The organism is Vibrio ruber DSM 16370, from assembly GCF_900163965.1.
Lineage (GTDB): Bacteria > Pseudomonadota > Gammaproteobacteria > Enterobacterales > Vibrionaceae > Vibrio > Vibrio ruber.
Genome location: NZ_FULE01000017.1, coordinates 57,672 through 104,143, shown reverse-complemented (window position 1 = coordinate 104,143; position 46,472 = coordinate 57,672). Strand labels below are relative to the sequence as shown.

At 46.8% G+C, this 46,472-nt stretch carries 33 protein-coding genes (1 of these 33 only partly in view); 19 read left to right on the top strand and 14 right to left on the bottom strand.

Annotated features, from left to right (window positions below):
- Both VR7878_RS06905 and VR7878_RS06900 read left to right on the top strand, forming a co-directional pair.
- A partial coding sequence (locus VR7878_RS06905) for an integrase core domain-containing protein (protein ID WP_139343999.1) occupies positions 1-216 on the top strand: 216 nt, incomplete at its 5' end.
- A 53-nt stretch (positions 217-269) separates the two neighbouring features.
- A complete protein-coding gene (locus tag VR7878_RS06900) occupies positions 270-10,907 on the top strand; it encodes a PLxRFG domain-containing protein (protein WP_139344041.1) in 10,638 nt (3,545 codons plus the stop codon).
- A 294-nt stretch (positions 10,908-11,201) separates the two neighbouring features.
- On the opposite strand, the gene VR7878_RS21485 is transcribed toward VR7878_RS06900, so the two are convergent.
- Complete coding sequence (locus tag VR7878_RS21485; protein WP_268874734.1) at positions 11,202-11,333, bottom strand: hypothetical protein; 132 nt, start codon at positions 11,331-11,333, stop codon at positions 11,202-11,204.
- A gap of 770 nt (positions 11,334-12,103) precedes the next feature.
- Between VR7878_RS21485 and VR7878_RS06895 the strand changes: the two genes are divergently transcribed.
- The 8 genes from VR7878_RS06895 (at position 12,104) to VR7878_RS06860 (ending at position 21,822) form a co-directional block, all read left to right on the top strand.
- Positions 12,104-14,002, top strand: a complete 1,899-nt coding sequence (locus tag VR7878_RS06895; protein WP_051680760.1) for a HAMP domain-containing methyl-accepting chemotaxis protein — start codon at positions 12,104-12,106, stop codon at positions 14,000-14,002.
- 110 nt (positions 14,003-14,112) lie between these two features.
- On the top strand, positions 14,113-14,652 hold the full coding sequence (locus VR7878_RS06890; RefSeq protein ID WP_077334674.1) for an MOSC domain-containing protein: 540 nt from the start codon (positions 14,113-14,115) through the stop codon (positions 14,650-14,652).
- A 105-nt stretch (positions 14,653-14,757) separates the two neighbouring features.
- Positions 14,758-15,144, top strand: a complete 387-nt coding sequence (gene gloA2, locus VR7878_RS06885) for an SMU1112c/YaeR family gloxylase I-like metalloprotein (RefSeq protein WP_077334672.1) — start codon at positions 14,758-14,760, stop codon at positions 15,142-15,144.
- A gap of 253 nt (positions 15,145-15,397) precedes the next feature.
- Positions 15,398-16,555, top strand: coding sequence for an iron-containing alcohol dehydrogenase (locus VR7878_RS06880; protein ID WP_077334670.1), 1,158 nt, complete (start codon positions 15,398-15,400; stop codon positions 16,553-16,555).
- A gap of 216 nt (positions 16,556-16,771) precedes the next feature.
- A complete protein-coding gene (locus VR7878_RS06875; RefSeq protein WP_077334668.1) occupies positions 16,772-18,088 on the top strand; it encodes an MATE family efflux transporter in 1,317 nt (438 codons plus the stop codon).
- 112 nt (positions 18,089-18,200) lie between these two features.
- Positions 18,201-18,815: a LysE family translocator gene (locus tag VR7878_RS06870; protein ID WP_077334666.1), complete on the top strand. Its 615-nt coding sequence runs from the start codon at positions 18,201-18,203 to the stop codon at positions 18,813-18,815.
- Between the two features lie 198 nt (positions 18,816-19,013).
- A complete protein-coding gene (gene hcp, locus VR7878_RS06865; protein ID WP_077334664.1) occupies positions 19,014-20,675 on the top strand; it encodes a hydroxylamine reductase in 1,662 nt (553 codons plus the stop codon).
- Positions 20,676-20,784: 109 nt separating this feature from the next.
- The gene (locus VR7878_RS06860) at positions 20,785-21,822 is read left to right on the top strand and encodes an FAD-binding oxidoreductase (protein WP_077334662.1); all 1,038 of its coding nucleotides are present in this window, start codon (positions 20,785-20,787) and stop codon (positions 21,820-21,822) included.
- Between the two features lie 53 nt (positions 21,823-21,875).
- On the opposite strand, the gene VR7878_RS06855 is transcribed toward VR7878_RS06860, so the two are convergent.
- Both VR7878_RS06855 and VR7878_RS06850 read right to left on the bottom strand, forming a co-directional pair.
- Entirely contained in the window at positions 21,876-22,916 is a 1,041-nt protein-coding gene (locus tag VR7878_RS06855) for a porin family protein (RefSeq protein WP_077334660.1), read from the bottom strand.
- Positions 22,913-23,353: a hypothetical protein gene (locus tag VR7878_RS06850; RefSeq protein WP_235862856.1), complete on the bottom strand. Its 441-nt coding sequence runs from the start codon at positions 23,351-23,353 to the stop codon at positions 22,913-22,915. Before VR7878_RS06850 ends, VR7878_RS06855 begins: the two co-directional genes overlap by 4 nt.
- A gap of 101 nt (positions 23,354-23,454) precedes the next feature.
- On the opposite strand from VR7878_RS06850, the gene VR7878_RS06845 reads away from it, so the two are divergent.
- Complete coding sequence (locus VR7878_RS06845; RefSeq protein WP_077334656.1) at positions 23,455-26,115, top strand: hybrid sensor histidine kinase/response regulator; 2,661 nt, start codon at positions 23,455-23,457, stop codon at positions 26,113-26,115.
- Between the two features lie 36 nt (positions 26,116-26,151).
- On the opposite strand, the gene VR7878_RS06840 is transcribed toward VR7878_RS06845, so the two are convergent.
- A complete protein-coding gene (locus VR7878_RS06840; RefSeq protein WP_077334654.1) occupies positions 26,152-26,619 on the bottom strand; it encodes a dCMP deaminase family protein in 468 nt (155 codons plus the stop codon).
- Positions 26,620-27,207: 588 nt separating this feature from the next.
- On the opposite strand from VR7878_RS06840, the gene VR7878_RS06835 reads away from it, so the two are divergent.
- The 3 genes from VR7878_RS06835 (at position 27,208) to VR7878_RS06825 (ending at position 29,561) form a co-directional block, all read left to right on the top strand.
- A complete protein-coding gene (locus VR7878_RS06835) occupies positions 27,208-27,627 on the top strand; it encodes an OsmC family protein (RefSeq protein ID WP_077334652.1) in 420 nt (139 codons plus the stop codon).
- An 80-nt stretch (positions 27,628-27,707) separates the two neighbouring features.
- On the top strand, positions 27,708-28,514 hold the full coding sequence (locus VR7878_RS06830) for an AraC family transcriptional regulator (RefSeq protein ID WP_077334650.1): 807 nt from the start codon (positions 27,708-27,710) through the stop codon (positions 28,512-28,514).
- Positions 28,515-28,649: 135 nt separating this feature from the next.
- Complete coding sequence (locus VR7878_RS06825) at positions 28,650-29,561, top strand: DUF808 domain-containing protein (protein ID WP_077334648.1); 912 nt, start codon at positions 28,650-28,652, stop codon at positions 29,559-29,561.
- Positions 29,562-29,685: 124 nt separating this feature from the next.
- Here VR7878_RS06825 and VR7878_RS06820 read toward each other — a convergent pair whose 3' ends face one another.
- The 4 genes from VR7878_RS06820 to VR7878_RS06805 all read right to left on the bottom strand — a co-directional run bounded on the left by VR7878_RS06820 (position 29,686) and on the right by VR7878_RS06805 (position 35,137).
- Entirely contained in the window at positions 29,686-30,639 is a 954-nt protein-coding gene (locus tag VR7878_RS06820; protein ID WP_077334646.1) for a hypothetical protein, read from the bottom strand.
- 120 nt (positions 30,640-30,759) lie between these two features.
- Positions 30,760-31,395, bottom strand: coding sequence for a LysE family translocator (locus VR7878_RS06815; protein WP_077334645.1), 636 nt, complete (start codon positions 31,393-31,395; stop codon positions 30,760-30,762).
- Positions 31,396-31,544: 149 nt separating this feature from the next.
- On the bottom strand, positions 31,545-32,441 hold the full coding sequence (locus VR7878_RS06810) for a hypothetical protein (RefSeq protein ID WP_077334643.1): 897 nt from the start codon (positions 32,439-32,441) through the stop codon (positions 31,545-31,547).
- A gap of 800 nt (positions 32,442-33,241) precedes the next feature.
- Positions 33,242-35,137, bottom strand: coding sequence for a methyl-accepting chemotaxis protein (locus VR7878_RS06805; RefSeq protein ID WP_077334641.1), 1,896 nt, complete (start codon positions 35,135-35,137; stop codon positions 33,242-33,244).
- 234 nt (positions 35,138-35,371) lie between these two features.
- Here VR7878_RS06805 and VR7878_RS06800 point away from each other — a divergent pair, with 234 nt between their 5' ends.
- Complete coding sequence (locus VR7878_RS06800; protein ID WP_159440440.1) at positions 35,372-35,680, top strand: alpha/beta hydrolase; 309 nt, start codon at positions 35,372-35,374, stop codon at positions 35,678-35,680.
- Positions 35,681-35,765: 85 nt separating this feature from the next.
- On the opposite strand, the gene pyrC is transcribed toward VR7878_RS06800, so the two are convergent.
- Positions 35,766-36,806 (bottom strand): dihydroorotase, encoded by a 1,041-nt coding sequence (gene pyrC / locus VR7878_RS06795; RefSeq protein WP_077334637.1) that lies wholly within the window; start codon positions 36,804-36,806, stop codon positions 35,766-35,768.
- A gap of 230 nt (positions 36,807-37,036) precedes the next feature.
- Between pyrC and VR7878_RS06790 the strand changes: the two genes are divergently transcribed.
- The gene (locus VR7878_RS06790) at positions 37,037-38,854 is read left to right on the top strand and encodes a hybrid-cluster NAD(P)-dependent oxidoreductase (protein WP_077334634.1); all 1,818 of its coding nucleotides are present in this window, start codon (positions 37,037-37,039) and stop codon (positions 38,852-38,854) included.
- Between the two features lie 59 nt (positions 38,855-38,913).
- Here VR7878_RS06790 and VR7878_RS06785 read toward each other — a convergent pair whose 3' ends face one another.
- Positions 38,914-39,543: a cupin domain-containing protein gene (locus VR7878_RS06785; RefSeq protein ID WP_077334632.1), complete on the bottom strand. Its 630-nt coding sequence runs from the start codon at positions 39,541-39,543 to the stop codon at positions 38,914-38,916.
- Positions 39,544-39,843: 300 nt separating this feature from the next.
- Between VR7878_RS06785 and VR7878_RS06780 the strand changes: the two genes are divergently transcribed.
- Entirely contained in the window at positions 39,844-40,959 is a 1,116-nt protein-coding gene (locus VR7878_RS06780; RefSeq protein WP_077334630.1) for a 1-acyl-sn-glycerol-3-phosphate acyltransferase, read from the top strand.
- An 80-nt stretch (positions 40,960-41,039) separates the two neighbouring features.
- Here the strand turns inward: VR7878_RS06780 and VR7878_RS06775 are convergent, their stop codons facing one another.
- Both VR7878_RS06775 and VR7878_RS06770 read right to left on the bottom strand, forming a co-directional pair.
- On the bottom strand, positions 41,040-41,648 hold the full coding sequence (locus VR7878_RS06775) for a leucine-rich repeat domain-containing protein (RefSeq protein ID WP_077334628.1): 609 nt from the start codon (positions 41,646-41,648) through the stop codon (positions 41,040-41,042).
- 283 nt (positions 41,649-41,931) lie between these two features.
- A complete protein-coding gene (locus VR7878_RS06770) occupies positions 41,932-42,237 on the bottom strand; it encodes a YfcZ/YiiS family protein (RefSeq protein WP_077334626.1) in 306 nt (101 codons plus the stop codon).
- Positions 42,238-43,256: 1,019 nt separating this feature from the next.
- Between VR7878_RS06770 and VR7878_RS06765 the strand changes: the two genes are divergently transcribed.
- Positions 43,257-43,745, top strand: a complete 489-nt coding sequence (locus tag VR7878_RS06765) for a TetR/AcrR family transcriptional regulator (protein ID WP_077334624.1) — start codon at positions 43,257-43,259, stop codon at positions 43,743-43,745.
- Complete coding sequence (locus tag VR7878_RS21060) at positions 43,717-43,863, top strand: hypothetical protein (protein ID WP_159440439.1); 147 nt, start codon at positions 43,717-43,719, stop codon at positions 43,861-43,863. The genes VR7878_RS06765 and VR7878_RS21060 overlap by 29 nt, the downstream gene beginning before the upstream one ends.
- A 24-nt stretch (positions 43,864-43,887) precedes the next feature.
- On the opposite strand, the gene VR7878_RS06760 is transcribed toward VR7878_RS21060, so the two are convergent.
- Positions 43,888-45,921: a methyl-accepting chemotaxis protein gene (locus VR7878_RS06760; protein ID WP_077334622.1), complete on the bottom strand. Its 2,034-nt coding sequence runs from the start codon at positions 45,919-45,921 to the stop codon at positions 43,888-43,890.
- Positions 45,922-46,273: 352 nt separating this feature from the next.
- Positions 46,274-46,472: the 3' portion of a homocysteine S-methyltransferase family protein gene (locus VR7878_RS06755; RefSeq protein WP_205409431.1), read on the bottom strand. The gene runs 716 nt beyond the window's last position; 199 of the gene's 915 nt are visible here — the last part of the coding sequence; its start codon lies beyond the right edge, outside the window; its stop codon occupies positions 46,274-46,276.

The window sequence follows — 46,472 nt, the reverse complement described above, 5'->3', positions numbered from 1 at the left end:
GAAAATTCTTATATTGAGCGTTTTAATCGAACCTACCGAACGGAAATTCTGGATATGTATGTTTTTAAAACGCTGAATGAAGTCCGGGATTTGACAGAAAACTGGATGAGGGAATACAACGAAGAAAGGCCACATGACTCACTAAATGATCTCACGCCTTGGGAGTATTTGGAAAGACACGACAGCAGGAAAAACTCTAACTTATCGTGCCATTAAAACTGGGATGGTTACAATTGCACCTTATTGTCAATGACCCCGCCAATGAAAGCATGGATCCTACAGATATGGTCAATCTTGCTAAAGAAGAGACGGCCAATTATGTTAGCCGAACCATTGCAGGTGACCCTGCTGCAATTGCCTCGTCTGTTGCCGGAGCATTGGGAGATCGGCTGTTATTCGGCGCAGTGACTGGTCATGCAGCCAAAGGTGCGCTTAAAGGCGCATTCAAGGGGAGCGTGACGGAAGGCGTTACCGAAGGCATTGAGAATGCCGGACAAACTTATGCCACCAATACTGCAATGAATACTGTGACCGGAACGGAGCGTGACCCATGGGGCGGAGCATTACAGAGCGCTGCCGAAGGCGCTGCTGTAGGCATGGGGATCGGCGCAGTATCGGGCGGGATTGGCGGCCTCAGAGGCAAAAATAGCCATACGAAAGAAGCGTCACCTACTGACAGTAATACCTTAGTGCAAGAGCCGTCTTCGACACAGGATGAGTCTCAGCCGTATACCGAAGATGTTGATATATCCGAGAATGAAAGACAACCGGATGTGCCTGAGTCTCCCTCAAAGACTATGCAGGACTCATTTGTTCAGGGGATAGGGGAGAGTCGGGATCAGTTAAAAGAGAAAGGCGTATTAAGTGCCGCTGACCGGCGTGAGACGATGTATCTTGCCAGAGCATATAATCCGGAACGTGCCGCGCAGATTGAGAAAGAATTATCTGACCCGGATGTATATAACGATCCGGATTATTCAGTCGCACTCGCTGATGAATATCAGCAGTTAGCCCAGAGTGCAAAAAATCTGGACGTTGATCCGCTGGCGACCGCCGTTGATCGGCATGTGACTAATCATAAACGTGATTTAAAAACTCGCAATCAACAGCTAAAAGAGAGTAGTGAAATTGCGAAGCCTCAGAGTCCACCCCCCAATCTCTCTAGTCAGCAGGCTGAATACGACCAGATCCGTGAGCAGGTTGTCTCTCAACTTCTTTCAGAAGATCAGAATAATCAGGCGTTGATTGACCGACTGACTCAGATCCGGTATGACAAAATTCACAATGATGCCCCGGTTGAGCATGGACAGCCGCATCGGCCCCAGCCCTACATAGACAAAGGCGCGGCATTTAATAAGAAAAAGTCTCAGGCCGCCATTGACGATAAGGCGATTCAGGCCAGAGAAGCCGCATTGCATTTTCAGGCTGAAAATGAACGTTCTCAACGACCCCAGTTCACGCCTAATCCTAACTGGATCGGTGACATTGATGGGGCACCTGTAACCCGCACCTATCAAAGAGAGCAGGCGAATACTGCCGCTCGGGAGCAGCAAGCCAGACAGGATAAAACCGATCTGAAAAAAGACCAGATTCGGAATCGAATGGGGCGCGATACGTCAGGCCGGTTCCAGCAGTTCAACAATGATGCAGAGCGCATTCAGTCGGACATGCCAACAAAGAGTGAAGTTCAGGATATTAAACATCAGGCAACAGAACGGCAGTTAGAGCGGTCATTTTCTGAGAGCAAAATTACCGGAATGAGTAAACGTCTTCGTCGCCGGATACAACGTTCAAAAGGATTTGATACCGAAGCGGTTTTAAATGAGTTTCGCCACCACGAAAAACGGTTGCAGGCATATCAGGAAGAAGCCCGTCAGCAGGCAGAGCGTGAAGCCAGCGATCCCGAAAATATTCGGCGGAGAAAGTCGGCGCAGGCACTATTTGAAGAAAAGATTGCTTCTCCGGAGGCGAAACAGTTCAAAGAAAACTTGATTCAAGAAGCGATTCGTCGCGTAAACGCCAGTCTTGATAAGACTAGCGGAACAGTTCTTGAAATAGACAGTCGGTCGAAGTCACTGCCCGAAGTGAAAAAGCAGCTTACGAATAGTGTTCGTTCGCTGGCAAATCAGTTTATCGGTAAAACTGCGGCACTGAATGAAAAGTTACGTGCAAAATCCGCAGAAAATGAATCCCGGTCGTCGTCTGATGCAGAGTCTGCCCCGGCTGAACATGATATCACCAGTTTGGAGGCAGTAATCCCGGAGAGTTCCCCCGTAGCTGCAAATCAACCTGAAACGGAAGTTCGGGAAGACGAATATGACACGCTTTCAAAAGCCAAAGCACTGATAGAAAAAACACTTCAATCAAACAGAGAAAGTACGGGGAAAGCCTCACTAAAAGGTATCCGTACCGTTTATCGAAATGAAGGGATTATGGCCAAAGCGTTGAATGAGCGGGTTAAAAAACACGGGTATAACAATCTCAGTGACTTTGAGCGAAAAATAAAAGCAGCATCCGAAGGGAAGGAACCATCTGAACCTGAAGCTCAATCCCAACAGGCCTCTCCGCAAACGGAAAGACAATCAGAGGAAGAGCCACAGCCGGAAGTCAGTGAAAATATTCAGCTCCTTGAAGCCATGCAGACCCGGATTCAATCCGGGTTTAAACCGTCCAATAATCTCGCTTTAAAACGGGCAGGCAAAGACATCTATGAGCTGGGCAGCATCAGTGATGTGACACCGCTGATGATGAAAAAACTGCAAGAAGCCTACGAAACTGCGCAAATTAATCAACGGCGTCTGAAGGTAAATAAAGCACTTGAGCAGGATAGTTCCCCTCAATCGGTCGAGAGAATTTTCAACCAACTGACTGAGGATTATCAGGCTCAACCGAAACTGAATATCAGAACCGCTCACAGTTCCGATTTACAGGCATACAGCACCCCGGCTCCCCTGTCGTTTCTGGGTAATATTGTGGCCGGGATTGATGCAGATACCACGGTGTTGGAGCCAACGGCTGGGAATGGTCTGTTGTTGATGACTTCTGCACCGGAGAATACCTTTGCAAATGAACTGGATCCGGTTCGGGCTGAGTCACTTAGATGGAGTGGGTTTGACGTGACCACACTCGATGCCAATGGCGATCCACTCACCAATGGAATGGTGACAGAGACAGTAGACCGGGTGATCGCCAATCCGCCATTTGGGAAAATAAGAGGCGAAAAAGGTGAACCAGAAAAGTTTTCTTTTGAAGACAGATTCGGCAATATAATCCAGTTGGGCGAGCTGGATCATGTGATTGCCAGAAATGCATTACAGGCGATGAAATCTGACGGTAAAGCGTATCTTATCCTTGGCACCAGTAAAGTCGTCGGTAAGCTCTCCGTCAATCAACGGATTTTTCTCAACTGGCTGCATCAGAACTACCATGTGCGCGACTACACGGAAATTGACGGGAAGCTCTATGAGAAACAGGGAGCCGGATGGCCAGTGATGCTCATCAGCATCGATGGCAGAGCCAAAACACCGACCGGACAGTTTGCGCCGACAAAATCACGGATAACAAGACATCAGACATGGGACTCTCTTTATGAGCACTACCGGAAACAGGGGTTACTGGGTACCCAATCATCCCGATATGGACGAAGAACTACAGATCCTGCTCAGGTGTCGGGTAAGCAGAGAGCGGAAGCTGTCTTACGAGCTGATGCTCAGCGAACTCAGAGAAAAGCTGGCATTCACCATCGAGATGGCAACGAAAGAAGAACAAAGAGAAGCGGTCATTTTGCTGGATCTCCCCCCGCAGATCAGTCCACTATCGCCGCACGAGATGTCCGACTGGATACTGGAAGGCTCATCCATCGGACTGCTGGAAAGATTCTGGGATCTAGAGAATTATCCACAGAAAACAGTGCTGACCCTGCCGGATGGACAAAAAAGGACACAGGATCTGATAAAAGTCATCAGCCTGCTCAACCTTTAGACGAAAATGAGATTAAAACAGCCCCGGACAGCAAGCGGGCGAATGCCTTCCAGTCGGTTTACCGGTCTAAATCGGGCGGTCTGAATGACAGCGTATTAACCCCGGCCAACATTGAATACTACACCTCAGAGGCGCTGTCAGATTTAGAAGCGCGTCATGGCAATATCGATACTTATGTCATGGACAAGCTCGGATATCCCTCGATATCTGAGTTGCACGATGCGTTTATGGGACTGCAAACCGATGCTGTCGGACTGGCCGTTTCTGCGATTGAAAATAATAAGGCAATTATTATCGGCGACCAGACCGGTGTCGGCAAAGGCCGTCAGGCTGCCGGCATCCTTCGTTATGCGATGAATGCCGGTAAGACGCCCATCTTCATTACACAAAAAGATAATCTGTTTACCGATATGGTTGACGACCTTGCTGATATCGGTGTGAGGCAGTTTACCCCACTGATTATGAACCGTGGTGTCGGCATTAAGCAGGTAATCTCTTCCGGAACCCCACAGGAAAAAACAGTATTCAGACACCGGAACAGCGGTAAGACCCTCAAAAAATATTTTGCTGAAATGAATGAGACCGGTCGGTTACCTGACGGTTTTGATGCGCTATTTGCCACATATGATCAAATCAGTACAGACCAGCGCGGTATAAAAAAATCGGTTCTGAATGCGCTGGCTAAAAATGCCGTTCTGGTGATGGATGAAGCGCATTCAGCCGCTTCCGGAGAAAAGGCAAAGTCAAATCGTGGGCTTTTCTTTAATCAATATGTGGGAAAAGTGGCCGGTCTGACGTATCTGTCTGCCACCTATGCGAAACGACCAGAAAATATGGCCCTGTACCGACGGACTGATTTAGGGGTTGCGGCGGGAGGCGATGATGTGACCGGAGCGATTGAAACCGGTGGCCTCGGGATGCAGAACTATATTGCCGCCAAACTGGCACAGGCCGGGCATTATATTCGTCGAGAGCGCAGCTTTGATGGTATTGAAATCAAAGATGAAATTATCAGTTCGGGTGGTGATATTGAAAGAGCCTTTGATACGACCACGGCGGCTCTGCGGGGGTTACAGCGTCTGTCCCGAGCATGGGACGATTATGTACAAGAGGAGCTTGCTGAAAGTATTGCGGCGGAGCACGGGCTGGATACGCTGACCGGTGGTAATAAAGCGGATAAGAACATCAATGTTAATTCGTTCAGTTCGGTGGTGCATAACTATATTGCGCAGTTAACACTAGGTCTGAAAGCTGATGCAATTGCTGAATTGGCGATTGCATCATCCGGTCGTGGTGAAAAGCCGGTGATTGCTCTGGAAAGTACATTGGGATCGGCATTAAAGAACTATATGGCAGATAATAATCTGAGTGATGGGGATTCGCTGGGGTCACTGTCTTATGCTGATTATTTGGGTAGAACGCTGGACAATGTGCTGGCGTACCGGGTGAAAGCACCGGGCGAGAAGAATTCAGAGAAATTTACCGTATCGATTGATGACATAGACAGCCCATTACTGAAACACCTGTATGACCAAGCCAAAGCCGCCATTGTTGAAATAGCGCACTACAATATTCCCGCCTCTCCGATTGATCATATCAGACACCGGCTTGAGCAGGCAGGGCTGAGGGTTGCAGAAATCACCGGTCGCAAACGGATGGTGGATTATGATTCTAGGAAAATAATCCCGAGAGCAACAGCAGAAGCGAATGACCGACGGGGGCAGGTTGATCAATTTAATGCCGGAACGCTGGATGTGCTGATTTTAAATCAGGCGGGTTCGACAGGTCTGTCCATTCACAGCCGCGACGATTATCCGGATACCCGTCAACGATTTATGATTGTGGCTCAGCCGAGTCTCAATATTGATACCTATATGCAGATGCTGGGGCGTGTCAACCGGACCGGGCAGGTCAATGTACCGAAGTATGCGAATGCGTGGCTGGATTTACCCAGTGAAAAGCGTCCTGCGGCGGTGCTGGCCGGGAAAATGGCCAGTCTGAATGCCAACACCTCCGGCTCAACTGAATCTGCGACCTCTGTTAAATCCTTTGATTTACTCAATCCATACGGGGATGCGGTTGTGATTCAGTATGTTAAAGAAAATCTGAAAGCACTGGGTGAATATGGCGATGATTTTGTCAAGGTGAGTGAGGCAGACCAACCCGCAAACTATTTTCTGGGAAAACTTGCTGTATTGCCGGTTGCGCTCCAGCGGGATGTTCTGGCTGAGCTGGATACCCTGTATGCAGAAAAAATCAATTATCTCAATGCCACCGGTCAGAACTATCTGAATATGACTGAGATCGATTTACAGGCTGAGCCGGTCGAGCAGACGCAACTGGTCGCAGGCGATCCGAAGCGCGGCGTATTCTCCGAGCCGGTTTATCTCACCCGGATCAGAGCGAAGATGCAAGGGAAAGCGCCGCACTGGGATGAAGTGCAGGAGCGGCTTAGTCAGAGTAGTGAGGCTACGTTCAAATCACTGGCGCATCAGGTGAAAGTTCAGGCCAATGAATTTTACGATCAGATGCAGGGCAAAGTGGAGTCTCTGAACCAGTTGATTGAAACTCACCGTGCCAAAGGAAAATCGGTGAAATCACTTGTGTCTGAAAAAAATGAGATGACCTCTGCACTCGCGGCTTACAAACACCGCATCGGGAGTTATGAGCGTTGGGTATCAGGGGCATATGGTCAGTTTGTTCGGGTTAAATTTAATCCTGAAGAGACAGATAGTCCGTCTGTGATGGGGGTGGTGGTCGGTGTGAATCATGCCAGTCAGTCCGGCGATCCTATGGCTCCGTCAAAAACCAGAATTGAAGTGATGGTTGCTGATCAGACCCGGCATATTTCGTTTACATACCGACATATTCACGATGGGACGCTGACCCAAGCCGGTAATGAGATGGATGAAAGCCAGATGCAGATGATCTTTGACCATCAGGCATCTTTACCGTCCGTTGAAAACCGTTATGTCATGACGGGCAATTTAATCATGGCAAAAGATCAAACCATCAAAGCGGGGCAGATCGTTCCGTTTACAACACATGACGGTCGTGTGATTCAGGGAATGTTATTACCCCGCAGTTTTGAGCCAAAGACACATATTAAAGCGAGTGTGGATGCCACGGCGGAGCAGTCCCTTGACTGGCTGATGAATACCCGCGATAACGAACTGGCATCATTAGGGCTTTCGACCAAACAGCATGATGTGTATCTGCGCCGGGACTCTCGCGGCGCTGAAGTAACATATGTATTGCAAATGCCTAAATCAGTCAGCAGAGGGAAACGTTTTTGGGGGAACCCGGAGATTGAAGCGATTATCGGAGAGCAGGCCGTCAGCGGCAGTGGGATATTGAGTGTCGGGGTTAAGCCCTCAGACCTGTCAGTATTGGTGAATGCATTTGAAAAGATTGCTCCCCTTCGGCCTATCAGCAAAGCTCAGATTGACGATTTTATGCGTCTGAATCAGATAGAGCAGCCGAAAACCAGTTCATCAGAGATTGTTTTCAGCAAGGCCAGTATCGCAACCCGGACACCGGCTAAAGGCATGTCTCTGAAGTCGGCAGAGCTGGCGGTCAGTCAGTGGCTGAAAGCCTACCAAGGCGGAGCCGGTGTGAAAGTAACCGTGGTTCCGACACAGGCAGCGGCGGAGAAAATTGCGGGAATGAATTTCGGCCAACGTGTGATTTATTCATTTTATCGCAGGGACAGCCGTGAAGTTGTCGTAATTGCTGAAAATCTTGAGAGTGCAAAACAGCTTCGCCAGAAACTGCGCCATGAAATACTGGTGCATCATAGTCTGAAAACAGTGGTGGGGGCTGCTGAATATCAGAGCATCCTCCGGCGTGTCAGGCAGGGTCGGAACTCTCCGTATCTGAAGGCGTTGTGGGAGAGCGTTGACCGGAACTATCGAGGCCAGAGTGACAGTGATTTGGTTGAAGAGGTGCTGGCACGCGCCGCTGAAATCGACAGAAACAAAATCCGGCAGTGGTGGGATCGGGTGGTGGAAGCTATTGCTCACGCCCTGAGAAAGGTCGGGCTGATGAAAGCATCGGATGTCACTGTTGCTGAGCTGAACAATATCGTACAGATGTTGGCGGATCGGGTCAGAATGGCAAATAACCCATATCTGAAAGCTGCGGACAGCAGGACATCAACATCATCTGGTATTCAGTTCTCTCAGGAAAAAAACATGACTCTGGATGAAGCGCTGGCTCAATCTACACCACAGGCCAGATTCGGCGGTGTGCTCAATGCAGTTTCTCAGGGGCTGGGGGCGGTTCGTGGCAATCTGGGACTCGGAGCTCTCACACTACGCCAACTTGCGGATCTGTCTCAGCGAAAACTGCCCCAGTTGAGTGAATATGTTGATACCGTTCACCGGATGTTAAGCCGTCGGAATCAGCTCGCCTTTGATGCGCACGAGATGGCTAATTCTATCCGTAAATGGATGGGTCGGCACAAACAAGATGCTGATGAGATGTTTGATATCGCACATCAGTCAACTATTGAAGGTGTTGACCCGGCGCAAGCGTTTCAGTCCGCTCGGGAGGTTGCCGAGAAACGGATACAGCATCTGGAATATGTAAACGACGGCAGTCATAAAACTAATGAGCAAATGGATGAGCTGAAAACGCTCAGAAATATGCTGGCCGGTGAGCCCCGTCGTATGAAAAAACATGCTGAGTTAAAACAGCGATTTGATAAGTTGCCGGAGGAAGCGAAACAGCATTACCGGACGATGCGTGATACCTACCGGGAGCGTCACGATCTTTTTAAACATCTACTGGAGCAGCAGATTATCAATGCGGCGATTGACGGCAGGATAAAAAAGGCGCGTCTGGCTGATTTGAGAGCGCAATTTGAGTTACAGGAAGTTATGGCACCGTATTTTCCTCTCGCCCGGTTTGGGGATTACTGGCTGAGTACCACCGATGAGAACGGCGAGAAACGCTATATGATGTATGAGTCTGAGCGTGAGCAACAAGTGGCGAAAAAGAAACTTGAACGTCAGGGTTTTTCTGTTTTTACCGGTTATAAGTTGGACAAAAACCAACATATTGAAGGGGCGAGTCTGGGTTTTGTGGTTGATTTAGTCGGACAGGTTGAAGAATCCAGTCTCAATGATTTAAAGAAAACCGAACTACAGGACATGATTTATCAAATGTATCTTCAGTCATTGCCTAGCCGCTCGATGCGTAAACAATTTATGCACAGACAGAAAGTGAAAGGGTGGAGTAATGATGCGCTCAGGGCGCTGGCTGAAAATATGGTCAAGGGTTCTTATCAGTTGGCCCGGCTTGAATACGCAGACGAACTGACAAAACTTGCAACTGAGACGATAGAAACCGCGAAGCAGAGTGGAGACAATCAGTCATCAAGGTATGCCAATGAACTGATGAAACGCCATGAATGGGTCATGTATCCGAAACATTCCAAAGCCGCGCAGAAAATCACATCCCTTGGGTTTTTATATATGTTGGGTTTTTCTCCGGCAGCAGCGGCAGTGAACATCACTCAGAATTTTGTGGTTGCTTTGCCCATGATTGCCAGTAAGTTTGGCGCAATTCGTGCCTCATCTGAGCTGGCAAAAGCAACGAAAGAATTTATTTCAGCCAAAGGCAACATTAAATCAAAACTGAAAGATGCAGGTGAAATTGCCGCTTTCAATCAGTGGTACGACTCCGGCCTGCTGGATTCTACCAATGCGCATGATTTAGCAGGCATGGCCGAAGGGCAGAGCTGGAAGTACAGCCCTGCATACGAGAAGTTCTCCGGCTGGATGTCGGCTCTGTTTCACAAAGCTGAGGTGTTTAACCGGGAAACCACAGCGCTTGCAACCTACCGGTTGGCTCGTAAAAAAGGCATGAGTCACGACCAATCTGCAAAATTGGCTGAAAAATTAACATGGGATGCACATTTTGATTATTCGAATGTGAACCGGGCTCGCTATATGCAGAGTCCTGTGATGAAGGTGGCAACTCAGTTCAAACAATATTCGCAGAACATGACTTACTATCTGATGCGCAATGCATTCCTGTCAATGAAAGGTATGACGTCTGAAGAACGATCGGAAGCCAGAAAACAGCTTGTCGGCACACTGGGTATGACTGCGCTATTGGGTGGGGTGTCCGCATTACCTCTGAGTCTGGTATACGGTCTGGCAAACAGTCTGAATGCTGCTTTTGGTGATGATGATGAGCCATGGGAGGCTGAAACCGAGTTCAAAACCTATTTGTCTGATGTACTTGGGGAGAATATTGCGAATAAGATTATTTACGGGGTTGGTGGGGCTGGGATGTCACCGAGGATTTCGTTAGACGGGATGTGGATACGCGATCCGAACCGGGATTTGGAAGGGGACAATGTCTGGTCTTTTTATGCGCAGCAGGTTGCCGGTCCTGTTCTGGGCGGTGTTGCAGTACAGGCAATCCGATCCGGTGATAAAGCACTTCACGGGGATTATTATCGCAGTATTGAAGGTCTTGTCCCGGTTGCTGTGAAGAATGTCATGAAAGCCTATCGGTATGCAGACGAAGGTGCTTTAAATAGCCGGGGTGATGCATATAAAGAGGACTTTGACGTTTTTGAGATTCTAGAGCAATTGGTCGGAATGACGCCGGGGGATTTATCCAAACAATATCAACTCAACAACGCGCGTAAAAACTATGAGCAGCATGTACTGGATCGTCGCTCCAATCTAATGAAATCGTATTATCTGGCGTGGAAGCTGGGAGATGAGCGGTTGATGCTGAAGACACAGCAAGCTATTGCACATTTTAACCGGAGATATCCGCCACTGGCCTTAACCTCAAAATCAATCCGTCAATCAATCAGAGTCCGACAGCGTTATAGCAGAGAAAGTGCTCACGGTGTGAATCTCAACCAACATCTTCGGGGTGTTGAAGCGGATGTTGTCTGGTGAGTTTGGTTATATATAAGCCAGTCACGAATTTTGTGATTGGTTTTTTTATGTCTGCTTATACTCAGCGTTTGATATTAAGCAACTACCTTTCAGTGGAAACAATATACTCAATACAATTGAGGTACTGTCATTAAATACTCACTCAGCTTTAAGGAAAGTTACACAAGCAAAGCCTTATCATTTCACAAGGATTCAAATATTCAATTTCGCATACACAAGTGGTTGTACCAAATGTTGTACTATTTTTTATAGTGCCGTCTATTTTATGTAGTTAACTAATTGTTTTATATTTGGTTATTTATTGGAGGTGATTATCCAGAGATGAAAGACGAACCAGAAAATCTTTTTTTGTTTGGCTTGGTCGCACGTTGTCCAGAACCAGCTTTTACGGGCGTCCTGCCCGGAAAAGCCTAACCATTCTTCCATGAATGGTTTTCTTTGATTAGTGGTTGATTTGCGTGGTGTGAAACATTCTTAAAAAGTTAATTTGGTCACTGAACTCAGGGTGAAAAATCATGGACGATTTTTCAGGATTGCTTGAGCAGGATGCGAATCAATCCGACCCTGATTACGCGCGCTGAACTTAAACCTAGGCCTTTTGGGGTACTTTTTCGGCCTTGAAAAAGTACCTGGGGCGCTTTCGGAGATGGCAATGAGATCGAAGAAAGTCATTGCGTCCCAAACTCAGCATCATCCTTTTACTTTTCCAGCCTTCGGCGTGTGTCCCAAATCGTGCTTTACTTGAGTATTGAACTTCAAATTACATGACTGTTTTCATCCTGTGGGGGAATGTGCTCACCTTAATCATGTTGCCACCTTAATAAGGTGCTAGCAGCAAATAGCCATGGATATAACCGACGGTCATTATCAAGACGCCCTTATAATATAATCAGAGACATTCATTATTTATATTATTGAGCCTAACTAAAGCTTTGGCATAATTTTGAACGAGGAAGGATTTTTTCGAAGCACATGTTTGCAACCGCTCCAAATATCTGAAATAGAGCTCATGCTTTCAGAGCAAAAAATAGTTATAACAGTAAGTTATGTTGACTTCACATCAGATTCTTGCTTCTCTAGTGCAAAGATGACCCACCTTCACATTATATAAAGTCATTATCGGTGAAGTGAAAAATAATAACTCTGCATATCAGCCGAGAGACTCCCCCGTAACGAATTGCTAAGGAAGTATGTTGATGAAAAAATTCCTCGAAAATAGGCTAATTGGCACCAAGTTGGCTCTTGGGTTTGGCTCTGTACTGCTACTGGCCTTGGTGGTCGGTATTGTTGGTATTACAGGCGTCAATACCTTACATGTGCGAGCTGAAAAGGTGCGACTTTCAAACGATCTTGATGACACCATTGTCGATATGCGAATCGATTTAGAACACTATGTTATTTCTGGATCAGCAGAAAATAATAGTCAGGTGCAACACGACATAAACCAACTGCAAGGCTATCTTCAAACCGCTGAACAATTATACAGTGGCGTTAAGGTGAAAGATTTAACTCAGCAAACTCAAAACAACCTTGCTGATTACCAAAAAACCTTAACGAAACTGATTGCTGCCCGAACGCGATGGGATGGTATCGATAGCAATGCAGTACAGTATTTGCAGTCAATTTATACGCAATATAGACAAATCATTGAACAGCTTCGTCAACAAAACGATCCTCAAGCCTTTACTGCGGCTTTAGATGTTTCAAATGATTGGTACGCGCTCACGACGGAAATGAACAAATACATTAGCAAAAAACAAGATATTCCGATTGAGCTGGTGACCACCCGGTTTCAGTCGGTCGTCAAAAAAACCGCAGCACTACAACTCCCTGATGCCTTAGATGATTCTCGTAAAAGTATTCTCACCCTTCTGGGGAAATATGAAGAGCTTGGAAAAATTAACCCGGAGATCAATAAGAACCTGACAGATGCGCAAAACAGACTGATTGAGTTATCCATCCAAATGGATAAACAAATCGATGCGATTACGTCGATTCAAGAGCAAAATAGTATCGAAGATGGTCGCGAAGTTTCGATGTTATCCATCACCGCAACAGCAATCGCTATTTTGATCGGTATATTTTTCTCATTCTTTATTCGCCACATGATTGTCCAGCCCATGAATGAGGTTATCCATGCAGTCGGCAAAATTGCCAAAGGTGATCTCACCCAGAATCTGTCCACCGACCGTAAGGACGAGCTTGGCCAGCTCTTTAATCACATTGGTGAAATGAGTAAAACACTGAACAAACTTATTTCTGAAGTTGTCTCGGGTGTCATGAGCTTAAGCGCCACAAGCGAGCAGTTAGAAAGCATCTCGAAGCAAAGCCAGCAGATGATGCAATCACAGCGCGATGAAACAGACCAAGTGGCAACGGCGATCAATGAAATGTCCGCCACAGTATCTGAGGTGGCCCGAAATGCTGAAACCGCCGCTGAAGCGACCACGAAAACCGACAATATCATTATTCAGGGCAATAACATTGTGAATGCCACTGCCCAAACAATCGATGCCTTAGCCAGTGACATCGCATCCACAAGTGAAGCTATGGAGCAACTCAAACTCCGGACCGATAACGTTGGCAATGTTTTGGAAGTCATTAAGGCTGTCGCTGAACAAACAAACCTATTAGCACTGAATGCTGCGATTGAAGCTGCGCGCGCTGGTGAAGCCGGTAGAGGTTTTGCTGTTGTGGCAGATGAAGTCCGTGGACTCGCCAGCCGAACACAAAGCTCAGCCAAAGAGATCGAAGATCTGATTGTTGAACTGCAAGATGGTGCACAAGCGTCATTAGACAAAATGATTGGCAGTCGGGAGCTTTCAGGCAAGAATGCAGAACAAGCGAAAGATGTTCTTACATTATTTGAAGATATCAGTGAGCAAGTTCGCGATGTTCAAGATATGAACAATCAGATTGCAACCGCTGCGGAAGAACAATCTCAAGTTTCAGAAGATATTAATCGCAGTGTCGAGAATGTGCGTGAATTAGCGGATAAAACTGCGGAAGGCTCTTTAGAATCGGTAAACGCAGTAACCAACTTAAGACAACTCAGCCAGCAACTGAAAAAACTGACTGACCAGTTCTCGATTTAATCCCATCATGTCATTGAACCAAGAGTTAAAATTAGAGGTGGAGATGGTAAGCATACAAAGCGTTCAGTAGGGATGCGCAACACTGGGTGTTATCGTTCAAGGAGGCGATGATGGCAAAGGTTATATCGGTGAGTAAGAGTGAAGAACATCACTTTTCCAAATCGGCCGTAAAAGCAATCACCTTAATCCAAGGAGAGGGGGTTGAGGGGGATGTGCACAGAGGTACGACGGTAAAACATCGTTCTAGGGTAAAAGTTGATCCGACGCAGCCAAATTTAAGGCAAGTGCATCTCATCCATGGCGAATTATTTAACGAATTAGATCAGCAGGGGTTCGATATTGAGCCCGCTGCATTGGGTGAAAATATCACGACACAGGGAATCGACTTACTCTCATTGCCCAAGGGGACAAGGTTACAATTTCCGAGTGGGGCACAAATTTCTGTAACAGGTCTGCGAAACCCATGTCCGCAAATAGAAAATTATCAGAAAGGGTTGTTATCAGCCTTATTAGGCCGGGACGAGTCAGGAAAAACGGTCCGCAAAGCCGGTGTCATGGGGATTGTTGTCATGGGTGGTGATGTGCATGAAGGGGATCATATTGACGTTGTTTTCCCTGATGAGCCATTTCAAAAGTTAGAGGTTGTTTAAGGGCGAATAATGAACAATCTCTCTTATTTTACGATTTTTTGCGATAAGTCTGTCGCAGAACACAAGGGGTAGGTTTATTGTGCAACTGACTCACGGGAGAACCTGATGAACCTGGAACGAATCCACCATGTCGCTATCATTTGTTCTGATTATCAAAGGTCTAAAGCATTCTACACGGAAATCTTAGGTCTCAAGATTCTGGCGGAAAATTATCGAGAAAACCGGAACTCATATAAGTTAGACTTAGCATTGCCCAATGGTGAGCAACTAGAGTTATTCTCTTTTCCGTCGCCACCACCAAGAGTGAGTCATCCTGAAGCACAAGGTCTTAGACATTTGGCTTTTGCTGTCAGCTCTATTGAATCCACCGTAAGCGAGCTACATTCACATGGTATCGATGTTGAGCCTATTCGTATTGACGAATTTACAGGTAAAAAATTTACGTTTTTCCAAGACCCTGATGGCTTACCGCTCGAGTTGTGTGAAGAATAAACAGGCGGGTGTCTGAAAGGGATTTACCATGCTTGTCAGTGTCAGCTTAACGTTTGGGCTCGGTGCCCTGAATCAGTTTTACGAGGCCTGTCTGAAAAAGCTTAACCTTTCATTTGCCCGGCCTCGGGTCTCAAAACATGATGCACATTGCGTTTTCGCACCCCAAATAACAACACAATCTACGGTAGGCATGGCATTCGTTACTTGATAGCCTAGGGCACAATCAATTCAGACAGCATTATTAGGAAATCCTATGGATAATTTTACTTACTTTAACCCAACTAAAATTCACTTTGGCAAAGGTCAGATTGCCACGCTGAAAGAAGAAATCGCTCCCAATAGCCGTGTTTTGCTGACTTACGGCGGGGGAAGTATTAAAGCAAACGGTGTCTACGAGCAAGTGCTCGATGCGCTGCAAGGGTGTTCTGTGGTCGAGTTTGGCGGGATTGAACCGAACCCGCATTACGAAACCCTGATCAAAGCGGTGGCTGTGGCAAAGCAAGAGCAGATTGATGTCATTCTGGCTGTCGGTGGCGGCTCAGTGATCGATGGCAGTAAGTTTATTGCTGCGGCGGCATGTTATGACGGGGACGCCTGGGACATTATGACCACCGATGGTGATTGTGTCCGTCGCGCTTTGCCTTTGGGCTGTGTGCTGACGTTGCCTGCGACCGGCTCTGAAATGAACAAAAACAGCGTCGTTACCCGGGCAGAGACGCAGGATAAACTCTCTTTTGGCTCTGATTTCGTTCGTCCGGTATTTTCGATACTGGATCCGCAAACGACTTATACATTACCGCCACGACAAATCGCCAATGGTGCTGTCGATAGCTTCGTTCACATCATGGAGCAATACATGACTTATCCGGTCAACGCTAAAGTCTCTGACCGTTTTGCCGAAAGTTTATTGCTGAATCTGTTTGAAGATGGCCCGGCAGCGCTGGCGACCCCGGATGACTATGAAGTCCGGGCGAATCTGATGTGGACGGCGACAATGGCATTGAATGGAACACTGAAAAACGGGGTCCCGTCTGACTGGGCAACTCATGCCATTGGTCATGAACTGACCGCGTTGTACGGCCTCGACCACGCTCAGACGCTGGCGATTGTCATGCCGGCGCTGTGGCGCTACAAAAAAGAGCAGAAAAAAGGCAAGCTGTTACAGTATGCGCATCGCGTCCTCAATATTACCTCGGGGACAGAAGATGAGCAGATCGAGCAGGCGATTCAGAAAACTGAAGCCTTCTTCACCCAGATGGGCAACCCGACCCGCCTGTCTGACTACAATCTGAGTGAGAAAGATATTCCGGCCGTGCAGGAAAAACTCACCGAGCACGGTATGCTGGCACTCGGGGAGCATCAGGATATTACGCCGCACGATGCCGCAGCAATATTAAAACTGGCGTTGTAACTGTTCAGTGAATCAAATCAGCCCGGTCATAAGATAAACATGACCGGGCTTTTTTGTCGTTGTTCAAAATAGATAGCTTGCAGCCTATTCATATATAACTCATTTTTAGCCTTCGAAATCGTGATAAGAGACTTTACGCATCCGATTGGATCGGTCATATTGCGGCACTGACCCAAATAACTGCTGATTCAAACACCTTGGATGTAGATACGGAAGATGACCACCTCACTGACTCATAAAGATTATTTAAAAATTGCGATCCCTTTTGTTATTTCAACTTTGACGCAGCCCTTACTGGGCGCCGTGGATACTGCTGTTATCGGTCAGCTTGGCTCAGCCGCGCTGATTGGTGGTGTTGCGGTTGGGACAGTTATCATGAATACCCTGTATTGGTTGTTCGGATTTTTCCGGGTGAGTACCACGGGGCAGAGTGCGATTGCTTTAGGAAAAAAGAGTGAGCAAGCCAAAGCAACCAGTCTGCTGCATCCTTTTGTGATGGCCGCCGCCGTCGGGATGATTTTCATTGTGAGCCAGAGCCTGATTTGGCGCGGTGCAGAGTGGGTGATTCAGCCGGAGCCGGATGTTGCAGCACAGACCCGGCAATACTTTTTCATCCTTATTTGGGGCGCGCCGTTTGTTTTACTCAACTATACCCTGATTGGTTGGTTAATGGGGCAGGCAAAAGTTAAAGAGACTCTGCTGACCCAGATTTTCGGCAATGTACTCAATATAGTGTTAGATATTCTGTTTGTGGTCGGCTTGAATATGGGCGTCGCCGGGGTAGCGATTGCGACGTTGACTGCGCAGGTTGCTACATTTTTGATTGGTATTTATCTGGTACGGCGGGCTGCGGGGTTCTCATTTGCGCCTTATTTGGGGCTGGCAAAAATGGGAGGACAGGAACTCAAAACGATAGTCTCGGCCAATACCGATCTGATGCTGCGAACGATCTGTCTGCTGGCGATGTTTAACTGTATGGCGCGATTTGGTTCGTCCTTGGGCGCTGAGACGTTAGCAGCCAATGCGGTTATGATGCAGATGACTTTTCTGATGAGTTATATGTTTGAAGGGGTTGCCAATGCCTCAAGTGTATTCAGCGGTAAATCGGTTGGTGAAAGATCTCTGAACCTGTTTACACAGGTACTCAAGATGAATTTTCAGTGGACAAGCGGGTTAATTGCGTTACTGACAGTGCTTATGGTGCTTACCCATCACCAACAGGTACTGCTGTTTACTCAAATTCCTGACGTTGTTACACAATACCATCAGGTTAGTGGCTGGCTGGTTGTCTTCCCGCTGGTGGCTGGGTTCGGCTTGACCGTGTATGGTATTTTTACCGGAAGTGGTACCACCCGGCCGGTGAGAAATTCAACGTTTCTGGCGCTGTTGGTTTTTTTGCTGGCGATCTATTTTACAATGGATGCATGGGGCAATCAGGGGCTTTGGTTGGCATTTACGCTGTTTTATATCGGGCGTTTTGCTTTTCTTTACCCGTATATCGGTCGGGTGCGTCAGCGGTGTCTGGCATCATAATCTTGTGGGAGCAACCACGTCGGTTTGCAGCGGGGCAATCTTTGTTGAAGCGATAACGGTTGAATCATAACAGTTAAGCAATAACAACTCATTTTATAAGGATTTATCACATATGGCATTTTCAGCGTGGTTATCACTGTTTACAATTTCTCTGTTGGGGGCGATGTCTCCGGGGCCGAGTCTGGCGATGGTAACCAAACACACACTTGCTGGCGGGCGGCTGAATGGTATTGCAACGGCATGGGCCCATGCGCTGGGGATCGGAGCGTACGCTTTTTTGACAATCATTGGTCTGTCGATTGTATTGCAAAAGGCGCTGTGGTTGTTTCAGGCAATTAGTTTGATTGGGGCTGTTTATCTGGCTTATTTGGGGTGGAAGGCGCTGCGCTCTCAGGGCGGAGTCGCCTCAAGTGTTGATACCGGCATCCGGGTTTCGCTATGGCAATCTGCCAAAGAGGGGTTGATGATCTCGATGTTAAATCCGAAAATTGCCTTGTTTTTTACCGCGTTATTCAGCCAGTTTATTACCCTGAGCCATGATGTTTCGAGCCGCGCGATTGTGGTGATGACACCGCTGTTGGTCGATGGATTATGGTACACCTTGTTGGCGCTATTGTTCTCCAGTTCGGCGGTTTTAACGCGTTTAAAGCGCAAAGCGGTGCTGATTGATCGGATTTCTGGTGTGGTACTGATTGCACTGGCTTGCCGAATTGTAGTAAATATTTGATTTAAATCAATTTTTAATTTGTGTCATTATGACTCTTATGTGTCTTTATGGATGAATTAAGTGTGTTAAAATGACTTGTATATTGTAAGGGTTTTATCATAAGTATATGAAAAATATATAATTTTTTAATGGCATGGTTTATGCCACTTTCGCTCCGGAATTAAAATGAATTCATACAACAATATCTGGAGCGAGCCTATGTTTTGTATTCAATGTGAACAGACTATTCAAACCCCGGCAGGAAAAGGTTGTGCCTATGCTCAGGGCATGTGTGGTAAAACTGCCGAAGTATCTGATCTTCAAGATGTATTGGTCTATTCACTGCAAGGGGTTTCTTTCTGGGCAAATCTCGGTCGGCGTTGTGGTGTGATTGATCCGGTGATTGATCAATGGGCACCTAAAGCATTCTTCTCAACATTAACCAATGTCAATTTTGATCCGGAACGGATTGTCGAACTGGCGATTGAATCAAATCAATATCGTCGGTCACTGGCTGAGCGGGTGCAGGCTGCTGCGGTATTGCACGATATCGAAATCCCGACCCCTTACACTGCGGCACTGATTGATCTGCCGGAAAGTCGCGATGAATTGCTGTCATTGGCACCGGATGCGGCAGTGAATCGCGGCCAAAGCGCATTACATGAAGATATCATCGGCTTAAGACTTTTGTGTCTGTACGGCTTGAAAGGTGCTGCCGCTTATCTGGAACATGCCCGGGTGCTGGGACAGACAGATGCAGAGATGTACGGGCAATACCACAAGATTATGGCTTGGTTAGGCAGTGATCCGGAAGAGGCGAAATCATTGCTCGATACCGCAATGGAAATCGGGCTGATGAACTTTAAGATCATGGAAATGCTCGATAAAGGCGAGACCGATACTTTCGGACATCCGGAACCGACAACCGTCAATGTAAAATCGGTGAAAGGTAAATGTATTCTAGTCTCCGGACACGATCTGCACGATCTGGAGAAAATTCTTCAGCAGACTGAAGGGCTGGGAATTAATGTCTATACCAATGGGGAAATGCTGCCGGCTCATGCCTATCCCGAATTGAAAAAGTACCCGCATCTGGTCGGTAACTACGGCAGTGCGTGGCAGAATCAGCAGAAAGAGTTTGCCAATTTCCCCGGTGCGATAGTCATGACCTCTAACTGCTTGCTGAATCCGAATGTCGGTCAGTATGCCGAGCGGATTTTTACCCGCAGTATCGTCGGCTGGCCGGGTGTGCAGCACATTGAAGGGGATGATTTTAGTGAAGTGATCAAGTGTGCGCTTGAGCTAGAAGGCTTCCGTCATGATGAAATCGAGCATTTCATCACCATCGGATTTGGCCGGAATGCATTGATGCAAGCCGCACCTGCGGTCATTGATCAAATCAAACAGGGCAACATTAAACATTTCTTCCTGGTTGGCGGATGCGACGGTGATAAGGCAGAAAGAAGTTACTATACCGAGTTTACCGAGAAAGCGCCGCAAGATAGCGTGATTCTGACACTTGCATGCGGCAAATATCGTTTCAACAAAAATGATTTCGGTGACATCAACGGTATCCCGCGTTTATTGGATGTCGGCCAATGTAACGATGCCTATTCCGCCATTCAACTTGCGCTGGCATTGGCGAGTGAGTTCGAATGCGGTGTCAATGATTTACCGCTGACGTTGGTGTTGTCATGGTTTGAACAGAAGGCCATCGTGATTTTACTGACGTTGCTTGCCTTGGGTGTGAAAGGGATTTATACCGGCCCGTCCGCGCCTGCGTTTCTGACCCCAAATTTGATGGCAATTCTGCAAAGTGAATTTGATATGCGCAGTATTACCACCGTGGATAATGACCTGAATACAATCCTTGCAGCATGATTAATATGCATTATCATGCATCACTTGCGCTCTCTCGGGAAACCGGGAGACGCATTTCTGTTCTTCCCCCAATTCAAAAAGTAACCATCATTTAAGAGGGAGTATAACGATGATCGCAGAGGATTTTGATACGCCTGTTGCATTAGTCTGTACCGAGAAGTGGCATGAAACACCGGATACCGTGAGTTTTGTGCTGGCTTGCCCAGAGAATGCCCGCCATTTTCATTTTAAACCCGGTCAGTTCGCCAGTTTAGGTTTTGAGATTGACGGTAAAGTTGAGTATCGCGCCTATTCGATCAGTTCATTGCCAGAGCAGACTATGATGAAGTTCACGGTCAAACGTGTCGAGGGCGGTAAAGTGTCCAATCATGTGATCGACCATCTGAGTTCGGGGGATCGGGTTCAGTTGCTGAAACCCCAAGGTGCGTTTAACAATGTTGACTGTACGCACCGGGAGCGTGTCGCCCTGATCAGTGCCGGATGTGGTATTACTCCGGTCATGTCGATGGCGGCTGACTGGCTCTCACGAGGCGGTGTCGATATCGTATTTATTCATATTGCCCGTGATGTGCTCAATACCATTTACTACGAAGAGCTGTTACATCTGAATACGGTTCATCCGTCATTTCATCTGAAATTATTGCTCAAACAGGCCGGGGATAGTGCGCACATGCAAGGGCGGTTGGATCAGGACTATCTGTTGAAACTGTGCCCGGATATTCTGGAAAGAACAGTCTACCTGTGCGGGCCTGAGCGCTTTATGCAAGATGTCACTGCTTATCTCGATCAGATTGGGTTTCAAATGTCGGACTGTTATCAGGAGCGATTCAGTGCAGAATCAATCGGGACAGACTCATTGCAGGCTGATGGTGAAGAGAGTAACACAGCAGTTACGGTCGAAGTTCCCGGTTTTGGCGTTTCTGCTGATGCGCAGGCTGGGGACTCGTTGTTAGATGTTCTGGAATCGGCAGGTGTACCGGTGATCGCTGCTTGTCGTAGTGGTATCTGCGGGTCGTGCAAGTGCCGGGTTGAACAGGGGCAAATTGAGTTTTCCAGTCAAGAGACGCTCAGTGAAGCGGAAATCCGTGACGGTTACGTGTTGGCTTGTTCAAGCCGGATCCGTTCGGATCTGAAAGTGTCACTATAAACAAAGTGTCACTATAAACGTTAACTGAATGACTCTTCAGTCCAGAATATACATTAGAACGTGAATGACAGTGCGAGTGTGAAAATGTGACTGTCATTCTCAATCGGGGTGGTCTGCACCTGCGTAAAATGACCACTGAGTGGGGTGCGTGGGCTGCGGACATATTCCCATTCCGCATTGACAACCAATCGCGGGGTGAGCGGATAACGGACCCCAAGCAGATAAGTTTGGTTCGCGTGGCCGCGCAATTGCCCGTACTGAACGTAAGGGAGCCAATTGCCCATATCGCGCGAAATCCCTAAGTACCAGTCTGCAAAGAGTCCCGAGTCATACAATGTTTCCATGGCAATGTTATAACCCCGATACAAATAGTTGAACCCGGCCGACAGCATATTCAAGTCATAATGATAAACCGTGGTACCATTTTGTTTCTGATCTGAATCGACCGATAAATAGGACAGGTGAAGTTGATGATCGTCTTGCAACAGATCCACGGTTAAGCCATAAGCACTGTTACTATCAAGTGTGAAAGGTTTGCCGAAGAATTGATAATCATTTTCTTCTGCTGCGGCAATGTAGGGGGAAATTTTGAGCTGTAATTGCTCGGTCGGCCAGTATTGCCACTCGTATGCCGCACCGTTGTAGTGAGTCACTCCGGCAAAGCTGTCGTATATATCATGAGGCGGACGAATCCACGGGTAGGCTGCCGATACATAATAATACTCCGACAGTAAAAACATCGGGATTCTGAGCCGACCGAGTTTCAGGGTTGAATTGCCTTGTGTATAAGCCAGATAAGCCCATTCGAGCTCCGGATCTGAATAATCGTCTTGAGGGCGTTTGACGGCCTGAACCGAACTGCGTAACTGATCATTGATAACCCAGTCGAGTTGCAGGCCAAGGGTACTGTCACAGTCTGCACACCATTCATCATGTATATCACGGTAGGTAAAAACAGGCACATGGTTGTCAGAACGACTGAGGCTGAATGTACCAAAACCGCTGAGACGAATCGCGTCGTTAAATTCGTATTGTTGTGCACTGGTTTTGAACATGGCCATCCAGACTAAGACGAAAATTATCCAATGCTTCATTGCGAGTCCCCGTCACTAAAACGATAAAGAATGCGAACCTGATCTGAAATCCAACTTTGAGGAACATAGATAATGCCGTTTGGATGTTCATCCAACCACTGACTGATGGTAGTCATGTCCTCATTGTATAATTCATAAGGGGGAATAAATTTACCGGAAAAGCTTTGTCTGGCCCGAATAGCCTGCATTTGTGTCGGTGATTTCCCCAGTAGGCGATGGTAGAAATGTGCCCTGATGGTCGAGTCGGCAGGCAAATCGGCCAATTGAACATGAGTGCCGTTAATATGAGTCAGTCGCCCCCGGTAGAGCATTTTGACCTGAGTATCGGTGAGTAACGGCAGCGCATTTGTCTTAGTAATAATCGCGAATGGATCTGCAATACAGGGTGTACTGAATAATAAACAACAAAACATCCACCAAGTAGCGACAATACGCAAATACAGTTCTCCGTTGCAGTAAGATTAAGTTCAGGCAACTCATTCTATAACGTCTATATTTAAAAAGTAGGCTAGCTCCGTAAAGTTTCAAGGAAGAAATTATGTCGGTACTCAAATATTTATCGATAAAAAACCGACTGATTGTGTTATGCATCGTGCCGGTCATCATGATCAGTTGGGGGGCGTATCAGTGGTTCATTCAAGTTGAAAACCGCATGACCGGATACGCCAATACGATATCACGTGTCTCGATTTTAGAGAAAGTTTCTACATTGTCCGATCAGTTTTACCAGTTACTGAATCTCCGGCAGGAAACCGGTGTCATCGAGCCTCATCATTTGTCACTGTTTCATCAGACAACGAAAAATATTGCGGTGGCGCTGAAACAGGGGCAGGGCAGTTTACTGACTTATGGTGAGCAACAGGTGGTTATCTCCAATCTCGATGAACTGGCAAAACTGACAGAACGGCTGGACGGCATTCAGGATGATGCCTTGATGGCTCAGTCATTGTGGGGATTTGATTTAATCTATGAAATGATGGTTGCTTTGCAAAAGCAATCCGGAGATTTAGCGCCGACACATATTTATCAAATGGAAATCACATTTGGTCAGTTAAGCTGGTTCCTGTACTGGATTGAGCGAGAAACTTGGTTGATGCAGGAGATCCGCACCAAGCATCGCGTTGATGCCTTCATGCGCCAAGAATATTTTGAAATTCTTGCGAGACAGCAAACCTATTTGGAATATTTTGTCAATTTCGGTGCCAGTGATGCGCAACTGAATCAGATGACAAAATTCCTGTCGCAGCAGGAATTTCAACAGGCCAGTATTTTAAGAGACAAGGTGCTTTATGACCGGATTGAACCACAGATTCTCGATAAATATATAAACAGCCTTGAACGCAAGCAAGATGCATTGCGTCAACTGGTACTCGGTTACGCTAAGACGTTATCACAAAAAATTCAGACCTTAGTGAACCGTGACGAACAGTTTATCTATCTGGCCATCGTGCTGGTCATCCTGACTTTGTCTGGACTGATATTTCTGAGTATTAGCACATCTTATCGTATCTCTACCCGACTGAGCCGGATTTTACATGCGATGGCACAGATCAATGAAAAATCACAGCTCAGCCATGTAGAGAAGATTCCCGTCGATGGTTATGACGAGTTTGCCCGTTTTGCGATTGGTATGAACGATGTGATGCAGACACTGACCGAGCAGAAAACCCATCTGGTGCAAGCGAAAGAAGAGGCCGTCTCTGCCAACCGGGCAAAAAGTGCCTTTCTTGCCAATATGTCTCATGAAATCCGCACACCACTGAACGGGATTATCGGCTTAACGGAAATGCTCAGGATGCAGCATGAGCTGACCGCAGCACAAAAAGAAGTGATTGCGGATATCGAAGTCTCTTCACAAACCTTGCTGATCCTCATCAATGACATTTTAGACCTGTCTAAAATTGAATCCGGCCGGCTGGCGATTTCTCCGCACTCTTTCAATATCAAAGAGCTTGTTTATGACGCTGTCAATATGCTGAATTCCAAGGCGGTTGCGCAATTTAATGAGCTACAAATCTCACTGGATCCGAAACTACCGACGCTTGTTATTGCTGATGAGTTTCGAATCAGACAAATTTTAATGAATCTGTTGTCCAATGCGGTGAAATTTACCCGTGAAGGTAAGATCAGAACGGAAATCCTGTTTCAGGAAGCGGACTTAACGCTCATTTGCCGGATTAAAGATACTGGCATTGGGATCGAAGAGGAGAAAATCGAGCAAATCTTCGAACCGTTTAGTCAAGAGGATGACAGTATCACCCGCCGTTATGGCGGTACCGGATTAGGTCTGCCGATTTGTAAGCAGTTACTGACACTGATGAACGGTTCGCTGACGGTTGAATCAGTCAAGGGCAAAGGGAGTTGTTTTGAGGTGCGTCTGCCGCTCAAGCTACCTGCGGAGCAACCGAAGCCTGAGCCATTTGCATTTCGTGCATTACTGATTTCAAACAGTTCAGTTTACAGTGCGCAAATTCATCAGGAGTGCCAACGACTCGGCGGAGAACTGAACCGAGTCGAGTCATTGGATGACATCGGTCAGCAGCTTGACCGCTCATTAGATATTATTTTGTATTGTCCCTGTCTGACCCGCAATGCCAGTCAAGATATTGAAAAGCTCCGTCAGCTTTTCCCGTCAGTAAGAATTGTCACCTGTCAGCACCACTTATTCTTAAACCGGGCGTTAGTGAGCCTGAGCGATGCCAATATTACCCTACCGTTTTTGGGAGCCCGCATGGAATCAGCACTGCGGGACAAGCATCCGTCACTCCATCAATCGATACCTGAAAAAAGCAAACTGGCGGCTGATCGGCTGGCGAAGCGAGTGTTAGTGGTGGAAGATAACCTGATGAATCAGAAGATTGCCAGTTTCTTTCTTGATAAAGCCGATTTTGAATATACCGTGGTCAATAATGGGCAGGAAGCATTAGATGTGATTACGCAGGGCGGCCAGTATACCGCAGTGTTGATGGATTGTATGATGCCAGTGATGGATGGTTTTACGGCGACACGTAAAATTCGCCACTGGGAAATTGAAAATCAACGCGGGCATGTGCCGATTATCGCCCTGACGGCTAGTGTACTCGATGAAGATATCACTAAATGCTATGAGGCAGGTATGGATGCATACCTGCCCAAGCCTTATAAAGCGGAACAGTTGCTTGAAATGCTGAACTCACTTCAGGTGTCGTCATCCCGATAAGCTGCACCGTTGTATCTTCTCCGGGACAGCTCCGGGTTAACGGGTATTGCTCTCGGTGCGGTTGTTCAGCTCGATGAGCGGTATCCAGCAGACTTGGACTCCGGCCTGATTGAACATATCCTGACTGACCTGAATTTTATCGCCCCAACGAGAGAGAAAATCCGTGCTCTGCTCAGGACAGTAAACGGTGGTGATCCCAGTCTGAATAATTTTGGCAGCGCAGTTAGGGCAGGGGAAGTGTGTGACATAAATCTCACAACCATCCAGATCGCGCTTGGCGAAGAGAATTGCATTTTCCTCCGCGTGCAGGGTTTTCAGATATTTCATATCCCGATCATCGATATCGACGCTGTCGGATATGCCATGAGGATAGCCATTGAATCCGACCGAGACGATTCGGTTTTGTTTGGCAATTACGGCACCAACCTGAGTGGACGGATCTTTACTCCAAGACGAGACCAGTTCGGCCATCTGATAGAAGCGGTGAACCCATTTTGACATCATTGTCTGACAACCCTATGTGATTTTCGCTGATATTGATATTACGCAGTTTATATTGAATCCCGTGTGGAGGGAACCGGGGAATTTTTAGGATTAATTTTGTAAGAGATCTCTTACATGGATTGTGAGAAATGGCTGTTTGTTTGTCAGCCTTATACGCAATTTATAATATTAATCATATGATTAATATATACTTTTTTATTTGTATGAGGTGCGTCGGGGTGATCGTTTCTGGCCCGATGATTTGCACAAAAATCGAATTCGCGTATTCTGAAACTGTCGGTAGGATGCTGACACGGAACAGGATAAGGCCCAAGGATTGGTCATCTTCAGGAAGAAGATTCGATGGTTCAGGATGACTCATCGGCATGGATCGCAAAGGGACACACGCCAAGATGGCGATGTAATGGAATGCGCTGAAGGACTCAGCAGACTATCAGGGAATAGATGCAGGGAGCACATTGAGTAGCCGGATTGCTGCAAGTAAGAACAGAAACCCCATCAAGCCTCGCTTGATGGGGTTTTCTATTTGCATTCCGTTTAGCGGCGTGTAGGATAAGCGGCGTTTTTCAACAGATGAAGGTGAAGTATATGCAAGCTGAGGTTACTTGGGTTGATGGATTGAAATTTATGGGTCAGTCTGCATCGGGTCATTCAATTGTGATGGATGGCAGCGGCGGCAAAACAGCACCGAGTCCGATGGAAATGGTACTGATGGCAGCCGGCGGGTGTAGCTCGGTCGATGTAGTTGACGGGTTGAAATCCGCCGGGCAACGTGTGACTGACTGCCGGGCGAAGCTGACCACAGAACGTCGGGACACAGCACCGCGTCTGTTTACGCAGATCCATATCCATTTTCAGGTTTCCGGTGAAGCATTGGATCCGGCGATTGTCAGTCAAGTGACAGCGGATTCACTGGAGAAATACTGCTCGGTTTGTCTGATGCTCGGTCAAGGCGTGGAAATGCGTCATAGCTGGGAAATCATTGCAACGGATGTTGCAAACGATTGATATCATCATTCGTTTATGCAGTGCGCAGTGAGTTTAACGCTGGCGGGCATGTGAAACGCTGTCGATGAGATGAGGTCGGGATGAAAAAAGAAAAATCGGCTTGGCGGCTTCATCCTCAGTTTGCCGTGAAACAGGCTCCGTCAGATGTTTTTATGAATTTCGAAGCGTTTGTTTCGAATACGGAGACACGTATTCACAGCCATCCCTGGGGACAGGTGCAACTGATTTCCGGCGGCATTTTAGAAATGGAAGCCGAGCAAACACGGTTTCTTGCACCGCCACATCTGGCGATTTGGGTACCGGCCGGTGTCGTACATCGCAGCTATAACCGCAAACCCCTCGACTACTGTTCGCTCAATATTGATCAGCCTCTGACGGCAGCATTTCCTGAACAAACCAGTCTGCTGAAAATTACCCCGATTGTGCAGGCGATTATTGAAGATTTTCGTCAGCGGCAAGTGAGTGTACCGCAGAGTGAAGCCGATCAGCGGCTGGTGGATGTTCTGCTCGATCAACTGTCCGCGCAGGAGACCGAACTCCACTTTTTGCCCTCATCCACGCATAAATATCTCTCCCCCATTTTGGCTGCGGTCGAAGACAACCCAGCCGACGATACCAGTTTGAAAATCTGGGCGGAGCGGGTTCATACCACCGAACGTACGCTGGCACGCTGTTGTCAGAGTGAATTGGGGATGAGTTTCACCGAATGGCGGATGCGGGTGCGCTATCTGTATTCAATGGAGTTGCTGCGTCACGGCTGCTCAGTCAAAGAGGTCGCGTATACGCTTGGTTACCGTCAGGCCAGCCCGTTTATCAGTATGTTTAAAAAGTACGCCGGTGTGACGCCAGAACAGTATAAGCACCGTTTTCTCGTACTTGATGAGTAAGTCTCCACTCGTTATTTCCTGATTCTGCTGTTATTTTGTCGTGATGTGGTACCGGATTGATGTGCTTGTCTTAATGTACGAATCAGTTCATGATAAGCGTCACATTTTAGTTGAATTACGAATAAGAGAACCTGTATGGCCGGAGTCAGCTTACTTACCCTTCTGGATGATATCGCGACCCTACTCGACGACATTGCGGTGATGTCGAAAGTGGCTGCCAAAAAAACGGCCGGGGTGTTGGGGGATGATCTGGCGCTCAATGCGCAGCAAGTCTCCGGGGTGGCCGCGGAACGTGAAATCCCGGTGGTGTGGGCTGTTGCCAAAGGCTCGCTGCGTAATAAAGTCATCCTTGTGCCGATTGCATGGGGACTTAGCCAAATCGCCCCGTGGCTGATTATGCCGTTACTGTTGATTGGTGGGTTATACCTCTGTTTCGAAGGGGCAGAGAAGGTGATTGAAAAGTATGGTCATTCACCGCATCAGGACGCGGAACCCGAAGAAGAAGCGGAATCTCTGTCTCTTGAAGCCTACGAAAAGCGCAAAGTCGCAGGAGCGATCCGCACCGATTTTATTCTGTCGGCAGAGATTATTGTCATTGCCTTGGGAACCGTGCAGGGGCAGACCGCGTTAAATCAGATCTTAGTGATGAGTTTTGTCGCGATATTAATGACCGCCGGTGTGTATGGATTGGTCGCCGGGATTGTCAAACTCGATGACCTTGGGTTCTATCTCGAACGACGTTCCCGCAGCCGGGGGATTTTACATGTGATCGGGCAGATGCTGATTCACGCAGCTCCGCGGTTTATGAAGCTCCTGACCGTGGTCGGTACGCTGGCGATGTTTCTGGTTGGCGGCAGTATCATTACCCATCAGGTGGTTTTGCTGCATCACGGGATTGAATCTCTGATCCACGGCATACCGGATATTTATCTGATGCAGTCTGTCGGGCGTCTGGTGGGGCAGAGTCTTATCGGTTTTCTGGCCGGATTAATCCTCGCCGGTGTCTGGACATGGGGACACCGCCGTTTTGCCCGCTCTGCTGAGTGAGGGCGATTTCTCAATCATGCTAAGGTGTTGGGGCGCAATGACTTTTGTCGATGCTAATGACTTCTCTGATTACGCCCCATTTCCTTTCGATAGATCGCAAGGCAAAAATATCCGTCTGGAAAAATTAATTCAGTGTGCACGCTTTCACGATGAAATCTGTTTTTCCAGACGCGACAACTTTGACCAATACATGATTTAACGCGGGATCCAAAACAATACCACCTTGAGCAGCCTGACTTTCTTTGCAAGGTGTTTTCGCATCAAAATCAAATTTACTCGCCACGAGAACTGCCGTTTCAGTCGCACGACTGCCAAAAGCCATACTTAAAATTAAGATGACATAGCAAGCCATGATTTTGTTCACTGAATAGAAATTGTGCCCGTTATCTTTTCTGAGACAAACCCGAAAAATTCGAGAATTGCCTTTTTGAGCCTTGGATTTATAAATGGCGATTTTGGAAGATTGCGACTTATTGCCGATGGAGTAATAAATCGTGAGTACGATAATCAGTACAAAAGAAATTAATGCCAGCCAAGGTGTAAGAATAAGCAGCATCGCGATAGGTTTCGTGAAACTAAAATACTGAGCACTCACACCAAAAATCTGATTGAGCCAAATACTGGCGTAACCATCAAGAATATAGAGAGCTAAGGCCACAATGAATGCTGACAAGAGCGCCAGCTCAAACTCTTTCTGCTTAAGCGTTCTGAAGAACCATTTATAAATTGGAACACTGACACAGTAGATACATAGAAAGCCTGAAACCATAAAAAATAGTACCAGAACTTTATGAGGCCAAAATGCCATCCCCGATAGAGACAGCATTGCAAAAGCCACCCCTAAAATGCCGGCTAAATCATTGAGGTAATATGATTTTCCTTTGGAGTAAAGCCCAAATGCGATTAACCACCACACCGCAAATAACAGCGCTGTTGCCCCAAATTGCCACTTTTCTATATTCAATAGTGATTCTAAATGATTTCTAATCAGGTCGATTTCAAAATAGCCATTTATAAATAATAGTGTTGGAGAAAAAAGATAGCCTAATGACAAGAGAATAATGAAAAAATTACGCACAAAAACCCCGTAGAAATACCTATATCCATTCCAAAAAGCGATTAGCTTTAGCACAGACACGATTAAGCGCGGATCTTACAATTTAAATCCGCTGTATTACCAATTACTGTTCGTCGTATTTTATGGTTTTAAGAATGCCAACTTGGCACCGAAACCAATAAAAATTACACCGGTTACAGAACTCAGCCATTTTCTGAACTTGATGCTGTTAGTTGCCTTTTTCATCCCTGATAACAGCAAAATCATTGCTGAAAACCACATAAAATTAATTGCAGCATGGGCGCTAACCAAAGCATAAGCACTCAATGCACTATCGTTCACAGTTAAAAACTGAGGGAACGCTGCCAGATAAAAAATAGAGACCTTCGGATTTAACACATTGGTTAAGAACCCTTCGATATAGGCCTTATGAATCGACCCATATTTGGGGCTATTGATATCATGATCGCTCAATTCTATTTCACTGATTTTCGACACGTTACGTAGGGATTTTACTCCCAGCCATATCAGATAAGCAGCACCCACGATCTTCAATATATAAAATGCTTCTGCACAATGAAGTAAAAAAACTGAAATACCGAATATTGATAGAGTTCCATGAACGTAGAAGGCGGTTACAAAGCCCCAAACATTCGCAAATCCTGCGCTACGCCCTGAAGTCGAAACCGTTTTAGCGATAAGAAAACCGTTTGGCCCGGGAGAGATCACCAACAAAGTAGCAACCATAATAAATGTTAAGACATTCTGTAATTCCATATCAATTCAATTCCTTTTTTTTGACTTTTTTGACTTTTTTGAGGATTTGAATAGGCAACAGTGATCCTCAAAATAAGTTTCTTCTTGAGAGGTTATTTCCGCTTGAAATATAACGCCTCAAACAGCAGCGCGGCTTTGACTTGTTACACCTAGCTCAACTCACCAAAAAGGAGGCTAAATAATGTTGAGTTATTGTTCATAATCGAGACCACCTCACTCGATTGAACGACGCCGTGATCCCTATATAGGAACACATCGAGTAACAGCCCATATGAAATGTGCAGCAAGTAATAGGCATGGGCATATGTAGCCAATTTTGCTGAACTACTTCTGAATGGCGGAAAAACACCACCATGAAACCTCTCATTCCTGGAGTTCGCTAAGACTACTTTTATAAGAAATTTTGATATCTCCTCATCTGAAAATGAAAAAATATCACCAGCAAGATCAACTTCATTACCGCTAAAAATTAACTTTAATAGCCGACCAGCCTTTCTTTGATCGGCTGGTGTAGGCTTGCCATTCGCCCCCGGTGGGTACTTGGCTACAAATTTTTCGACGAAACTAGCCCCTAGCGAACTCTTAGCCCTAGAGAATAATGTTTTAGCATGTTTGTCAGCTTCGTTAGATGCTTCGATAACTCTTTTCGCAGCATATTCGCATGTCTGATATGGAATTATAGGCATATAATTTAGAAATACTGCTGAAGATTTTCCATCATTTAGGATGCGATCGACAAATCCATCAAATCGCGAACAATTTTGGTTTCCTATCTCTTGCTGTACAAGGAAAAATTCGGAGTCTAACGCTTTCCAAACATGATCAAATGCTAGATCAGGACGTTTAGGAAGCATATCAAGAGCATCAATCAGATAACCTAGATAGAATTGAAATTGGTAATCATCTGAGTAGCCCAAATCACAAGAGACTAATGCTTGCTGAAGACCCTTGGACTGAAGCCTATTCAGGAAAGCTTCTTCAACAGGAAAATCGAAGGGTTTTGGCCAGTCATTATTGTACTTAATACGTAATTTTTTAGTGTCCATATGATCTCATTAAGAGGTGTAACAGTTTATGATACAGAACCATTCTATAGTAATACTTCTGTATAACTTACCGCCACCCGTTGAAAATTCTGTCCTAATAGCATGAAAAAACAGACAAAATACCATTGAAAAATGTCACTGCGGCAGAAATTACAGCACAACGCTGTCTAATTTGCTCACAAATGATTGACTAACGTTCCCACCCCGGATAAGCGCCATTTATTCGCGAATAAGTATCTGAATACTTTGCATAGCATTGAATAAGATACATAAAATCACCAGAAAAAATTAACATAAACAATGACATTTTTTGATATAGGTAGGTTTTGTACAAAATTACAGCGTTGTGATGTGCGATGACTTTCCTGAGTTCAGAGACTCATTGTTTTTCAAAAGGGTTTCACTTTATTCAAACCAACTACCCAACCAAGAAAATCATTCAAGGAAGAATGATTAAGCTTTTCCGGGCAGGACGCCCGTAAAAGCTGGTTCTGGACAACGTGCGACTCCGCTAAACAAAAAAAGATGTTCTGGTTACGCTTGCATCTTGGCAAAAGTTACTGGCGCACTGAGTACCAATTCTTTTGAAATCGAAAAACGCAATTGTGCGTCAAATTTGGGAGCCGGAGGCTAGAAAAGTGAACTGGCGAGAATACCAAGACCTCTGAAATCGAAGAATTAAACGTGCGTCATATCTCGTAGCCGAAGGCCAGTCCCTAAGGTTATTGCGAAGAAAAGGGCCACTTCGAAGTGACCCTTTTTAGCTTTAGTATGTGAAGCCGATAGTATGCGAAGCAGATTTAGATCTGGAACTCACCGACTTCATGATCAACTTGTTTTGCAAGCTGACTGAGGCGTTTCGATTGTTCTACACCGGTTTGGCTTTCTTCCGCCAGTTCAGCGGCAACCTGACGAATGGTTTCACTGTTTTGACTGATTTCATTGGTCACCGCTGTTTGTTCTTCTGCCGCTGTGGCAATTTGAGTTGCCATGTTAGAAATACTGACGATGGCATCGGCAATTTCTTCCAAGCTTTCAGTGGCGGCATCGGCATCGGTCACACTGGTTTGCGCTTTGGTGCTGCTTTTTTGCATCGAAGTAACGGCTTTGGTCGTTTGCTCTTGTAGTAACTCAATCATTTTCTGAATTTCTTCTGTAGATGAGTGCGTTCTTTGTGACAAGGAGCGAACTTCATCAGCGACGACGGCAAAGCCCCGGCCATGTTCTCCTGCTCGGGCTGCTTCGATGGCAGCGTTCAGTGCTAACAAGTTGGTTTGTTCGGCAATGCCATTGATCGTAGACAGGATGCTACTGATTTGTTGAGCGTGTTGATCCAACGCTGCAATTTGTTCTGTAGCTCGGCTGACTTCAGTTGCCAGCTCATGAGTTGAGTTGCGGCTTTTCCGCACTTGGTCGCTGCCTTTTTGACCGAGTTCAACAGAGTGAGCTGCGGCTTGTGCTGTTTGATCGGCATTACCGGCAATTTCATGGGTTGCCATTGCCATTTCCGTAACCGCAGAGGCAACCATATCGATTTCTTGTTGCTGTCTGGCGACACGGGAAGCACTTTGAGTGGACGAGTTTGAGACTTGCTGTGCTTCGTGAGCAACATCAGTAGAAAGTGCTTTCAAACGTCCGACAACACCATGCATGTGCCCGACAAAGTCATTAAAGCCTTGCGCAAGAATACCAATCTCGTCTGCGCGTTTTACTTCGATGCGAGCACGCAGGTCGCCTTTACCTTTAGAAATGTCTTGCAACGCATGGGATACACGAGTTAGGTCGCTGAATAAGACGATGAATAACCAGTAGAGGAGGGCACCGAAGATCACCACCAGAACGAAGGCTGTAATCATTTGGCGCGTTAATACTTTGTAAACCGGCGCCATCAGCTCGGCTTTGTTCATGGTAAAGACGAGACTCCAATCAGTGTTAGGGATGCGTTGTGCATAAGCAAATACATCGGTGCCATTGAAATTCACTTCTTCCAGCTGGTCTTCTCTGGTCAGCTTTTCAAGAGAGGCCGGTGCGAAAATTGGAGAGATAGATTCGGCCTTTTTCATGACCATTTCTTTGTCAGCGTGAGCGATAATATCGTTATTCGTTGCAACCATCATGGCTTTACCTGAGCCAGGAATCTCCAACGCTGCGACTTTGTCCGATAGTTGGTTTAAGCTTAAGTTCGCGCCAACGGTACCATAAGGCTTACCATCTTTCATGACCGGGTGGGTGAGGATAATGACCAATTCTTTCGTCGTTGAGCTTAAGTTTGGCCCAAGAATTCCCGGCCCGCCGACAGACATGGCGTCGTTGTACCAGCTTTTTTTACGAGGGTCATAGTCTGGTCGTTTAGCATCCAATGCCGGATCTTGGCGGTACATCTTTCCGTCGTTATTTCCGTAGTAGGTTAAAGCAAAATTACCACTTTCGTAGGCTTGCTTGATCGCTGCGTAAGGAGACGGGTCAGTCGGATTTTCCAGATTATGTGCCAGTGCTTTCGCAATGGTTCTACGCGTTACGAGCCAATCGCTGGTGTTATCGCCATATGCACTGGCAAAGTGACGAATGTCTTTTAGCAGCGACTCACGCATTTGATTGGTCAAGGAGGTTACCGTTTCGGTCACCAGATAAGCAGTTGTGATAGCAACCGCGAGCAGGCTGACACCTAATATTCGGGTACGAAGGGAAAGAGTCATTGACTTGTTCCTTATCTATCGTTGTCGTTGAGGGACAATGTACTCATTAGATTGTGAATCTTTTATTGAGTTTATATAAGTGTAATTGATTCTTTCCAACTGTCTATTTACAAATTTATTAAGAATAATGTAGCACAGTTGAGAAGCTGACGGCGCAGCCTGATTTCCGGTGATTACCGGGACAAACGCATCACACACGCAATTGCCGTCGCGCCCGGCTATGTGCCTGCGATATTGCCGCAATCGTTAGAGGCCTTGTCAGCTCAAACCGTGATCGTCGGTGGTGAACTCGATCAGACGATTCCGCCGAAGTTACAAATTCTCCCTTATATAACCACTCACCAGAACCGACTGACTTACAAAGAAATCAAAGGCGCATCGCACTTTAGTTTTATGCAAAACTGTAAGCCTCAAGCGATTGAAATCCTGGCGGAGGAGGGGGCTGCATTTGTTTGTCAGGAAGCGGGGCGTGTGGATCGAATGTCAATTCATCAGGCGTTGCTTAATATCGTCGAACAACAGAAGGCAAAAATAGAGCTCTGATTTAGGGATAGCCGCACACCGGGTGCGGCTATCTATTGCAAAAGAGCGTTCTAGCAACAGAGCGGTCAAAGCCCGCTCACAAAACTCAAGCTGAGGTGTCGGGCTTAACTTGCCATGCGATCGTTTCACCTGCGCGGATCGGCACCACGGTTTCGCTACCGAACGGCATGACTTCAGGAACTTGCCAAGGGGTTTTGACCAGCGTGATGGTGTCGCTATTGCGTGGTAAGCCGTAGAAATCCGGTCCGTGGTGGCTGGCGAACCCTTCCAGATGGTCTAATTTACCGGCTTGTTCAAAGACTTCTGCATACAGTTCAATCGCAGCATGCGCGGTATAAGAGCCGGCGCAGCCACACGCATTTTCTTTGTTTGCTTTGGTATGAGGGGCGGAATCGGTGCCGAGGAAGAACTTCGGGTTGCCGGAGGTGGCCGCTTGAATTAACGCTTGCTGATGCGTATTGCGTTTGAGAATCGGCAGGCAGTAATAGTGGGGTTTAATGCCTCCGACTAACATGTGATTGCGGTTATACAACAGGTGGTGCGCGGTAATTGTCGCCGCGATATTCGGGCCGGCTTGTTCGACAAATCTGACCGCATCCGCGGTGGTAATGTGTTCAACGACGATCTTCAATTCAGGAAAATCGCGCACAATCGGTGCCAGAACATCGCGCAAAAACGTCGCTTCCCGATCAAAAATATCCACTTCATGGTGAGTGACTTCACCGTGGATCAATAGCAACATACCCACATCTTGCATGGCTTTGAGCACCGGATAAATGGTGCTGACCGCGGTGACGCCCGAGTCGGAATTCGTGGTCGCACCGGCAGGATACAGTTTAGCGGCAACGACACCGGATAATTTGGCCTGCTGGATCATTTCTGGCGTCGTGTTATCGGTTAAATACAGTGACATCAGAGGGGTGAATCCGGTGCGGGGCTGAGCATCCATAATCCGTTGCCGGTAAGCCTGCGCCATTGCGGGTGTGGTTGTCGGTGGAACCGTATTGGGCATAATCAGGGCGCGGCCGTTATAGCGGCTGATATCTCTGACTGTGTCTGGCAAAACGTCTCCGTCCCGCAAGTGTACGTGCCAGTCGTCGGGTCGGGTCAGTGTGAGTGTTGTCATGAACGATTTCCACCTTTATCTTTGCTGCTGAAATTATCTCTGCTACTGAAATGTCAGCCCACCCGAATTCATTGGGGCGGGCGATGTGAATGCGGGTCGATCATAGAAGAAAAAGTAATCCGTTGCATCTATTAAATACGCGTCAATAAAATCCGGCGGTTGTGCTTGGATGCATGATTGATCATGATATGCTTATCCGCTACTACTCAAGAACCAAGGAAAGCAATAGCATGTCAGCAAAAGTCGATCAGATTCATGTTTATCCGGTGAAATCCGTGGGTGGGATTTCACTATCACAAAGCTGGGCGGATAAAGAAGGGCTGGCCTTTGACCGACGTTTTATGCTGGCGTTAGCGGACGGAAGCATGGTGACCGCCAGAAAGTTTCCCCGCTTGGTGACGGTGCGTTCGGCACTGATGCCGGACGGCGTCATGTTTCAGGCCGAAGGGCTACCGCCACTGCATATTCGCTATGCCGATTTTAAAATGCAGGAAGTCGCCACCACGGTCTGGCGTGATACCTTCACAGCTTATACGACCACCGATGAAGCCAACGATTGGTTCAGTCAGGTGATTGACCGGCAGGCTGAACTGGTGTTTACCGGTGAACATTCGCAACGCTATCGTGAATCGGTCGGTAATACGGTTGGGTTTGCTGATGGTTATCCTTTGCTGATTATCAGTCAGGGCTCGTTGGATGAACTGAATCGCCGCAGTCCTGAACAGCATGTGATGCAGCAGTTCAGACCCAATATTGTCGTGGCGGGCACCGAACCATTTGCCGAAGATAGTTGGAAGCGTATTCGGATCGGGACGGCTGAATTTGAACTGGTCAAACCCTGTGAACGTTGTATTTTAACTACCGTTGAGCCGGAACTCGGTCAGTTGAGGGCGTCACAAGAGCCGTTGAAAACATTAATGCAATTCCGGCGTGGCACATCCGGGGGCGTGTTCTTTGGTCAGAATATGGTGGTTCGGACTGCGGGCATGGTGCAGGTTGATGACGTGGTTGAAGTGCTGGAATATAAAGATAAAGAACAATATCCCGATGAGCAGCCACAGTGGCAAACCATGACTTGTGTCGAGAAAGAAGAGATCGCCCGGGATTTTGTTACATTCTGGCTGGAGCCGCAGCAGGGGAAAACCCTGACTTATCTGCCGGGACAGCATTTACCGATTGCGTTAACCGTGAATGGCGAAACGATCCATCGTCACTATACGATTTCTTCCAGCCCGTCCCGGCCGGGGCGGTTGGCAATTTCCGTCAAGCGGATGAATGGCGGGCGGGTATCGAACTGGTTGCTCGATCATTTTCAAATCGGAGATGTCCTTCAGGCACAAGATCCGAATGGTCAGTTCCATTTGCAATCAGATTCATCGCATTCACCGTTGCTGCTGTTGTCAGCCGGCAGTGGGGTGACACCGATGCTGTCGATGCTACGCTATCTGGCAGATCATCAACAAATCCGGGATGTGGTGTTTTATCATCAATGCAGTTCGGTGGATGATATTCCGTGCCGTGAAGAGTTAGAACTGCTGAACAATCAGCATTCTGGTTTGAAGGTGATAATTTCTCTCACCCAACCACCGCAGGACTGGTTTGGCTTGAAAGGGCGCTTTTCTTTATCGCATCTGCGGCAGGTGCAAGATGCGGAACGGCGTCAGGTGTTTGTCTGCGGGCCGGACGGTTTTATGCAAAAAGCGAAAAATTTGCTGATGAAAGCCGGTTTGCCAGCAAACTATTATCATCAGGAAGCATTCGGCGCGCAAAAAATTGCTGAACGTCCGCATCTGAATGTGACTCTGACGATTAACGGTCAGCAAGTGGCGGGCAATAATCAACAGACATTACTTGAACAGGCGGAAGATCAAGGGATTGCGATTAGCAATAGTTGCCGGGCCGGGTTGTGTGGCTCTTGCCGGGTGAAAGTGACCCAAGGGCGGGTGTCGCAGCCGGATGTCCCTGCGCTGGAAGATAAAGATCGTCAGGCCGGAATGGTCTTAGCGTGTTGCTGTGTTCCGGATACTGATCTGGAGATCAGTTATTAAGATATCATTCTATCGAACAGGCGTATCCGTGAACGATGCGCCTGATTCGTTGCATGACGCTATGATCTGATGTCGCTGTTTAATCCCAGCAAATTCTCGCGTAACTGATATAGCTGTGCCAGTTGTCCGTCAAACAGTTGATTCGCGACCTGTGCCGCTGCCATACCAGACTGCATCTTTTTCTGTGCTTCGCGTAATAACAAGATGAGATGAACTTCCGGAGATATACCTTCAACGGGGTGAGGATATTGTGTTTGCCATTGCTTGAGTAAATGGCTGAATTTGTTTTCACGCAGCTCAGGAGCAAATTGTAACACTTCATCGGTGAGCACACCGAGCAGATGACGGTGGACTGCCATTTGCGGTGTGGTATCAGTGAGACGTGCCAATACCGCACGACATAACGGACTCAGGGTGACAAACCCTGCCTGTAGCGGGAAATTGTGGCGCAGGCGGGCCGAAAATTCGATGCGTGTCAGGCGGGTCCGCGGAAAAATAGTCAGCGCATGGAGACACTGACAGGGAATCCACAGGGCTTGTTGCGTCGTTGCCGCATATTCATACTTACCGAGTTTTAAGAGCACTGTACCTTGCTCGATGAGCAGCAAAACGTGTTTCAGAGATTTTTTCCGGGCGGTGATCTGTAGATAGTCGGTTGTAGTGGAATCAACTTGAATGGCGTAGTGCATGGCGAGTCTCTCTTTTTCAAACGCGCATAGGTTAACTTGTCCGTCCGTAAAAACCAAATAAACTAGGCTATACTCAACGCGTTGCTTTTTCTTGGGTGCGCCGGTGATGACAAAAGGTTGTGTCGAAGGTGATAGAATGAAAAATAGTTATGAGCAAAAGGATGTGATCGGTTTCATTATCACATTCAAGAAGAACTCTCTTTCTGGTCAGACCAGTGTGTTTGTTTTCTAACAATAGCTGCGAACAAGAGGAAGTGTGCGTAGAATGAGCCAGTTTTTTTCGAATCAAATAGTATTATAATGACATCAATCACCGATCCTTATGCAGAGATTCGTCCTTATGAAGATGACGAAATTCCTGCAGCTATCAATCGTCTCATTCAAGACGATGAATTTATTCATGCAATTGTTAAGCATCGATTCAAGCACCGTGCCGGTTGGATGCAAACCCTGATGAGCCCTTGGGTAAAAATGTATCTCAAGCTCAAATGGCGGAAACTGACTTCCGTTGAGGCGATTCAGCTTGAAGTAAAAAAATATCTTGATCAAACATTAGCAACCACAACGGGTGGCGTGACCTATTCCGGGCTGGACAAACTGGATAAAAATCAGGCGTATCTGTTTGTGTCGAATCACCGTGACATTGCGATGGATCCGGCACTGGTTAACTATGGTTTACATGTTTCCGGGCATCAGACGGTGAGAATCGCGATTGGTGACAACCTATTACGTAAACCGTGTGCCACCGAACTGATGAAACTGAATAAAAGTTTTATTGTGAAACGTTCTGCCAAAGGGCCACGCGAAATGATGAAAGCGCTGGCAACATTGTCCGGTTATATCAAAAATTCGTTGGAAACAGGTCATTCCATATGGATTGCCCAACGTGAAGGCCGGGCAAAAGACGGCAATGATTTTACCGATCCGGCTATTCTGAAGATGTTCCATGTGGAAGGGCGCAGTAAAAAAATCGATTTTGCAACTTATATCAAGTCGCTGAAAATTGTGCCGGTTGCGATTGCTTACGAAAATGATCCTTGTGATCTGGCCAAAGCCAAAGAGTTGTATGAAAAAGCGACGCTAGGGGCTTATGAAAAACGGGAATTTGAAGATATTGAGAGCATCATTCAGGGAATTATCGGTGAAAAAGGCCGTATTCATGTCGCATTTGGCGAAGTGATCGACCAAGATTTCGCGACACCGGATGCTTTGGCCAGTGAGATTGATCGGCAGATTCATCAGCACTATCAGTTATTTCCCATTAATCTCTTGGCCGCGGGATGCGAAAGTGATGAAGTGACTCAAGTGACCCGGGAGATACTCAGCCAAAAACTCGCATGTTTGCCGGAAGGTGCGCATGAGTATCTGCTTGCCAGTTATGCCAACCCGGTGAAAAACAAGTCACAAGCTGAGTGACAGCCAGACTTAACCGCCACTCAAAGTGCTTCAGACCACGTGAATGAGCCACAATAGACTGGTGATTGACCGTAGCAAGATTATCTTGCTACGGCACCACCGAGGGTCAGATTCTTCGGCCATTTCTGAATAGCGTTTCCCCCCAGATAGATATTGCCTTTCACGGTCATTGTTTCCGGGAATGCATGAATGCCCGAGCCGCCAATATATAAATTCCCCTCGACAATCAGGCCGTCAGGTAGCTCGGTTAACGGTGTGCGGATCACACTCAAATCTCCTTTGACTCTGAGCCTGGCTGGTAGTTTTTCTAGAGGTGTATCGGTAAAATTGAGATAACCACCGGCCTGCACGCCACGTGGCCAACGTTTGATTTTGGAGCCGAGGAAACTGGCATAGCCTTTAATTTTGGTGCCGGGATACACGGTTTCTAACTGGCAGTTGGTTGCAATCAGCCCCCCTTGAATATCAATACCTCTTGGCAGCGCACGAATCGGGGTTCGGGAAATATTCAGATCCCGTTTAATCACCATACCGGACGGTAATTCAGTAATTGGTTTGCCGCTGAGATCTAAATTACCGTAGTTATCCAGATAATTGAGGATCTGGTGATGATTCAGCCCTTGAGCCGTAGCGATTTGGTGCAAACCGAGACTCAGTAATCCAATCAATAAAGTCAGAAGCGTACGCATTCTGTATCTAGGGATAGAAAAGTTGGATATAAAAATACTGAACATAAAAATGCGGAATATGAAAAGGATCTATAGATGCAGTATGGCCGATTGATGGGGGGCTTGCAATGCTGGAAGATGCGTACAAAATCACAGTGGAAGTGACTGGCTGAGAGACCTCTTCGGGGAGGATATATCAAAAAATTGACCACAGACACAAGGTATCTGTATCTGTGGTCATTACTCACAAAACTCGATAATGTTCAGTGACGGAGATTCTTCGTTGTCAGACGATATGGATCAGTTATCCGCGGGCAAGTGAGCGGGATTTGAGTTCGAAAATCAGTTTTTCGGCACTGACTTCAAACTGAAAACGGGCATGGAGCTCTTGGGCATCTTCCGTAATCGGTGTAGTTTCATATTTCACATCAGCACAGACCTGTTTTGCCAGCGCAATATATTGGTCAAGTTCAGCCTGAAGTGCTGCCGCGCCATTGGCGAGTACAGTGACTTCAGCAACATCGTCACCTTCTTTGATGATGTAGCCAATTTCACCGAATGTTCCACAGGCTTCGCAGATTTCGTTTTCTATATTGTCATTTGTATTCATAAAGTTACCCCATTATTCAGGAACTGGTACCCGAGTGTCCGATTGTGTGGCAGGCACACCATTGCCCGAGTATATACCTGAATCACTGCCAACAAGTTGATTTATCACAATGGATAAGCGTCCTGTGCATGACACGCTTCTTGAAGCGTCGGATTTTAAATTGTATTGCAGTGATGTTGGTATCACCACCAGTTTTTGCTCCTGACTCGTATTTTGTCCCAGCGGGGGAATTGATAGTTCGATGAAATGCGGGTTGTTTAGGGGTTGTTGACCTTTCGTGGTTGAATTTTGTTCAATCTGAACGGGTATTGATCGCGGCGCGGGGCATGCCGCTTAGTATCCTAAGCAAATGACCCGCAACAAAGAGCAAGACACGTTCAGATGAACCCTCTGGGCAGCATTTGTCGCTCATTTATCCAGCGTTAGGTCATGATTCATGTAGATCGCTACACTTCACATGACCTGCCTTGACTAAATGCACGACAAATTGCTGCAAAAACCATTACGAAAGGTCAACAGCCCCTAGTAACACGTTGATTTTGTGTGACAATGGTGATGTATGACGCATCAGAAATATTTATATGTGATTCAACTCTCATAATCATCAGGATTCATGCCAAGGGGGTAACAGAATTCGGGTGATATGATTGTTCCTATCAATGAATCTGAGATGATGAGCTTTATATTCAGACGCTGTCATATTCCAAGCGCTTGAGTGAGCACCATTCTATTCCAATTCGGTGACCTGATCGGAGAGAGTCAGGTGACGATACCAGCGCATAAACTGAGAGTCATATTGTGGCTGTGCAGAAGTGGCGAGAATGTAACTTGAGAAATGCATGAATGGTGTTTATTCATTTTTGATTGAACGTTGGGACCCCCGATATTGCCGAAATAACGGAGAGAGGCAATTTGGCTTCCCATATTTTTGAATGGATCATCATGGTGAAGTGCCTCTTACCTTGGCATAACGTGTTTACGAAAAGGTGAGGCTCGCCTAATTTTAAGAGAGTTACATTATGCCTAAGCGTAGCAGAGAAGAAACAGAAGTCACGATTCAGACAATTTTAGATGCGGTCGTCTATCAGGTGCTGAATCTTGGCTATGACCGCATGTCATATACGACACTCAGTCAGCAGACAGGAATTTCCCGAACGGGGATCAGCCATCACTTTCCGAAAAAGACTGACTTTGCCACCGCATTGAATAGCCGGATTTTCCTGCTTTTCACCTCTTACCTTGAGTTAGAAAATGGTGTTGTTGCGTTTCGCCGGAGCTGGATTCAAGCATTGGAACACAGTCAGTTTGTCGCGATTTTAAGATTCCTTTTCCACCATATTATTTCTGCAGAGCGCTCGGTTGATGTCTCTCGTCAGGGGCTGGAACGTATGTATCATCTGATCGAAGAGAAATTAGGTACCGATGCAGAGAAAGAGCTGGAATGGTTATTGGGTAAATCTCTCGTGGCGATGAGTAATCATGAAATCTTTGAACCGGAGCCTGTTTAGCCGGGTCAATATCAGGCGGATGAAGAAAAGGGCTGCTTGGCAGCCCTTTTCTTTTGTTGTCATCACTAAACTGCCTTGGGCGGTGGTCGTCGATGCAACGACTCATGAACGATATTGATTTCCTCTCAGAGTGAAAAACGAGTTAACGGAAAAAATCGACCTGATGTTTCAAGTGTTCAGCCAGAGATTGCAGTGCTGAGGCGCTTTCGGCTGTTTTCGCATTGGTTTTTTGGCCTTGCTGGTTCAACTGACTAATTTCTGAAGCACTTTGGGCGACATCTGCGGAGACTTGCGCCTGCTGCTCTGCAGTGGTTGCGATCGTTTGGGCTTGAGATGCAATTGAATGAATCTGCTCCGCGATAGTTTCGAGTGATGTCCCGGCATCTTGAGATTTCGTCAGCATGTTATCCGCATGATTTTGACTATGTTGCATCATCTGCACCGCATTTTTGGTTGAATGCTTGAGCTTGTCGATAATGGTGACCACACTCTGAACTGACGTTTGTGTTCTCTGAGCCAAGGTTCTGACTTCATCCGCTACGACTGCAAAACCACGTCCCTGATCACCGGCTCGTGCTGCTTCAATTGCCGCGTTGAGCGCCAGTAGGTTGGTCTGTTCAGCAATTGCATCGATCATTTCCGTTACCGTCTGAATGCTTTCACTGTCGGTTCTGAGTTGATCGATGGCCTGAGAGGATTGTGCCAACTGGTCATTCAATTGCGCCACATCGATACAAACATCTTCAACCAAATTCAGACCCGATTGCGTATTGTCATTGGCTTGCCGGACATTCTCGGCAATCGCTTCGACCTGCATGGCCACATCTTTGGCTGAAGTTGCCATTTCTTCAATGGCGGTGACGACCTGTTCAACTTGTTCATGTTGACGCTCAGACTGGGTGAGTCCGATATTGGCGTCACTCAGTACGTCTGCGGATTGCTCCTGAACCTGATCACTGGTGGAACGGATATTGCCGACCAACTGGCTTAGCTGAGTCATTGTGGCTGCCGCACTATTGTACAGCCGGATAATCTCATTCTTGGTTTCTTTCGCGCCTGTCTTGATACTCAGGCTGATTTCCCCTTGACCTAACCGCTCCATAATGTGGCTTAAATTGATCAGCGGTTTGATGGTATGGCTGAGGAAGAGGGCAATGATGACAAATGTCGCACCGCCGACCAGCGATGAAATCAGGACAATCAGTTGTAACAGTTCCTGACTGCCTGCGGTGATCTCATCAATCGAAGTACCACCGAGTAGTTTCCATTCCCAGCCGGGGATATCGGTATAGACAAGATAGCGTTCTTGCATCCCATCACGGCCTGAATGCTGGTAACGAATCAAGCCATTGTCGTGCTTGAAAATATCGTTAAAAATAATGTTCCCGTTGCTATCTCTTTCTTCAAGAATTGAGTCTGCTTGAGTACTTTCACCGCTCAGCAAATATTTGCCCTGAGAGTTTTCCCGTGCATCCACAACCATGGTACTCCCGGTCTCCCCCCACTTAACATGATTGAGATTACGCAAGAGCTTAGTGGTCGCTTCTTCCACAGGGACACCGATAAATGAGATCGCGACAACCTGCTGCTGACGGTTTTTGAGCGGATTATAGTAAGTGAGATAATGCGTCCCGAACAGATTCACTTGTGCATAGTAGGGTTCACCGCGGCTAAGTTTTTCATACCCTGGGTGTGATTGACCCAGCAAAGTCCCGACGGCTCTTGCACCTTGCTTATTTTTCAGTGAGGTCGAAACGCGCACCCAGTCCTGACCTGTAGGCAGAAATAAGGTGGCAATGGCACCGGTGTCTCGCGTGAATTGATCGACAACATCTGTTGAGCCAATGACGCTTTTACCGTTGAGGGTGACATCCGTCACCGGATATCCGCGGAAATCAACGACCTGATCCTGCCAGATTAATCCTTTCAGATAACTGTTCTGGAATGTTGATTCCAGTGTTTTGGTGGTATCAAGGTAAGTGAAAAACTGTTGTGATATCGATTGGGCGATCCCTTCAACTTTGGATTGGTGATCACCGAGTGTGGCGTTTAAAAGAATACCCGCAGCGCTGCGATATACGAGTAATGCAATGGTTGAGAAAGAGATGATTAAGCAAAAGAGCATAATCGTTCGTAATTGAGTGTTAATACTCTTGTTTTGGTAGTAACGAATCATAGGCGTCCTATAGTAAAAATGAATGAGCCAACGTCTATAGAGTTTCATTTTTGAGTGAGTTATTTACTGAGGTGTCAATATTGCGTGATCTCATGTAGTAGCACATTGATTTGGATTAACAATTAGCGTCGTTTGTACGAAATAAATAGACATTGACACGATCGCATCATATCGATGCTTTTTCGTGCATGATGATTCTTATTTGACGACAGTTTTTGAACGAATATCACGTAATTGTGGATGTGGATTCAGCACTTAGTGCTGAATCCGTGGTGAGGACAATCTGTTCAGCCCGGTTTCGGGTTGTCGGTTGTGGAAGGGATGGTCTGTGATGACTCGTTTATGAGCTTGTTTACGATTTCAAATGCTGATGAAGTTCACTAATATGTGCCGCGCCGATACCGCAACAACCCCCAATCAGTGAAGCGCCTTGGCGACACCATTTTTGTGCCCACGCGACATACGCTGGTGGGGTCATATCTGCTCTGATTTCGTCAATCTCTTCATTGGCAGCCGCATCTTTTTTCTGTGGCGCAAATGCATTGGCATAA

Bases quoted from the DNA above. Each gene is read 5' to 3' on its own strand.
- VR7878_RS06840 (WP_077334654.1), bottom strand. From the start codon at position 26,619: ATGATGTCAAAATGGGTTCACCGCTTCTATCAGATGGCCGAACTGGTC.
- VR7878_RS21060 (WP_159440439.1), top strand. From the start codon at position 43,717: ATGAAATCTTTGAACCGGAGCCTGTTTAGCCGGGTCAATATCAGGCGG.
- VR7878_RS06810 (WP_077334643.1), bottom strand. From the start codon at position 32,441: ATGGACACTAAAAAATTACGTATTAAGTACAATAATGACTGGCCAAAA.
- VR7878_RS06770 (WP_077334626.1), bottom strand. From the start codon at position 42,237: ATGAATACAAATGACAATATAGAAAACGAAATCTGCGAAGCCTGTGGA.
- VR7878_RS06815 (WP_077334645.1), bottom strand. From the start codon at position 31,395: ATGGAATTACAGAATGTCTTAACATTTATTATGGTTGCTACTTTGTTG.
- VR7878_RS06790 (WP_077334634.1), top strand. From the start codon at position 37,037: ATGTCAGCAAAAGTCGATCAGATTCATGTTTATCCGGTGAAATCCGTG.
- VR7878_RS06775 (WP_077334628.1), bottom strand. From the start codon at position 41,648: ATGCGTACGCTTCTGACTTTATTGATTGGATTACTGAGTCTCGGTTTG.
- VR7878_RS06895 (WP_051680760.1), top strand. From the start codon at position 12,104: ATGAAAAAATTCCTCGAAAATAGGCTAATTGGCACCAAGTTGGCTCTT.
- VR7878_RS06870 (WP_077334666.1), top strand. From the start codon at position 18,201: ATGGCATTTTCAGCGTGGTTATCACTGTTTACAATTTCTCTGTTGGGG.
- VR7878_RS06825 (WP_077334648.1), top strand. From the start codon at position 28,650: ATGGCCGGAGTCAGCTTACTTACCCTTCTGGATGATATCGCGACCCTA.
- gloA2 (WP_077334672.1), top strand. From the start codon at position 14,758: ATGAACCTGGAACGAATCCACCATGTCGCTATCATTTGTTCTGATTAT.
- VR7878_RS06880 (WP_077334670.1), top strand. From the start codon at position 15,398: ATGGATAATTTTACTTACTTTAACCCAACTAAAATTCACTTTGGCAAA.
- VR7878_RS06900 (WP_139344041.1), top strand. From the start codon at position 270: ATGGATCCTACAGATATGGTCAATCTTGCTAAAGAAGAGACGGCCAAT.
- VR7878_RS06785 (WP_077334632.1), bottom strand. From the start codon at position 39,543: ATGCACTACGCCATTCAAGTTGATTCCACTACAACCGACTATCTACAG.
- VR7878_RS06760 (WP_077334622.1), bottom strand. From the start codon at position 45,921: ATGATTCGTTACTACCAAAACAAGAGTATTAACACTCAATTACGAACG.
- VR7878_RS06845 (WP_077334656.1), top strand. From the start codon at position 23,455: ATGTCGGTACTCAAATATTTATCGATAAAAAACCGACTGATTGTGTTA.
- VR7878_RS06765 (WP_077334624.1), top strand. From the start codon at position 43,257: ATGCCTAAGCGTAGCAGAGAAGAAACAGAAGTCACGATTCAGACAATT.
- VR7878_RS06875 (WP_077334668.1), top strand. From the start codon at position 16,772: ATGACCACCTCACTGACTCATAAAGATTATTTAAAAATTGCGATCCCT.
- VR7878_RS06890 (WP_077334674.1), top strand. From the start codon at position 14,113: ATGGCAAAGGTTATATCGGTGAGTAAGAGTGAAGAACATCACTTTTCC.
- hcp (WP_077334664.1), top strand. From the start codon at position 19,014: ATGTTTTGTATTCAATGTGAACAGACTATTCAAACCCCGGCAGGAAAA.
- VR7878_RS06780 (WP_077334630.1), top strand. From the start codon at position 39,844: ATGACATCAATCACCGATCCTTATGCAGAGATTCGTCCTTATGAAGAT.
- VR7878_RS06835 (WP_077334652.1), top strand. From the start codon at position 27,208: ATGCAAGCTGAGGTTACTTGGGTTGATGGATTGAAATTTATGGGTCAG.
- VR7878_RS06855 (WP_077334660.1), bottom strand. From the start codon at position 22,916: ATGAAGCATTGGATAATTTTCGTCTTAGTCTGGATGGCCATGTTCAAA.
- VR7878_RS21485 (WP_268874734.1), bottom strand. From the start codon at position 11,333: ATGGAAGAATGGTTAGGCTTTTCCGGGCAGGACGCCCGTAAAAGCTGG.
- pyrC (WP_077334637.1), bottom strand. From the start codon at position 36,806: ATGACAACACTCACACTGACCCGACCCGACGACTGGCACGTACACTTG.
- VR7878_RS06860 (WP_077334662.1), top strand. From the start codon at position 20,785: ATGATCGCAGAGGATTTTGATACGCCTGTTGCATTAGTCTGTACCGAG.
- VR7878_RS06830 (WP_077334650.1), top strand. From the start codon at position 27,708: ATGAAAAAAGAAAAATCGGCTTGGCGGCTTCATCCTCAGTTTGCCGTG.
- VR7878_RS06805 (WP_077334641.1), bottom strand. From the start codon at position 35,137: ATGACTCTTTCCCTTCGTACCCGAATATTAGGTGTCAGCCTGCTCGCG.